Annotated in this window: 52 protein-coding genes and 2 pseudogenes (2 of these 54 running past the window's edge); 12 read left to right on the forward strand and 42 right to left on the reverse strand. The window is 59.0% G+C overall.

All coding sequences use genetic code 11. The features are described from left to right. The 4 genes from CORTU0001_RS07850 to rimM form a co-directional block, all read right to left on the reverse strand. Positions 1 to 313, reverse strand: partial view of a hypothetical protein gene (locus tag CORTU0001_RS07850; RefSeq protein WP_005328743.1) — the beginning only. Its footprint begins 320 nt before the window's first position; only the first 313 of its 633 coding nucleotides appear in the window; its start codon is at positions 311 to 313; its stop codon lies beyond the left edge, outside the window. Positions 314 to 434: 121 nt separating this feature from the next. Next, the gene (locus CORTU0001_RS07855) at positions 435 to 809 is read right to left on the reverse strand and encodes a hypothetical protein (RefSeq protein WP_005328746.1); all 375 of its coding nucleotides are present in this window, start codon (positions 807 to 809) and stop codon (positions 435 to 437) included. Beyond that, positions 809 to 1,681, reverse strand: coding sequence for a tRNA (guanosine(37)-N1)-methyltransferase TrmD (trmD, locus tag CORTU0001_RS07860; protein ID WP_005328748.1), 873 nt, complete (start codon positions 1,679 to 1,681; stop codon positions 809 to 811). Before trmD ends, CORTU0001_RS07855 begins: the two co-directional genes overlap by 1 nt. Then, on the reverse strand, positions 1,678 to 2,175 hold the full coding sequence (gene rimM, locus CORTU0001_RS07865) for a ribosome maturation factor RimM (RefSeq protein WP_005328749.1): 498 nt from the start codon (positions 2,173 to 2,175) through the stop codon (positions 1,678 to 1,680). The genes trmD and rimM overlap by 4 nt, the downstream gene beginning before the upstream one ends. A 106-nt stretch (positions 2,176 to 2,281) precedes the next feature. Here rimM and CORTU0001_RS07870 point away from each other — a divergent pair, with 106 nt between their 5' ends. Both CORTU0001_RS07870 and CORTU0001_RS07875 read left to right on the forward strand, forming a co-directional pair. Beyond that, positions 2,282 to 2,686 carry a cupin domain-containing protein gene (locus tag CORTU0001_RS07870; protein WP_084771662.1) on the forward strand — a complete coding sequence of 135 codons (405 nt, stop codon included), beginning with the start codon at positions 2,282 to 2,284 and terminating at the stop codon, positions 2,684 to 2,686. A gap of 38 nt (positions 2,687 to 2,724) precedes the next feature. Further along, complete coding sequence (locus CORTU0001_RS07875; RefSeq protein WP_244262104.1) at positions 2,725 to 3,411, forward strand: TetR/AcrR family transcriptional regulator; 687 nt, start codon at positions 2,725 to 2,727, stop codon at positions 3,409 to 3,411. Positions 3,412 to 3,629: 218 nt separating this feature from the next. Here the strand turns inward: CORTU0001_RS07875 and rpsP are convergent, their stop codons facing one another. Further along, positions 3,630 to 4,145: a 30S ribosomal protein S16 gene (rpsP, locus tag CORTU0001_RS07880; RefSeq protein WP_005328760.1), complete on the reverse strand. Its 516-nt coding sequence runs from the start codon at positions 4,143 to 4,145 to the stop codon at positions 3,630 to 3,632. Positions 4,146 to 4,497: 352 nt separating this feature from the next. On the opposite strand from rpsP, the gene CORTU0001_RS07885 reads away from it, so the two are divergent. After that, positions 4,498 to 6,765 (forward strand): acyltransferase family protein, encoded by a 2,268-nt coding sequence (locus tag CORTU0001_RS07885; protein WP_005328761.1) that lies wholly within the window; start codon positions 4,498 to 4,500, stop codon positions 6,763 to 6,765. A 151-nt stretch (positions 6,766 to 6,916) separates the two neighbouring features. Here the strand turns inward: CORTU0001_RS07885 and ffh are convergent, their stop codons facing one another. From ffh to CORTU0001_RS07965, 16 genes are all read right to left on the reverse strand, one after another. Beyond that, a complete protein-coding gene (gene ffh / locus CORTU0001_RS07890; protein ID WP_005328762.1) occupies positions 6,917 to 8,566 on the reverse strand; it encodes a signal recognition particle protein in 1,650 nt (549 codons plus the stop codon). Between the two features lie 51 nt (positions 8,567 to 8,617). Next, positions 8,618 to 10,741, reverse strand: coding sequence for a [protein-PII] uridylyltransferase (locus CORTU0001_RS07895; RefSeq protein ID WP_005328763.1), 2,124 nt, complete (start codon positions 10,739 to 10,741; stop codon positions 8,618 to 8,620). A gap of 6 nt (positions 10,742 to 10,747) precedes the next feature. After that, positions 10,748 to 11,086 (reverse strand): P-II family nitrogen regulator, encoded by a 339-nt coding sequence (locus CORTU0001_RS07900; protein ID WP_005325265.1) that lies wholly within the window; start codon positions 11,084 to 11,086, stop codon positions 10,748 to 10,750. 231 nt (positions 11,087 to 11,317) lie between these two features. Then, entirely contained in the window at positions 11,318 to 11,686 is a 369-nt protein-coding gene (locus tag CORTU0001_RS07905; RefSeq protein ID WP_005328764.1) for a Na+/H+ antiporter subunit G, read from the reverse strand. Between the two features lie 3 nt (positions 11,687 to 11,689). Further along, positions 11,690 to 11,980: a cation:proton antiporter gene (locus tag CORTU0001_RS07910; RefSeq protein ID WP_005328765.1), complete on the reverse strand. Its 291-nt coding sequence runs from the start codon at positions 11,978 to 11,980 to the stop codon at positions 11,690 to 11,692. After that, positions 11,977 to 12,510: a monovalent cation/H+ antiporter subunit E gene (locus tag CORTU0001_RS07915; protein WP_005325271.1), complete on the reverse strand. Its 534-nt coding sequence runs from the start codon at positions 12,508 to 12,510 to the stop codon at positions 11,977 to 11,979. The genes CORTU0001_RS07910 and CORTU0001_RS07915 overlap by 4 nt, the downstream gene beginning before the upstream one ends. Then, a complete protein-coding gene (locus CORTU0001_RS07920) occupies positions 12,511 to 14,052 on the reverse strand; it encodes a monovalent cation/H+ antiporter subunit D family protein (RefSeq protein WP_005328771.1) in 1,542 nt (513 codons plus the stop codon). Continuing rightward, a complete protein-coding gene (locus CORTU0001_RS07925) occupies positions 14,052 to 14,528 on the reverse strand; it encodes a sodium:proton antiporter (RefSeq protein WP_005328773.1) in 477 nt (158 codons plus the stop codon). Before CORTU0001_RS07925 ends, CORTU0001_RS07920 begins: the two co-directional genes overlap by 1 nt. Next, entirely contained in the window at positions 14,528 to 17,506 is a 2,979-nt protein-coding gene (locus CORTU0001_RS07930) for a DUF4040 family protein (protein WP_005328775.1), read from the reverse strand. Before CORTU0001_RS07930 ends, CORTU0001_RS07925 begins: the two co-directional genes overlap by 1 nt. 372 nt (positions 17,507 to 17,878) lie before the next feature. Beyond that, positions 17,879 to 19,858, reverse strand: coding sequence for a signal recognition particle-docking protein FtsY (gene ftsY / locus CORTU0001_RS07935; protein ID WP_005328777.1), 1,980 nt, complete (start codon positions 19,856 to 19,858; stop codon positions 17,879 to 17,881). Positions 19,859 to 19,947: 89 nt separating this feature from the next. Further along, a complete protein-coding gene (smc, locus tag CORTU0001_RS07940) occupies positions 19,948 to 23,469 on the reverse strand; it encodes a chromosome segregation protein SMC (RefSeq protein ID WP_005328778.1) in 3,522 nt (1,173 codons plus the stop codon). A gap of 78 nt (positions 23,470 to 23,547) precedes the next feature. Continuing rightward, on the reverse strand, positions 23,548 to 23,832 hold the full coding sequence (locus tag CORTU0001_RS07945; protein ID WP_034668477.1) for an acylphosphatase: 285 nt from the start codon (positions 23,830 to 23,832) through the stop codon (positions 23,548 to 23,550). A 16-nt stretch (positions 23,833 to 23,848) separates the two neighbouring features. Next, positions 23,849 to 25,348 carry an alanine/glycine:cation symporter family protein gene (locus CORTU0001_RS07950; protein WP_005328783.1) on the reverse strand — a complete coding sequence of 500 codons (1,500 nt, stop codon included), beginning with the start codon at positions 25,346 to 25,348 and terminating at the stop codon, positions 23,849 to 23,851. Between the two features lie 53 nt (positions 25,349 to 25,401). Then, positions 25,402 to 26,217 (reverse strand): bifunctional DNA-formamidopyrimidine glycosylase/DNA-(apurinic or apyrimidinic site) lyase, encoded by an 816-nt coding sequence (gene mutM, locus CORTU0001_RS07955; RefSeq protein ID WP_005328785.1) that lies wholly within the window; start codon positions 26,215 to 26,217, stop codon positions 25,402 to 25,404. A gap of 2 nt (positions 26,218 to 26,219) precedes the next feature. Further along, positions 26,220 to 26,990 (reverse strand): ribonuclease III, encoded by a 771-nt coding sequence (gene rnc, locus CORTU0001_RS07960; protein WP_005328787.1) that lies wholly within the window; start codon positions 26,988 to 26,990, stop codon positions 26,220 to 26,222. Then, on the reverse strand, positions 26,987 to 27,532 hold the full coding sequence (locus CORTU0001_RS07965; protein ID WP_005328789.1) for a YceD family protein: 546 nt from the start codon (positions 27,530 to 27,532) through the stop codon (positions 26,987 to 26,989). The genes rnc and CORTU0001_RS07965 overlap by 4 nt, the downstream gene beginning before the upstream one ends. A 150-nt stretch (positions 27,533 to 27,682) precedes the next feature. On the opposite strand from CORTU0001_RS07965, the gene CORTU0001_RS11520 reads away from it, so the two are divergent. Further along, complete coding sequence (locus tag CORTU0001_RS11520) at positions 27,683 to 28,330, forward strand: hypothetical protein (protein ID WP_005328791.1); 648 nt, start codon at positions 27,683 to 27,685, stop codon at positions 28,328 to 28,330. Between the two features lie 191 nt (positions 28,331 to 28,521). Here the strand turns inward: CORTU0001_RS11520 and CORTU0001_RS07975 are convergent, their stop codons facing one another. Together CORTU0001_RS07975 and gdhA are read right to left on the reverse strand one after the other, a co-directional pair. Next, positions 28,522 to 29,280: a DivIVA domain-containing protein gene (locus CORTU0001_RS07975; protein WP_005328793.1), complete on the reverse strand. Its 759-nt coding sequence runs from the start codon at positions 29,278 to 29,280 to the stop codon at positions 28,522 to 28,524. 200 nt (positions 29,281 to 29,480) lie between these two features. After that, positions 29,481 to 30,827: an NADP-specific glutamate dehydrogenase gene (gdhA, locus tag CORTU0001_RS07980; RefSeq protein ID WP_005328795.1), complete on the reverse strand. Its 1,347-nt coding sequence runs from the start codon at positions 30,825 to 30,827 to the stop codon at positions 29,481 to 29,483. Positions 30,828 to 31,025: 198 nt separating this feature from the next. Here gdhA and CORTU0001_RS07985 point away from each other — a divergent pair, with 198 nt between their 5' ends. Then, the gene (locus CORTU0001_RS07985) at positions 31,026 to 32,108 is read left to right on the forward strand and encodes a glycerate kinase (RefSeq protein WP_034668482.1); all 1,083 of its coding nucleotides are present in this window, start codon (positions 31,026 to 31,028) and stop codon (positions 32,106 to 32,108) included. On the opposite strand, the gene CORTU0001_RS07990 is transcribed toward CORTU0001_RS07985, so the two are convergent. Further along, positions 32,105 to 32,503, reverse strand: a complete 399-nt coding sequence (locus CORTU0001_RS07990) for a hypothetical protein (protein ID WP_005328799.1) — start codon at positions 32,501 to 32,503, stop codon at positions 32,105 to 32,107. The genes CORTU0001_RS07985 and CORTU0001_RS07990 overlap by 4 nt on opposite strands. 36 nt (positions 32,504 to 32,539) lie before the next feature. On the opposite strand from CORTU0001_RS07990, the gene CORTU0001_RS07995 reads away from it, so the two are divergent. After that, entirely contained in the window at positions 32,540 to 33,745 is a 1,206-nt protein-coding gene (locus CORTU0001_RS07995) for an amidohydrolase (RefSeq protein ID WP_005328800.1), read from the forward strand. A gap of 99 nt (positions 33,746 to 33,844) precedes the next feature. Further along, the gene (locus tag CORTU0001_RS08000; protein WP_005328802.1) at positions 33,845 to 36,235 is read left to right on the forward strand and encodes a glycogen/starch/alpha-glucan phosphorylase; all 2,391 of its coding nucleotides are present in this window, start codon (positions 33,845 to 33,847) and stop codon (positions 36,233 to 36,235) included. A gap of 71 nt (positions 36,236 to 36,306) precedes the next feature. Here the strand turns inward: CORTU0001_RS08000 and CORTU0001_RS08005 are convergent. After that, positions 36,307 to 37,401: pseudogene (locus CORTU0001_RS08005) on the reverse strand (alkaline phosphatase); the annotation flags it as partial. Between the two features lie 72 nt (positions 37,402 to 37,473). Here CORTU0001_RS08005 and CORTU0001_RS08010 point away from each other — a divergent pair. Then, positions 37,474 to 38,817: an IS256 family transposase gene (locus CORTU0001_RS08010; RefSeq protein ID WP_005328804.1), complete on the forward strand. Its 1,344-nt coding sequence runs from the start codon at positions 37,474 to 37,476 to the stop codon at positions 38,815 to 38,817. A gap of 36 nt (positions 38,818 to 38,853) precedes the next feature. Beyond that, positions 38,854 to 39,581: pseudogene (locus CORTU0001_RS11890) on the forward strand (IS1634 family transposase); the annotation flags it as partial. 30 nt (positions 39,582 to 39,611) lie between these two features. Here CORTU0001_RS11890 and CORTU0001_RS08020 read toward each other — a convergent pair. From CORTU0001_RS08020 to hisD, 15 genes are all read right to left on the reverse strand, one after another. Next, positions 39,612 to 40,502, reverse strand: a complete 891-nt coding sequence (locus CORTU0001_RS08020) for a cation diffusion facilitator family transporter (protein WP_005328806.1) — start codon at positions 40,500 to 40,502, stop codon at positions 39,612 to 39,614. Positions 40,503 to 40,795: 293 nt separating this feature from the next. Continuing rightward, a complete protein-coding gene (gene pyk, locus CORTU0001_RS08025) occupies positions 40,796 to 42,211 on the reverse strand; it encodes a pyruvate kinase (RefSeq protein ID WP_100067822.1) in 1,416 nt (471 codons plus the stop codon). 158 nt (positions 42,212 to 42,369) lie between these two features. Beyond that, on the reverse strand, positions 42,370 to 43,323 hold the full coding sequence (gene lgt, locus CORTU0001_RS08030; RefSeq protein ID WP_005328808.1) for a prolipoprotein diacylglyceryl transferase: 954 nt from the start codon (positions 43,321 to 43,323) through the stop codon (positions 42,370 to 42,372). Between the two features lie 45 nt (positions 43,324 to 43,368). After that, a complete protein-coding gene (locus CORTU0001_RS08035; RefSeq protein ID WP_005324614.1) occupies positions 43,369 to 44,199 on the reverse strand; it encodes an indole-3-glycerol phosphate synthase TrpC in 831 nt (276 codons plus the stop codon). A gap of 84 nt (positions 44,200 to 44,283) precedes the next feature. Then, positions 44,284 to 44,922: a TIGR02234 family membrane protein gene (locus CORTU0001_RS08040; protein ID WP_005328809.1), complete on the reverse strand. Its 639-nt coding sequence runs from the start codon at positions 44,920 to 44,922 to the stop codon at positions 44,284 to 44,286. Continuing rightward, positions 44,919 to 45,281: a phosphoribosyl-AMP cyclohydrolase gene (gene hisI / locus CORTU0001_RS08045; protein WP_005328810.1), complete on the reverse strand. Its 363-nt coding sequence runs from the start codon at positions 45,279 to 45,281 to the stop codon at positions 44,919 to 44,921. The genes CORTU0001_RS08040 and hisI overlap by 4 nt, the downstream gene beginning before the upstream one ends. Continuing rightward, on the reverse strand, positions 45,278 to 46,048 hold the full coding sequence (hisF, locus tag CORTU0001_RS08050; RefSeq protein ID WP_005328811.1) for an imidazole glycerol phosphate synthase subunit HisF: 771 nt from the start codon (positions 46,046 to 46,048) through the stop codon (positions 45,278 to 45,280). The genes hisI and hisF overlap by 4 nt, the downstream gene beginning before the upstream one ends. A 30-nt stretch (positions 46,049 to 46,078) precedes the next feature. Then, positions 46,079 to 46,861 carry an inositol monophosphatase family protein gene (locus CORTU0001_RS08055; protein WP_005328813.1) on the reverse strand — a complete coding sequence of 261 codons (783 nt, stop codon included), beginning with the start codon at positions 46,859 to 46,861 and terminating at the stop codon, positions 46,079 to 46,081. Between the two features lie 3 nt (positions 46,862 to 46,864). After that, positions 46,865 to 47,653 (reverse strand): bifunctional 1-(5-phosphoribosyl)-5-((5-phosphoribosylamino)methylideneamino)imidazole-4-carboxamide isomerase/phosphoribosylanthranilate isomerase PriA, encoded by a 789-nt coding sequence (priA, locus tag CORTU0001_RS08060; protein WP_034668544.1) that lies wholly within the window; start codon positions 47,651 to 47,653, stop codon positions 46,865 to 46,867. A 14-nt stretch (positions 47,654 to 47,667) separates the two neighbouring features. Then, the gene (hisH, locus tag CORTU0001_RS08065) at positions 47,668 to 48,300 is read right to left on the reverse strand and encodes an imidazole glycerol phosphate synthase subunit HisH (RefSeq protein WP_005328815.1); all 633 of its coding nucleotides are present in this window, start codon (positions 48,298 to 48,300) and stop codon (positions 47,668 to 47,670) included. 3 nt (positions 48,301 to 48,303) lie between these two features. Beyond that, positions 48,304 to 49,554 (reverse strand): MFS transporter, encoded by a 1,251-nt coding sequence (locus CORTU0001_RS08070; RefSeq protein ID WP_005328816.1) that lies wholly within the window; start codon positions 49,552 to 49,554, stop codon positions 48,304 to 48,306. Then, positions 49,551 to 49,718: a hypothetical protein gene (locus CORTU0001_RS11820; protein ID WP_005324605.1), complete on the reverse strand. Its 168-nt coding sequence runs from the start codon at positions 49,716 to 49,718 to the stop codon at positions 49,551 to 49,553. The genes CORTU0001_RS08070 and CORTU0001_RS11820 overlap by 4 nt, the downstream gene beginning before the upstream one ends. A gap of 5 nt (positions 49,719 to 49,723) precedes the next feature. Beyond that, positions 49,724 to 50,326 (reverse strand): imidazoleglycerol-phosphate dehydratase HisB, encoded by a 603-nt coding sequence (gene hisB, locus CORTU0001_RS08080; RefSeq protein ID WP_005328817.1) that lies wholly within the window; start codon positions 50,324 to 50,326, stop codon positions 49,724 to 49,726. Further along, a complete protein-coding gene (locus CORTU0001_RS08085) occupies positions 50,323 to 51,453 on the reverse strand; it encodes a histidinol-phosphate transaminase (RefSeq protein ID WP_005328818.1) in 1,131 nt (376 codons plus the stop codon). The genes hisB and CORTU0001_RS08085 overlap by 4 nt, the downstream gene beginning before the upstream one ends. Then, a complete protein-coding gene (gene hisD, locus CORTU0001_RS08090; RefSeq protein WP_005328819.1) occupies positions 51,454 to 52,764 on the reverse strand; it encodes a histidinol dehydrogenase in 1,311 nt (436 codons plus the stop codon). A gap of 127 nt (positions 52,765 to 52,891) precedes the next feature. On the opposite strand from hisD, the gene CORTU0001_RS08095 reads away from it, so the two are divergent. After that, a complete protein-coding gene (locus tag CORTU0001_RS08095) occupies positions 52,892 to 53,788 on the forward strand; it encodes a YbjN domain-containing protein (RefSeq protein ID WP_005324599.1) in 897 nt (298 codons plus the stop codon). 9 nt (positions 53,789 to 53,797) lie between these two features. On the opposite strand, the gene CORTU0001_RS08100 is transcribed toward CORTU0001_RS08095, so the two are convergent. Both CORTU0001_RS08100 and CORTU0001_RS08105 read right to left on the reverse strand, forming a co-directional pair. Next, a complete protein-coding gene (locus tag CORTU0001_RS08100) occupies positions 53,798 to 54,202 on the reverse strand; it encodes a hypothetical protein (protein ID WP_005328820.1) in 405 nt (134 codons plus the stop codon). An 82-nt stretch (positions 54,203 to 54,284) separates the two neighbouring features. Then, on the reverse strand, positions 54,285 to 55,079 hold the full coding sequence (locus tag CORTU0001_RS08105) for a hypothetical protein (protein ID WP_005328821.1): 795 nt from the start codon (positions 55,077 to 55,079) through the stop codon (positions 54,285 to 54,287). A 164-nt stretch (positions 55,080 to 55,243) separates the two neighbouring features. Here CORTU0001_RS08105 and CORTU0001_RS08110 point away from each other — a divergent pair, with 164 nt between their 5' ends. Further along, positions 55,244 to 55,783, forward strand: coding sequence for a TetR family transcriptional regulator (locus CORTU0001_RS08110; RefSeq protein WP_005328823.1), 540 nt, complete (start codon positions 55,244 to 55,246; stop codon positions 55,781 to 55,783). Between the two features lie 21 nt (positions 55,784 to 55,804). Next, on the forward strand, positions 55,805 to 57,671 hold the 5' portion of the coding sequence (glgX, locus tag CORTU0001_RS08115) for a glycogen debranching protein GlgX (RefSeq protein ID WP_244262105.1). Its footprint extends 332 nt past the window's final position; the window shows 1,867 of its 2,199 coding nt (coding positions 1-1,867); the start codon lies at positions 55,805 to 55,807; the stop codon falls past the right edge of the window.

Below are 57,671 nucleotides of genomic sequence, written 5' to 3' on the forward strand. Positions count from 1 at the left end.
CTTCATCCTCATCCTCAGCATCGTCCTTGGACGAGGAACCGGAGTGCTTGCTAGATCCGGAGCCGCTATTCGCATCCGCCTGCTGGAATTGACTATCGGCAGCAGCGCTGGTCGATGCATCATCCTTGTTATTGGTCACGAACATGATAACCATGGCGGCCACCGCGATGATCGCCACAATTGCTGCGATAATTGCGGCGATGGTGGCGCCGCCTACGCCACCGCTTTGCTGCGGCTGGGAATAATACTGCTGATTGTACTGAGGCGGCTGCTGGTTATATCCACCGTAGTTATTGCCATTGGGAGCCGTCATAATTCAGGGACCACCTTGGGAATAGGAATCTAGAGGGAATGTCCCCTTCACTATAACCTTAGAAGGCATATGCGCTGCAGTTTAGGCATGAAAAAGCGCTAAATAATTGTCTAGATTCCGCTTATAACCCAGAATCCGCCCGCCACACCGCCGGGGCACCAAGCCCCATCTCCGTAAAACCGATTTCCGCACTGCCTACCCACGAGGCTGCCGGCGGCAAGCAGTCTGCTACTAAGGAAGCCACCGTGGCCAGGGGCTGCGTGGTCTTTCCGTTTACGATGAGCCGCCACACCGGTATTCCTTGTGGCCACTGGCCAAATCTGAAGCGGTATTCCTGCGCTAGCGGGCTGCTTTCAGTGCATTCCTCCGCTACCTGGAGAGCGAAAATGCTTAGCGGCTCAAAGCCCCGTGCCCGCAGCGCCTCTGGCAATGCTTCGAGGCTTTTCTCCCACTTCTTGGGCTCTATGAGCACGGAAAGATCGGCGCTTACCTCCATTAGCCTTCACCCTGTGCGTAAGCTTCTTGTTCCAACTGCGCGATGAAAGCCCTGTCTTGTTTATCGAGCTCAGCCGCCTCCAAAAGTTCGGGACGGCGTTGCCACGTGCGCAGCAATGCCTGTTCCCTCCGCCATTTGTCTACCAATCCGTGGTTTCCCGAGGTGAGCACCTCCGGCACGGCTAGGCCACGCCACTCTCGCGGCTTGGTATAGCTCGGGCCTTCCAAGAGACCATCAGAAAAAGAATCTTCCTCATGAGAGCGCTTATTTCCCAGCACGCCGGGGATGAGTCGCACTACTGCCTCAGCAATCACCAACGTTGCCACTTCCCCACCGATCAACACATAATCGCCGATGGAAACCTCGCGCACGCGGTAGCGCCGAGCGGCGTCATCCACCACGCGCTGATCGATGCCCTCATAACGCCCGCAGGCAAAAACAATGTGCTCCTCATTGGACCACGCCCGCGCATCTGCTTGGCTAAACGGTTTTCCGGTTGGCGTCGGCACGATAAGCAGTGGGAGGTCGCTATCCTCATCGGCCGTGGCATCAACCGTATAGGCTTGTGCCTCTACCCCTTCTAATTCGTCATGGCGCGGACGGTTCAGGTGTGGCAGCGCAGACTCTAGATTGGGCGCACTTTCCCGCGCGGCGACGCTATCGAGCGCCGGCCCCCAAACTTCTGGCTTCATAACCATGCCGGGGCCACCACCGAACGGCGAGTCATCGACAGACTTATGCGCATCCGTAGCCCACTGCCGCAGATCGTGCACACCTACTTCAAGGCGACCTTGTTCAATGGCCTTCCCCAAAAGCGCATGCCGCAACGGGTCCAGGTACTCCGGAAAAATGGTGATGACGTCAAGCCTCATAGGTCAAGCAATCCTTCCGGCGGATCGATGGTGCACGTTCCAGCCTCTAGGTTCACCTCAGGAACAATGGCATGCACGAAGGGAATGAGCGCCTCCTTGCTGTTGTCGAGTTCTACCTCCAACAAATCCTGGCTTCCGCCGTGGATGACCGATGTGACCTCACCGATCTCCTCGCCTTCCAGAAGTACGCGGAGCCCTTCCAGCTCATGGTCGTAAAAGCCATCATCATCACTGTCAAGCGGCGCGGCAAAGAACTTGGTACCGCGGAGGCTATCCGCCACTGTTCGGTCTTTGATCTCTTCAAAGGTAACGAGCAGCCTTCCCTTATGGCTCCGGACCGCCTTGATAGTTAGTGTGTGCTCCTTCTTGCCCTGCGTGCCATGAAGAACTTCCCCTACCGCAAAGCGCACCTCCGGTTCATCCGTAGTGGCTTCTACTACGACTTCACCTTTCACGCCGTGCGATTTAATCACGCGACCAATCATCAATTCCATAGCGGAAAGTCTACAACACAGACCTCTTTGCCCTTGTCAGTCACGAATTTTGGCGCTGTGGAAAGCAAACCCAGAATTTGAGTCTCATTGTCGTTAAAGTGGGTTCATGAGCGATCTACCCACCAACTCCCCGGACACGTTTGGCGCAGCTTCTCATTCAGGCGAGGATTCCGTAATGTCCGCACTAAACCTGCTGGACATCGCGCCTGATACCGATCCGCACCGCCCGCGCCCAGGCGTACAGCGCGTCTTGAGCGCCGATGGTGCCAACCTCATTCTCTTTAGCTTTGCACCTGGACAGTCCCTGCCCGACCATAAGGCCGCACATCCCATCACCGTGCAGGCGCTGCGCGGTGAGCTTGACTTCAGCTACGGCAGTGAAACCATCACGCTCACCCCCGGCTCTATCGTGCACCTTCCTGCATATGAAGTGCATAAGGTCGAGGCTACAAGCGAGAGCGGCAACCCTTCTACCCCCGCAATTTTGCTACTCACCATGCTAACCAAATAATTTATACAAGCATAAGTTTTGGTGATAAAATGAGTTTTATGGAAACGCACAATAAGCCCTACCATCATGGAAACCTCCACGATGAGCTGCTCCGTATCGCTGTTCAACTAGGCAAAAGAAGCGGCCCCGAAGCAATTACCGTTCGTGCGGTAACCCGCGAAGCAGGAGTGTCCCCTACCTCCGCATACCGCCACTTCAAGGACCAAGAAGAACTGCACGACAAGGTCGCCGAACTTGCCACCGATGAGTTGGTCCGGCGTTTACACGAGACTACCGAGACTGCAGAGGGCCTAGATTTTCCAGAGCACCTTATGCAAATTGGTTACGCTTACCTCGAGTTTGCCTTGGATGAGACCAATTTCTTCCGCTGCATGCTGGAGTGGAAGGCACTGCGTTTCATGCTTGGCGTCGATCCCAATACGGAAGATGATCCGAAGATGGATCACCTACAGCAGATTCGCGATTTCTTTGCCCTGTTGTCCCGCCACGCCGAAGCACTGGACAATACCACTGAGCCTACGTATTTCCTGCAAAATGCTCTGCTGGCCTGGTCGGCTATTCATGGATTTACCGTGCTTGCCATCAACGGCCCTATGTCGCAGCTTCCACGCGAGCAGATCCTCGAGCTTTTCACTCCGGTTGTTGCAGGCGCGATGCGCGGCATGGACTTTAAGCAACCCTCTAACGTCTACAGCCGCTACTCCAGCTACAAGCCACAGAACTAAAGGCGAACTGACATATCCCCGACATGGATGCCGCACGTTTCCTAGCGCGTCACCGCCAGTAGCGACCGCGTACGCAGCCCCGTTAAGGACTAGCGTGCGCGGTCACTATCGTGTGCCGGCGTTCTTCGCGAACTATAAAGGCCCCGCTACTACGACCCGTGATCGTAGCGGCGGGGCCCGAAGCTAAAGCGCTATGCGCTTAACAAGGGGGGGGCAGATTACTCTGCGGACTCCTCAGAAGCTTCCTCAGCCTTCTCCTCGGCCTCAGCGTCAGCTTCGCCGGCGGCGGCAGCGGCAGCCTCTGCAGCAGCAGCTTCCTCAGCAGCCTTCTTCTCGGCCTCTTCCTTGGCCTTCTTCTTCTTTTCGGTGATGGCCTCGATGGTCGGGCCGTTGTTAGCCTCAGCCAGTGCCTCGTTGAAGATCTCCAGCTTGGACTTCTTCTCCTCAGCAACCTTCAGGGTGCCCTCTGCGCCCGGCAGACCCTTGTGCTTCTGCCAGTCACCGGTGATCTTCAGCAGAGCGAGAACCGGCTCGGTTGGCTGTGCGCCAACGGACAGCCAGTGCTGTGCACGCTCGGAATCGATCTGGATGAGGGAAGGCTCTTCCTTCGGGTGGTAGATACCGATGTTCTCGATGACCTTGCCGTTACGACGGGTGCGGGCATCTGCAATGACAACGCGGTACTCAGCAGCGCGGACCTTGCCCAGGCGCTGCAGCTTGATCTTGACAGCCATGTTGGCTCCTTTACTAGTCACTGGGCAGTACAGACGCGCACGAGATTGTGCGCCGGTTCAACCCTTGGATTTTATCTGCGCGTGACATACCGGCCGACCGTAGACGGAAACGGTGCTACGCAGAATATTACGTTCTTCAGTTTATCTAGCTCAGAAATACGAGCAGACAACCTGGAATATTTTAGCGCGAGCAGCTGCATTTTCAAAAATTACTACGCCACGCACGCAGGTTCGTTATGCCTGCGATACTGAAGCAGAGTACCCTTAAGGGCCGAATATAGACATTTCGTTTCATATGTATGGCGTGCCTTCCGCCCCACCATCCGGGCATAGGCGCACGAAAAGACAGTTTATGACTAAAGAATCACCGCGAAATTTCCGGTACCGCTATGACCTTGATGGTCTGCGCGGTATTGCCATCGGCCTAGTAGTTATCTACCACGTATTCGTCGGACGCGTATCCGGCGGCGTCGACGTATTCCTGCTGCTATCCGGCTACTTCTTCTTGGGCTCCCAGCTGCGCTACGCAAACAAGCCCAACGCCTCCCTGAACCCATGGTGGCCTATCTGGCGAACCTTGCGGCGCCTGGTACCAAGCTTGGTTTTGGTCATCGGCGTGACCTACATTCTGGTGCGCGTTTTCACCCCGCAGCTCATGCGCACCGAGCTCACCCAGCAGATTACAGCCACCATGCTGTACTACCAGAACTGGGAGCTAGCGGAACAAAACGCCGACTACACGGCGGCCGCGGCTGATACCTCACCGCTGCAGCACATGTGGTCCATGGCCGTGCAGGGTCAGTTCTACATCATGGGCATTGCCTTCGCGCTCATCTTGGCTGCCATCATGAAGTTCCGGCCGAAGCAGCAGCCTTTGGGCAAGCGCAGCTTCCCCACGGTCAACCAGATTGCTGGCCCGATCCTCATCGTGGTCACCATCGTCTCCTTCGCCTACGCTTCGCGCCACGGCCTCTATGGAACTCCGGAGAACTACTACTCCACCTGGTCGCGCGCTTGGGAGTTGACCTTGGGCGCGGTCTTGGCCATTTATGGTTCCTCCTGGAAGATTCCAGCCCGCCTCTATGACCTCTTTACTGGTCTGGGCCTTCTGATGCTCATCTTTACTGGTGCCATCATCGCGGACACCACTGCGTATCCTGGCCCGCTTTCCCTCTTGCCACTAGGCGGCGCCGTGCTCATTATATTGGGCGGCGGTGGCAAAATTTCCAAGGCCATGGCCTCCAAGCAGGCGCGCTGGCTGGGCGATGTAGCCTACCCGCTCTACCTGTGGCACTGGCCATTGCTCATTTTGTCCACCTCCTACCTGGGTCAAGAAACCCCGTCGTGGTGGTTGGGCGTCATCATTATCGTCATTTCGCTAGTGTTGGCGGACCTCACGCACCGCTTTGTGGAAAAGCCCCTGCGCCAGCATCGCAAGCGCCCCACGGCCGAGGATCTGCCGGTACGTAAGGGCCTTTCGACCTTGCAGAAACCCGCCGGTGCCGCCCGCGGTGTGGGCGGCGTCGTAGTCGCTGCGGCTGTTGTCGGCCTCTTGGCTATCCAGCCACTGTGGATGCGCACCCTTGATGATGCTGATGCGGAGCTTTTGGATCCTGCCCTCTACCCCGGCGCAACGACGTTCATCAACGACATCACCCCGCCGGATAACGTGGAGGTCAAGCCTGATCCGATTCTGGCCGGCGGAATCCAGCCACCAGTAGCGACAAATTGGTGCTTCGTGCCAGATAGCCAGCCTGCTGACTTCTTCTTCGAAACCCGCAAGGATGGAAAGACCCCCTGCATTTTCGGTGACCTCAACGCAGAGAAGGAAGTCTATTTGGTGGGCGGTTCCCACGCGGAGCAGTATTCTGCCCCGCTGGACCGCTTAGGCAAGGAAATGGGCTTTAAGCTGGTACCGCTGCTGCGCCAGGGATGCCCGATTGAATTGGGTGACGATGTCACCGTGACCCCAGAGTGTGCCGAGTGGGGCAAGCTGGTCATGGATCGCATCGAAGAGGCGAACCCGGCCTTGGTCATCTCGAATACCACTCGCCCGCAAAATGAATTTGGCACCGGCCCCGATGCCGTGCCCGCCGGCTACCAGGCATTCTGGGAGGAATTGGCCGAACGCGATATTCCCTTCTTGGGCTTCCGCGATAACCCGTGGGGATTCGATGAAGAAGGCCGCCCTCGCGAGTTTGATGAGTGCTACGTCGCTACTGAAGATGCCTACGGCTGCGGCATGCGCGTTGAGCAGGTCTACCAGCCTTATGATCCCGGTGCAGTCGTGCTGTCGAAGTACCAGAATATGCTCTCGATCGATACCGCTCCGTGGTTCTGCGATGCCAATGGTGACTGCCCCGTCATCATCGGCAATACGATGGTCTACCGCGACATGCACCACATCACCAATGCTTTTGCGGAATCGGCAATGCCAATGATCCGCGAGGCCCTAAAGCCCTTCCTCAACGGGGAAAAAGTCCAGCAGGAAGCCCCTGATATTCCACCGGAGCAGGCTGCAGGAGCCGTGGAGCAAGCGCCCGCAGCACCTACCGACGCCGGAAAGCAACATGCCAACCCAGTCCCTTACCCCAACGCCGCACGAGACGATGCGGTCTAGGCCATAGCTCGGTCGCGCACAAGCTCCGAGAGCGAAGGCGCCTCATGCGAAGGTGCGCTGGGGCTTAGGGCGGCGTCGGCAAGCCGCACAAAAAGGAGGCTCCCGCAGCAACGCGGAAGCCTCCTTCTTTATGCTTTAAGGCTGGGGAACGCTACTTTTTACCCTTGCCAAAGTCCAGGTTGTCAAGATCGATATTTTCCATTCCCTTCGGCATCTTTGGCATGCCGGGCATACCTGGCATGCCACCGCCGCCGCCCATTTGCTGCTGGAGCTTTTGCAGCTCCTCCATGGACGGCATACCGCCGCCACCGGGCATTCCTGGCATTCCGCCCATGCCCGGCATACCGCCCGGCATCTTCGGGCCGCGGTTGCCGCCGCCTTTGCCCTTCTTTCGCTTGCCATTCTTGCCCTTGCGGCCCTTGGGCTTCTTCTTGGTAGCGGAGCGACCACCCATGCCGCCCATGCCGAATTGGCCGGCCATCTTGGACATCATCTTCTTAGCCTGGTTGAAGCGCTCAATGAGCTGGTTGACCTCGGAAACGCTAACACCAGAACCATTAGCAATGCGCTTGCGGCGCGAAGCATTGAGAATCTTCGGATCCTCGCGTTCCTGGGGCGTCATACCGCGAATAATCGCCTGGATGCGGTCCAGCTGCTTTTCATCCACCATGGCGGCCATTTCATTCATCTGCTTGCCGCCGGGCATCATCTTCAGCAGATTGCCGATGGGACCCATCTTGCGGATCATCAGCATCTGCTCAAGGAAGTCATTTAGCGTCAGCTCGCCAGAGCCCAGCTTAGAGGCTGTTTCTTCGGCTTTCTGGTGGTCCAGGGTTGCTTCAGCCTGTTCGATAAGGGAGAGCAAATCACCCATACCCAGAATGCGGCTGGACATGCGCTCCGGGTGGAAGACATCGAAATCATCGAGCTTCTCACCGGTAGAGGCGTACATGATGGGCTTGCCGGTGACCTCACGGATAGACAAGGCCGCACCACCACGGGCGTCACCGTCCAGCTTGGTGAGAACGACGCCGGTAAAGTCCACGCCATCGCGGAAGGCCTCGGCCGTCTGCACGGCGTCCTGGCCGATCATGGAGTCGATGACAAAAAGGACTTCATCCGGGTTGACGGCATCGCGGATATTGCGCGCCTGCGTCATCAGGGTCTCATCGATGCCCAAGCGGCCAGCGGTATCGATGATGACCACATCGTGCTGCTTCTGCTTAGCCTCAGCAATGCCCCGCTTGGCGACGTCCACCGGGTCCCCGTGCGAGGTACCCATTTCATGCTCGTTGGAGTCTAGGGAGGTTCCCGGATCCGGTGCGAAGGTCGGCACCTCAGCGCGCTCGCCGACAATTTGCAGCTGCTGCACCGCGCCTGGACGCTGCAAGTCACAGGCCACCAGCATCGGGGTATGGCCCTGCTTAGCTAGGTGCTTGGCCAACTTACCGGCCAGGGTGGTTTTACCAGCACCCTGCAGGCCGGCGAGCATGATCACCGTCGGCGGGTTCTTAGCCAAGTTCAGGCGGCGGGTTTCGCCACCAAGGATCTCAATGAGCTCCTCATTGACGATCTTGACTACCTGCTGCGCCGGGTTGAGCGCCTCAGAGACTTCCGCGCCGCGGGCACGTTCCTTGATGCGCTTGATAAAGCCACGGACGACGGTCAAAGACACGTCGGCTTCCAGCAGCGCGAGGCGGATCTCGCGAGCGGTGGCATTGATATCAGCCTCGGTCAGTTTGCCCTTACCGCGCAGGCCCGCCAGGGCTGACTGTAGGCGGTCTGATAGTGAGTCAAACACTACGGATGCGCTCCCTTAATTTAGATCGATCTAAAGTTCAACTATTCAATCTTAGTCCCTAGCCAGGGCCCTGGTCACATTCCCCACCACGGTAGCGCGAGAAACCTGCCCGGCGAGGTACACATTGACGATCATCGTCGCGCCCAAAATCTCATGGCGCAGCCATACAAAGTCCGGCAATGCCTCTACCAAGTGCCCTAAAGCGCCGATGCGCTCGACCGTTCGGATGACCAAAATGCCGCCCACATCGAATGCCGCGGTGGTCACCTCTCCAGCAATGGCCGGCAGCTCCGTATAAGTTCGTGAGTTATAGGACTGGATAAACCTTATCTCCTGCGCTGCCTCCTTTAGGGTCTGTTGCACCGTGCGGATGAAAAACTCCGCCTTATAGGCGCCGTCCTCCTCGCGAACGATATTCGCCCGCACGATGGTCCACCCCAGCGCCGATAGCAAGGCGAAGATGCGCTTTAGCTCCCCTTGAGAGGTACCGCACCACGACACGCTGACTTCTTGGTCTTCCCAATCCACTGTGAGCGCAACGCCTTCGCTAGATAGCGGTACATGCACAGCAGGACGGTCGAGAACACGTGGTTTGAGCGCCTCAAGTGCCCGCGCGACGATCAGCTTCTGTGCTTGCTCCACTCGCGGTGTCCACACGCCAGGCCCGGTCGATTGGGCATCAGCCTCAGCCAACACCGCTAACAGGGATATAGTCAGCTGGTCATAATGCGCGGCAGCCAAGAGGGCATCGCGAGCGGCATCGGAAGCCGGGTCCATCGTCGCCGCTAACCGCGCCAAGGTGGTATGTTCTGCCACCAGGGTTTGGGCGCGCGACCTATCGGCAACACTCAACCGCATACGGGCTGCCTGGCGGGTAATCATCTCCGCACCTACTTGCGCATGAGGGCGCCCGTAGCCCTTGCCTATGTCATGGTAAAGCGCCGCCAAAAGCAATAAGTCCGGACGAGCCACCGAGGTACGCATTTCCGCACAGCGGGTAACCGTTGCGATGAGATGATGGTCCACTGCATGGACGTGGCTGCGCTCGCGCGGCAATAAGCCGCGCACATGCCCCCATTCTGGGACTAAGCGTTCCCATAGGCCATAGCGGTCCAAGTCTTGTATGACGCGCGGCGTGCATCGCGGGGAGGACAAAATAGCGAAGAAATCATCCACCGCTGCCCGCGGCCAGCGTGGCGGCAGCTCGGGCAGATCTTGGAGCTGGTGCCACGTGGTCTCTGCGATGATATATCCCGTGCGTGCCGCGGCAGCCGCCACGCGGGTGAGCAGCCACGGGTCCTTTACATTTGGCTTGCGCGAAAGGAAAATACTGCCGGCCTCAGCCACGACGTCCACATCGAGCGGGCGGCGCCGACCCCGGCCGGACGCTGAAGCATTACGGCCTAGTACCCCACGGGCGGTTGCAAGGCCGCGCTCCACCGCCTTATTGACCGTGGCTGCCGCACTGACCAAAGCTGCCGTCAGTGCGTAGCGGCTTTCAAACCCCAGATCCGCCGCTACGTCCGCGGCGAACTCGGGATCCAGTATGTCCCGGTGGCGCCGGGCTGTGACGTGCAGGAGCGTGCGGGCGTCGAGAAGCAGCCGCTGCTCACCGTCCAGATCTGGAAAGTCGCACAGGTTTCCCAAGGCCATCGCGCGCAAGAGCTGAATATCGCGCAGTCCCCCGCGCCCATTCTTCAGGTCCGGGTTCGTCATCGCTGCCACCGCGCCCGAACGTTTCCACCGAGTAATCGCGGTATCCAAGAAGTCATCAAAGCCGCGCTGCAGCTGGCGCCGCCACGCCGCAAGCAATTGCGCCCGCGCCTCATCCACCAGGACCTTGCGTCCTGCTACAAAGGCCAAATCCAACTGGGCAAAGCCGGCAGAGGCATCCTCGGCGGCAATCGCCCCGCACTCTTGTGGGGTGCGCAGGGCATAATCCAGGCGGTACTTAGCATCCCACACGGGATACCACAGCTGCTCCACCAAAGCCGGATCTGGCTCGTGGCCTTCCGGATAGATGAGGATGACATCAATATCCGAGTACGGAGTCATCTCATTGCGGGCAAAGGAACCGGTGGCAGCGAGCGCGGTTCCAGGTGGAAGCTCGAGACTGCGCAATACACGAAGCGCCGAGGCATGGGCCTCGGCGCGAATCTGTGCGGCGGTATGCATGCGGGCTTAAAGTGCCGCCTCGCCGCGCTCGCCAGTGCGCACACGAATGGCATCTTCAACTGGGGTTACCCACAGCTTGCCGTCGCCGATCTTGCCCGTGTAGGCAGCATCCACGATAGCATTAATGATGTCTTCAACGTGGTCATCGGCCGCAACAACCTCCAGCTTGACCTTGGGCACAAAGTCAGTGGCGTATTCTGCTCCGCGGTATACCTCGCTGTGTCCACGCTGCTGCCCAAAGCCCTGGCTTTCAGTAACAGTGAGGCCGCGTACTTCCTGCTGCTCCAGAGCCTGACGGATTTCCGGCAGGGTGAAGGGCTTAACGATGGCCGTGATGAGTTTCATTGTTACTCCTTGCTAACTCTTCGGGGCGGGTCTAGAGGCACCGAATAACGTGCATCCATTCTAGCCCGAGCACAGCAATTGCTGTGCAACTTTTTCCACATTGTGAATCCAGGCCGCTGGTGGGCTCAGAAGACCCCACTGTGCAACCAGAAAAGCGGCGAGCTGTTCTGTTCTCCCCGCAGCTACGCACAGGAGCAGAAAAGGCTCGCCGCCAGAAGGAGCTGAAGAAGACTAGATATCGTCTTCCTCTGCTTGCACGGTCTGAACTTCCTTATTGGTGTGCTTGGCGTGCTTGACATCGGTGACGGTTACGCCATAGATGGAACGGCCCAGATAAAAGGAACCTACCGAGCCGATGATCCATACACCGAAGCAGGCGATCAGTGCCTGGATGAGCAGCCACAGCGAAAAACCATCGCGACCAAAGTCCACGACTAGCTTGGCCACGATGATCAGCGGCACCGCAAGTCCCACGGTAGGGCCCAGCAGGTTGGCACGGGTCAAGGCATCGGGCGCTCGCCACAGAGACACCACCGTAGCGACCACCAAGAGGGTAGCGATAATAAGCAGGACCGAAGCGATAACTTCAGAGATGGCCATGGTTTATCGCCTACCCTTCGAAATAATGCGGGCCATCGATAGCGTCGGTAGCACACCGGCGGCAATGGCTCCGAGGAGTGCAATGTAATACGCCATCGGGGCATTATTCGTCATCGACCACGCTAAATACATGCAGATCATGCCGTAGAAAACGATATCCGAGGTAATGGCGCGGGTGAGCTCATCGCGCGTGCGAAGCGCCAGCAGCACGCCGCACCATGTGGCGATGCCCATGATGAATACGCATACAAATACGACCCAGCCGAACGGGGACAATGTGGCAAAGTCAATCATCGCTCGGTCTCCTTTCTGCGTTGTACGTTGCGGGCGCGGCGCTTTGGCTTTTCGACGTCCGCTTCGCTTTCTGAAAGCGGAGTGTCCTCCGCCCGAGCCAAGTCTGGCGAGCGCATATAACGACCGACGGACTCGAGCGGATACTCGTAGAAAGCCTCATCCAATTCTGTAGTCTCCCCTTGACCCGGGACGCCGTAATCGATGTCCTTAACCCGCGGGGCGAGGCGCTGTTCCATATCAGCAAGATCAGCGACGATTCCCGCCGGGTCAGATCCTTGGACTGCCTGTACTAGCACGATGCGGGGCAGCCCCTTGCGGGGCGGTTCGCGCAAACCGAGCGAGAGCGTGCCCGGGGTTGCGGTAATGGAAGACGTAAACCAGAAGATCTCCCAGGCGCTAGTCACGCGCAGTGGGTAACGAATGATCACTGGGTTATATTCGTTATCCGGTTTGAAGGCCGCCAGTGCCAAGCTAATGCCGGCGACGAAAATCTCCTTGATGAGCCACAATGCATACACAATTGCGTTCATTTAACGGCCCTCCTGGATTTCATCGATAGTGGGAACGGCAATCGGCTCGTCGCCCAAGACGGTTTCAGTATATGCGTTAGTGTCCAAAAGCTGCTCCGCTGCAGAATCCACGACATCGAGGACGATGCCGGAGAAGATGAACATGCACAACGAACCAAGGATGAGAGCCGCGGATGGGGCCATGAGCTTTTTGCGGATGACCAATTCATCCGGAACCTTGTCCTCCGGCAGGCCCTTGCCCCAGAAGACCTTGCGCCACACGCGCAGCATGGCCAAGAAGGCAGCGAAGGAAGCGATGATGATGGCCGCGATAGCAATCCAGGCCCAAGCACCGCCCACGCGGGCAATCTCGAAAACAATCATCAGCTTGCCCCACATTCCAGAGAACGGTGGGAAGCCCACGACGGAGAATGCACCGGCAGCGAAAATCCACGCGATGATGGGGTCGCGGCGAGCAAGGCCGGAAAGCTTGCTGAGCAAGCCTGTGCCGTAGGTTTCCTCAATGGCACCAGAAGCCAAAATCAGCGAACCAACGGTCAGCATGTGGTGAATCGTGTACATGATGCCAGCTGCCAGTGCGCGACGTGGGTCATCAGAGGTAAACGCAAGCATGACCAAAATGAATGGCATGCCGTTGAGCATCTGGTAGCCGAGGACGCGGCGGATGGAATTTTCCGCTAGGCCACCAAAGGCGCCGATCATCATGGAGATAATCATGATGACGATGATCAACACATTCCAGCGCTGTTCCAGATCGAATAGCTGCACGTAGAGCCGGTAGAGCATGTAGACGGCCACTTTGGTGTGTAAGCCGGAAAACAGGCCCATCACCGCGGCGGAGGTCCCTGGGTAGGTGCGTGGCAGCCACGACTGCACGGGGAACACGCCGGCCTTGGCGGTGATTGCAATGAGGATCAAGCCTGCTGCCACAGTCACCGGCCCATTGCCTGCCGCTGCACCTTTCAGCGCGCCCAGGTTGACCGCACCGGTAACCGAATACATATAACCTACGCCAACAACCAACAAGGTGGAGGCGAAAAGGTTAACCAAGACGAAGGCACGGCCGGCTGCCAAGCGCGACCACGTACCAGACATGGTGATAAGGCCGTAGGACGGCAGAAGCATGACCTCAATGAAGACGAAGAAGTTAAAGAGGTCGGCGGTGAGCAATGCACCGCACACACCGGTGATCAAAATCAGGGTGAGCGAAGGATAGTAGCGAGACTTAGTCTCTCCGCCCACAATGGCAAACCAGTTAGCACCAAACGCGACGATCATCGTAGTAATGATCATCAATGCGGAGAAGGCATCCGCCGCAAACGGAATACCCACATTGCCTTGGTAGAGGCCAACGGTATGGGCTACTACCCCATTGTTCATGGTGTAGATGAGCAGGCCCAAGCCGGCGAAAATGCCTGCTCCCGGGATGATAAGCATGATGGAATCGCGTACCGCACGCCACGGTGCCAGCAGTGCGAAGGCCGCTGCAATCAGCGGGACCGCTGGAAATAGCGGAAGGAGTTGAGCTACAGCATCAGCCATTATTTGTCATCCTCCTTCTGTTGATTTGCCCCGCGTTCTGCAACGGGAGTGTTGTGGTCCACCTGACCGATTCGGTCCAGCTGATTGATGGAATCTTCCAAAATTTGGCGATTTTGGGCGTCTCGACCCAAGGTCGAAAAGGCATGGTCGATGGTGTTGTCATCAACCGGCTCCACCACATCGGTGTCGTCGTTCTTGCCCATGGCCGCCATCGTCAACAAGATGGTCGAGGTTGCCATGGAAATAACAACGGCGGTCAGCACGAAGGCCTGCGGCAGCGGGTCGGCCATCTGATCGTGCGGAACCTGGGATGGGAAGGACTCTCCGCGGTAGGAATACACGCCCGTAGCCAGCAGCATCAGGTTGGCACCGTGACCAAAGGCCATCATGCCCAACACGATGCGTACCAAGCCGCGCTGCTGGATGAGGTAGACAGCACTGCCGATGAGCAAAGCAATAGTCAATGCAAGGATCATTACTTCTCCCCTCCCCGGTTAGCCGCGGAGCGCTTATTCTTCCTCTTCGTCTTTGCTTCCGAAGGCGTCAGCAAGGCCAGCGGATCGGTCGAAGGGTTGATCGGGTCTGGGTACGGATCGTCGACATCCTCGAGCGAAATGCGTGGAGTCGTCGGCAGCGCGGAATCATCATCATGAACCCATGGCAAGAAGTCGCGCTCCGTGCCTGGGCGCAGGTAGCCGCCCAATGCGTTAATCGCCATGGTCAACATACCCAGCACCGCTAGGTAGATGCCCAAGTCGAAGATGAGCGAGGTGGTCCAGTGTTGGCCAAAGGCTTCGGCATGGATTGCAGCTAGGAAGCCACCATTTCCAAAGCCGTGGTGCAGGTAGCCCACAAAGCCGGCGATCAAGGCGGTGATGATGCCGATACCGGTCAGGTGAATCGGAGTCATGCGGCCGAAGACGATTTCATCGGAGCCACGGGACAGATAGATAAGTCCGATTGCGGCACCCATGATCAGTGCTGCGGGGAAGCCACCGCCGGAGGCATTGTGCCCGCGGAAGAAAACGATGACGGACATAATGACCAACAGCGGGATAACCACGTGCACGCCCTTGCGCAATGGCACGGAGTTCAGCTGGGACTGGCCAAACGGCGCTGGGCGTGTACCCGACTTGAACGGGAATCGCGGCAACGTCGTGGTGATGGCTGCAATAACCACCGCAGCCATGCCCAGTACGGAAAGCTCGCCCAAGGTATCGAGTGCACGGAACTCCACGATGATAGTAGCGACAACGTTGTCGCCGCCGGTGATGTCCGGAGCATTGTCCAGGTACCACATGGCCAAATCGGAGCGCTCGTGTCGACCCATGAGTCCCCACACGCCCAGGAACGCAGCCACGCCGGCCAAGACCGCAATGACGATGGAGCCGGTCTTGCGGGATTTGTTCTTCACCGGATGGAAGGTTTCTGGCAGGTAGCGCAGCACCATCATCATGACGATGACGGACAGGGCCTCCACCATAAACTGGGTCAGCGCCACGTCAGGTGCGCCCAGCAGGAACATCTGCAGGGTCACGCCCGAGCCGGCAATGCCAATCATGATGGCACCGGTCAAACGATTCTGGGTGCGAACCAATCCAAACATCGCCAGAGCGATGATGCCCAGTGGCAGCAGGTCCCATGGGTTATCCAGACCATCTACCCGTGGTTGCAGCGCTACCCCGTCGACGCCATCGCGGATGAGGGTGGTGGCAGCCAGCACGATGATCAAAATGACAATCGGCAGCATGTGGCGGGACGGATTATGCGAGTCGGACATCTTGCCCAAGACGCGCCCCAACTGGGAGCAGCCCTTCATCAAGGAGTACAGCAAATCATTGCCGCTGCGCGGCATGAACTCGTGAGCTTCAAAGCTTTCCCACATCTTCTTGCGGGCAAAGATGCCAGCAATACCGAGGATGAGGACCACTAGCGAGATAAGGAAAGGAACGTTGAGCCCGTGCCAGAGGGCAAGGTGCGAATGATGCTCCAATCCCACGGCAGCCACTGCATCATCGATCGGGGCGTCAAAGAGCCCGAGCACAAATACCAGCGGCAGAGACATAAAGCCCGGCAAAGCTGCAGGTAGCCACAGCGACACTGGTGCTTCATGGACATCTCCCATGTCGCGAGGTCCGTCAAAGAAGGCGCCGAAGACAATCTTTGCGGAGTAAGTAAAGGTAAAGAAAGCACCAATGCCGGCAACGATGAGCAGGATTACCTGGCCCGCACCGCCAATCGGGGCGTCTTCAAACGCGGTGAGCATTCCTTCCTTGGACACAAAGCCCAAAAGCGGTGGCACCGCAGCCATCGAGGCTGCACCGATTACTACGGAACCGAAGGTCCACGGCATCTTATTCCACAGCGGTCCAAGGCGGCGAATATCGCGCGACCCAGCCTCGTGGTCGATGACGCCAATGAGCATGAACAGCGAGGACTTAAACAGCGCGTGCGCCAGAGTATGGACCAACGCTGCGGCGATAGCGAACGGGGTACCCACGCCAATGGTGGCAACAATCCAGCCCAGATGGGAGACGGTGGAATAGGCCGTTAGCTTCTTCAGATCCGTCTTCTGCACTGCAAATACCGCGGACATGACCGCGGTGCCCATGCCTACGACGATGAGCAACCAATTCCACACCGCCACATCGTGGAAGATGGTGGAAAAACGAATAAGCAGGTACACACCGGCCTTGACCACCGCTGCCGCGTGAAGGAAAGCCGATACCGGCGTGGCGGCGGCCATAGCCTCTGGCAACCAGAAATGGAATGGGAACTGCGCCGCCTTAGTAAAGGCGGACGCCGCAATCAACACGGCTACGGCTGCCGTTACCCCTGGGCGTTCCGTCCATACAGGGGACGCCAAGATCTCAGAAACGGTAGTCGTTCCGGTCACCGTCGCGGCAATACCCAAGCCGGTCAGCAGGGTCAATCCACCAATAAAGGTCAGGATCAGTGTGCGCTGCGAACCAGCCTCGCCGCCTGAACCGGAGCGAGCGATCAACATAAACGAAGCCAAGGAGACTAGCTCCCAAGCAAGGAACAAAACCACCACATCGTTGGCCAGAACCAGCAACAAGATGGACAGCGTGAACGCTGTCATCAAGGTATAAAAGCTGGTATTGCCCTCATTCTTGGGCAGATAGGCCGCCGAATACGTGAAAACGACGGCGCCAATGACCAGCGCCAACATAGCGAAGAAGATGCTCAACGCGTCCCCGCGGAGAGCAAAACTTACGTCGACGCCCGGTGCGATGAAATCACGCACCCAAGTGGCGTGGAAACTTAATTCCTCCCCGGCTGCAATGGCAGGAAATTCCTTGGCGATAAGGACCGCTGCAATAAGAAAAAGGCCAGCTAGCGGATAGCCTGCCTTTCGGTCAATAACCTTTACGGTTACCGGTGCCAAGATCACTGCCAGCGCCGCGAGGAGGACTGCATAAAGTAGCGTCACGAAATACTTGCCTCACGAACCTTGGTCTAGGTTTAATGCGAATTTCGCATTAAATACAGCCCTTTCAGGCTACCATTCCCGCCAAGGTCAAACCACATTGCAGCATCCCCCTACGCTTCATAAAAGACAAGCACAACCGCCACAATTACGCTCGCAGGCAGAGAATTCACAGGCGCTCAGCAGGATTTTTTCCCGCGCCAAATGCATAGGCCTTTTTGCATAGTCTGCGAACTGACAGCGAGATGAGAGCGAAAAGAATTCGCGAGATTGCTGCACGCTATAACTCTCCCATGAAAACGAAGGACTCCCCCAGCACACCGTGGTGCACGTACGTGGCACCCGATATGCAGGGGGAGTTAGAAAGGTTAGCTGCTACTTCTCACCCAACAGGGCGTCGACGAAGCCTTCAACTTCGAATGGCGCGAGATCATCGGCGCCTTCGCCCAAGCCCACAAGCTTGACTGGAACACCCAATTCTTCTTGTACTTGGAAGACGATGCCGCCCTTGGCAGTACCATCCAGCTTGGTAAGAACCACACCGGTAATATCTACTACCTCGCGGAAAATACGCGCCTGAGTAAGGCCGTTCTGCCCCACCGTGGCATCCAATACCAGCAGGACCTCGTCCACATCGGTCTTCTTCTCCACCACGCGCTTGACCTTGCCCAGCTGGTCCATCAAGTCCGTGGAGGTGTGGAGGCGGCCTGCGGTGTCGACCAAGACCACATCTACTTGCTGTTCCACGCCGGTTGCTACCGCGTCGAAGGCTACCGATGCTGGGTCAGCGCCTTCCTTGCCGCGCACGGTATCGGCGCCAACGCGGCGACCCCACGTCTCAAGCTGATCAGCGGCCGCAGCACGGAAAGTATCGGCCGCACCCAAAAGGACCTTGTGGCCCATGGCTACCAGCACGCGAGCAAGCTTGCCGGTGGTTGTGGTTTTACCGGTGCCATTGACACCGACGACCATCACGATGGCCGGCTTGCCCTCATTCGGCATGGCCTTAATGGAGCGATCCATCTCTGGGTGGCCTGCTTCAATCAGGCATTCGCGCAGCATGGCACGTGCCTCATCCTCGCTGGAGACGCCGCGCTCTGCAATCTTCTCGCGCAGGGAATCGGTCACCTTCATCGTGGACTTGGTGCCCAAATCCGCCATGATGAGCGTGTCTTCGACTTCCTCCCAGGCGTCTTCATCCAGATCGCCTGCGGACAAAATTCCCATGAGCCCTTGGCCGATGGCATTTTGCGAGCGCGAAAGGCGCCCGCGCAAACGGCCAAGACGCCCACCGGCGGGTGCGATATCATCCTGCGGAGCTGGCGCTGGAGCAGGTTCGCCCTCTGGAGCCTCGGTCTGTTCCTTGGCAGCTTCGGCTGCACCGGTTTGCGCCTCGGCAGCAGCTGCGGCCTCTTCGGCCTCCTCGCGGTCGTCCACCCGCTCCTCGATGTCTTCCGCATCATTGTCTTCAACAACCTCGTCGAAGACTGGGGACTCCTCTTCTACCTCGGCATTCTCCACGGAGACAACGTCTTCTGGATCTTCTGCCTTTTCGGCAGCTGCCGGCTCTTCTGCCTTGGGTGCAGCTTCTGGCTGCTCAGCCTTTTCTGGGGCACGGTCCGCGTGCGATTCTTCGCTTTCCGACGCCCCAGCTGCCGCACCCGCTACGCCTGCCGCGCCAGCAGCAGCCGCCGCCGCAGCGCCAGCTCCCTTGGACTGGGATTTGTCTGCCTTATCAGCGGAAGATTCTGCCGCTTGCTTCTTCTCCTCCGCTGGCGCTTGGGCCTGGGCCTGCTTAGAAGGCTCTGCCGGCTTGTCGGTCTTCGCCGGCTTCTCCTGCTGAGGTGCCGGTTTGGTTTCTGGTCCCTCTGCCACAGACTTGTCTGCCACAGACTTGTCGGCTACGGGCTTGTTTGCCGCGGCATCAGTCGTGGGCTGAGCAGACTGTGGCTTATCAGCCTGCGGCTTAGCCTGTGCCTGCGACTTTTCCTTAGACTGTGAGGTCTTGCCGCTGAGCTGCTCGTTGGCGATGGCGGTAGCATTCGGCTCTGCCTTAGCGGCCTGCTGCGACTGAGCGTGTTTTTCTGGGGCAGGCTTGTTCGCGCCGGGTTTGTCCGCCTGAACCGGGGCTTTCTGCGCTTCCTTAGCGCCGCCAGCAGGAGCGAAGTTAAAGCCGGACTTGGCTTGATAGTTGCCGGACTTTTGCTCCTGGGTCAGCTGCTTCGGTTCTTCCTCAGCAGGCTTATCAAAGGACACCTTCTTGGCGTCGCCGCGCTTTTTGCCGATTACTACGAAAAGAATAATCAGCACGATGACGACGATCGCAATGCCGATCCATAACCATAAAGAATTCATGCCTCTATAGTGCCAGTCTTCTCAGCTCGCGGCACGCCAAACCCCCTCCTATAGCGGAAGGAATTCTGCGGGAAGTCGACGAGCCCAGGCTACTTCCCCGCCTCCTCACCACGGGGAGCATCTACGCCCAAGCGAGTGGCATCCTCGCTGGCTTGCTCCGTTCCAGGGGCGCTGCCTGCGGGATTCATGCGCTGCGAAATCACGCGAGTAACACCATCGCCGCGCATGGTTACGCCATAGAGGACGTTGGCGACATCCATCGTCGGCTTTTGGTGCGTAATCACGATTAGCTGCGAGTCTTTCCGCAGCTCCTCAAAGAGGGCAATGAGGCGGCGCAGGTTGACGTCATCAAGCGCTGCCTCAACCTCGTCCATGACATAGAACGGGCTGGGGCGGGCGCGGAAGATGGTTACCAGCATCGCAAGCGCAGTAAGTGACTTCTCGCCACCAGATAGCAAGGACAGGCGCTTGACTTTCTTGCCCGGTGGGCGCGCTTCCACCTCGATGCCGGTGGTGAGCATGTCCTCCGGCTCGGTGAGGATAAGGCGCCCCTCTCCACCGGGGAAAAGGGTCTGGAAAACCTTTGGAAATTCTGCCTCGACGTCGTGCCACGCATCGGTAAAAAGCTGCAAGATCTGCGCGTCTACGTCTTCGATAACACCCGCAAGATCCTTGCGGGCCTGGATGACATCCTCCAACTGAGTAGAAAGGAAGGAATAGCGCTCTTCCAAAGCCTTGTATTCTTCCAGCGCGAGCGGATTGACCTTGCCTAGTGAATTGAGGTCCTTTTCTGCTTGCTTCAAGCGCGCATTTTCCGCCCCGCGGTCGAAATCTTCGCCTGGAGTGTAGTCCTGCAAGAGATCCGAAATCGCAATGCCCAGCTGTTCCACAATCTTGGCCTCTGCTTCGTCTACACGCACCTGCGCCTGGGAGCGAGCAATTTCGGAGTCATGGGCGCGGTTGCTCAGCCGGTCCAGCTGCTGCCGCGCGGCCGATACGTGTTGCTTGACCTGCTGCAGCTGTGAGTTTAGGGAGGTGCGCTGCGCAAAGTAGTCATCGCGCTCAGAGGTCGCGCGCTCAAGCAGCTGCGCGGCGCGGGCGGCCAGATCGCGGGAATGCTTGGCTACCGCACCGGCCAATTCTCCCTGGGCTTTGCGCCGCGCCATGGCTTGCTCATGGCGGGCCTTGGCTTGGCGTTCATGCTGCGCTTGGCGACGCAATGCCTCCCCCTTCCCCGCTACCTGACCCACGTGGTCTTGGGCCGAGCGGGCTGCCACCTGCGCCTCCATTTCCATGGACTTGACCTGCTCTAGTGCTGCAGAGGCCTCGTCGCGCTCTGCCGAAGAAGGCTCGTCGGGTTGCTCGTCCGCATCGACGCGGGCGAGCCTATCGCGGGCGTCGGCAAGCTGCGTGCGGGCCTCGGTCAGCTTGACCTCGATCTCGGTCGCGCGCGCCGCGGCCTTCTCGTGCTCGTTCTTATTGGCCTCGTACTGCTTGAGCAGACGCTGGTGATCGCGCTTCCACGCATCAACTTCGGTATCGTGCTCGCGCAAGGCAGCCTTCGCCGAGGCTGCAGTCACGCGGGCATCCTCCGCCGCGATCTTCGCGCCCTCGAGCGTGCCGGATAGTTCTTCCAGCTCCTGCGTGGCGGATTCCAGCTGCTCCTCTGCCTCCGCGATGCGGGCGGAAACCTCGACCGTGGATGAGGCACCAGTGCCCACTTCTACCCAACCTTCACCCAGCACCACGCCGGATTCGGTGACGGCACGCAGGCGCGGATCCTCTGCCACCAGCTTTTTCGCCTCCGCGACATCGGAGACGAGCACGACATCCGCAAGGAGGCGGTGCAGCGCAGCGGATACCTCGGGGACCACCGCAATATGGTCGAGCAACCACGAGGTGCCTGCGGGCAAAGTCGCATCCACGCGCCAGGAAGAGGAGGGGGCGGCCACGGAGACGTCGATAAGCGCGGAGCGCGTGCCCTTTTCCAAGTCTGCAATCAGCTGGGCAGAAATCTCGCCGGCCTGGGCCTCTGCAAAAGCACCCAACGCGGCAGCTACCGCGGTCTCGTACTTGGTGGTAATGAACTCCGCCAACGGTTGGAAATGCTCGCCTACCTCAATCTTTTCCGGCGCGGTCTGGGCCAAGGTATCGATGCGGGAACGCAGGGTATAGACAGCGCGCTCACGCTCGCGTTGCTCGTCGCGAAGCTGCTCCAAACGCTTATCGGCCGCACCCGATTCACTGGCCGCCCGCACATGGGCTTCCTCGAGCGGCTCGCGCTCGCCGGCCAAAGACTGCAGCTTATCCGCCACCTCATCGGCTTCCGCCTGGGCGGCTTGGGTGCGCTGCTTGGTAGAAGTCAGGGTCTCCTCTTGGCGCGCCAGCTCCTCTTCGGCCGAAGTAACCTGGCCTGCCGCCTTTTCCTCTGCGGCGATGAGGCGGACGACGCCCTCGCGCCTATCCGCAATGGCACGCAGCTGCGCCATGTGTTCGCGCTCCGCGGCCTCGAATGCCTCACGGCGCTCTGCTACCTCTTCGCGGATAGCCTCCAGGCGTTCCGCAGCCTCCTCCGCTGCGGCGAGAAGCTCTGCATGTTCTTCGTCCGCGCGGGCAGCCCGTGCCTCTAGGTCATCCGGATCCTGGCCAGAATAGGCCAACTGTGCGCCGGCATTGGCCGCTCGTTCCTCCGCGATACGCAGGGTCGCGGAAATGCGCTCGGAAAGTGTGGACAGATCGAACCACAGTTTTTGGGCAGCATCCGCCTTGGGGTTTACCTCCTCTAGCTGGGCTTCCACTTCTAGCTGCGAACCTGTTGCTTCTTCCAGCTGCGCGGTAACTTCTTCTACCTGCTCGGCTAAGACCTCTGCCGCGCGCTCGGCCTCCTGGAACTTGCTGCGCAGGCGCACCACCCTATCTCCTGCCAGCCGCAGGCGGGCGTCGCGCAGATCAGCCTGCACAGTGGCGGCGCGCTGCGCGGCCTCAGCCTGGCGGGCCAAAGGCTTGAGCTGTTTGCCCAACTCATCAGTAAGGTCCTGCAGGCGATCCAAATTGGCCTGCATGCCGGTGAGCTTGCGCTGCGCTTTTTCCTTGCGGCGGCGGTGCTTAAGCACACCCGCGGCCTCTTCGATATACGAGCGCCGGTCCTCGGGCCGCGATTCCAGGATCTCAGAAAGCTTGCCCTGGCCGACGATAATGTGCATCTCGCGGCCAATGCCCGAATCAGATAGCAGCTCCTGAATATCCATCAGGCGCGCTTTGGAGCCATTGATTTCGTATTCGCTGGCGCCATCGCGGAACATGCGGCGGGTGACCGACACTTCCGAGTATTCGATCGGCAGCGCACCGTCCGCATTATCGATGGTGAGGGTGACCTCGGCGCGCCCCAGAGCCTTGCGGTCGCCGGCGCCGGCGAAGATGACGTCCTGCATCTTTCCGCCGCGCAGCGTCTTGGCGCTTCCCTCACCCATAACCCAGGCCAGGGCGTCCACCACATTGGACTTGCCGGAGCCATTCGGTCCGACGACGGCGCAAATTCCGGGCTCGAATTTCAGAGACGTCGCCGACGCGAATGATTTGAAGCCTTTCAGCGTCAGCGATTTCAGGTGCATTTGGGTAAGTTTAGCAAGCCTTGAACGCAGCTGCCCAGCCGAGCCTAGAGGCTCGCTTCGGCGGGCTTGTGCTGCGAGTTAACGTTCGATGAAGCCAGATTCGCCCTTAGGGGAAGCCCATTGTTCGACAACCAGATCCACCGTTCCCGGGCGGCGGGTCGTACTCGGCTGCTCATTGAGGAGGCCCAGCAAGTCCTCGCATTTCTCCCGCGGGCCTTCCGCTACCACCTGCACCCGGCCATCTCTCAGATTGGTGGCATGCCCGCTCAAACCGAGCTCCAAGGCCCGGGAGCGCGTCCACCAACGAAAGCCCACTCCTTGGACGTGCCCATGGACAAAAGCGGTCATTCTCTCCAGTGCCATGCGGCCTCCCAAATTTCTAATAGCGGTCGTGGTGTCCCTTATCGCGCAATACGCGGCGATCCTCTTCGCTGCGGCGAGTAACGGGATCGGATCCGTCCCAGCACTCTACGCCCTTCAGTTCCGGCATCATATCGCGGTGGAATACCGGGTCAATGCCGTGGCTGCGCTGTTCGTTGTAATTCTTGAGCAGCTTAATCGCCACACCGGATAGCGGCACGATGGCGATGATATTGAGGATCACCATGGTTGCCGCACCGGTATCGGCCAACGCAAAGACCAGCGGCAGGGAGCCCACTGCGCCAAACCAAACGAAGAAGAGAACGACGAGGCGGAAAATCACCAACGCAGGCTTGCTCTGGGTGAGGTATTCCAGGTTAGATTCCGCCAAGTAGTAATTGCCCAGGATGGAGGAGAAAGCCAGGAAGAAGAGGATGAAGCTAACGAAGTGGATGCCCCAGTCGCCCACCTCAGAAGACAGTGCCGCCTGAGTCAAGGAGACGCCTTCTGCTTCGGCGCCGTAGGCAATCTCTGGTCCCAGCAGGATGATAAAGGCGGTGATGGTACACACCACCAAAGTGTCAAAGTACACGCCGAGGGTTTGAACCAAACCCTGCTTGACCGGGTGGGACACTGCCGCGGTAGCGGCTGCGTTCGGAGCAGAGCCCTCACCAGCTTCGTTGGAGAACAGTCCGCGCTGAATACCCTTCATCATGGCCGCACCAAGACCGGCGCCAGCGATTTCCTTAATACCCAGAGCGTGGCCGACGATATCGCCAATCATTCCCGGCACCTTGTCAAAGTTGGTGATGACAACAAACCCACCGACGAGCAGGTAGGCCACCGCCATAAATGGCACGATGATCTGGGTGATATTGGCAATGCGGTTGACGCCGCCAAAGATAATGAGGCCTGCAACCACGGCAATAACAACACCGATGATGGAGCGGAACATGGTGTCATCGCGGTCAAAGGAGAAGGACACCGCATCTGCAATGGCGTTGGTCTGGAAGGCGTTGTAGACCAAGCCAAAGGTAAAGGCAATAGCGATGGAGAAAAGAACACCGAGCGGGCCCCAGCCCAAACCGCGCTTCATGTAGTACGCAGGGCCGCCGCGGTACCCGTCACCATCGCGCACCTTCCACAGCTGCGCCAGGGTGGATTCGATGAATGCAGTTGCGCCACCGAGGATGGCGATGAGCCACATCCAAAAGACTGCACCTGGGCCGCCCACGGAAATGGCCACAGCCACGCCGGCCACGTTGCCGGTGCCAACGCGGGAGGCGGCCGAGATAGTAAAGGCCTTGAAAGCAGAGATGCCGCCATAGTCCTCATCCTCATCGCGGCCCTCCCCCTTTGGCCGCTCGACGACCGCGCGGAACATATCCGGCACCATGCGCACCTGCACCAAAGCGGTACGGATGCCGAAGAATAGGCCCGCAGCGATGAGCAGCCAGGGCAGAATCCACGACCATACGCCGTCATTAAATGTCGTTACGACATTTTCAAGAAAATCCATGCAGAATAATTTACTGCCTTGAGGTTCACAACGTGAACCCCATGCGCCATAACTTATTGGCAATGGGGGCAGAAATGGGTGGAACGCCCTGAAATTACGCAGCGCTCCAAGGGCGTACCACACCGCTGACAGGGCTGGCCAGCCCGCCCATACGCGGCCAGGGACCGCGAGAAATATCCCGATTCACCATTCACGTTGACGTACAAGGAATCGAAGCTCGTGCCACCCACTTTTAGGGCGGCGGTCATGACCTCTTGGGCCGATTCGAGCAGGGCTACGGCATCCTTTTGCCGCAACGTCGATGCCCTTTTGCGGGGCGGAATCTGTGCCGCCCACAAGGATTCATCGGCATAGATATTGCCGATTCCAGAAGCCAAGGTTTGATCCAATAGTGCAGTCTTTACTGCAGTCTTCTTGGCCCGCAAGCGCCGTGCGGTTGCCACAATGTCGAAGTCTGGTTCCAACGGGTCAATGCCAATGTGCGAGATCTTCGCCCACGGTGCATAGAGCCAATAGCCAAAGGTGCGCTGGTCTACAAAGCTAAGCTCTACCCCACCGCTTAGCTGAGCGCTAATGCGCAGATGCGGCGAATCGGTCGTGCCGATTCGAACTTGGCCCGACATGCCCAAGTGGATGAAGAGGACGTCGCGGTGGGGATCCATGGAATCTTCGCCCACGAATTCCAGCCACATGAACTTTCCCCGCCGAGCCACAGCGGCGACCTCTTTACCGATAAGAAGACCGGAGAGTGGCTCATCTTGGCCACGGTTGGCACGCGGGTGCAGGACTTGCACAGACTCAAAAGTCCGCCCCACCACATGGGGCTCAAGACCCCGGCGGACGGACTCGACTTCCGGCAGTTCCGGCATGCTTAGCCTTCTTTATGCGCAGTGCCCTGCACCAAGAGAGGAGTCTCGCGCAAAGTCTGGCAGGCTTCCTGAGCCGCTTGCTGCTCGGCCAACTTCTTATTGTGTCCCACTCCATTGCCCACGGTCAGACCAGCGACGGTAGCTACCGCGTTAAAGGTCTGATCATGTTCTGGGCCAGTGGAGGTAGCCGAATAGACCGGCATCGGTGCCTTAAGCTCGGCGCACAGCTCCTGCAGGGTGGTCTTCCAATCCAGGTGGCGACCACTCACAGTGGCGTTGTCGATCTTTTCTGCAAACAAGCGCAAGATGACATCTCGCGCGGTTTCGAATCCATGCTCGCGGTAGATGGCACCAAAGATTGCCTCGGTGGTATCGGCAAGAATGGAATCCTTATCGCGGCCACCAGTGGACTGCTCTCCCTTGCCCAGCAAAATGTGCGGGCCGAGGTTTATCTCACGGGCGATATCCGATAGTCCGTAGCGCGAGACGATCGAGGCACGCATCTTGGAAATATCCGATTCCGGACGAGAGGGATAAGTGATGTAGAGCTGGGAGGCCACCGACAGGCCCAGCACCGCATCGCCCAAAAACTCTAAGCGCTCGTTATTAGGCAAATGCCCATTCTCATTGGCAAAAGAGCGGTGAGTAAGCGCTAGGCGCAGGTGTTCTGGCTGCAAATCCACGCCAAGCGATTCCAACAATGGGGTGTGGTCTACGGCAGCAAACTCGGCTGCCAGCGCTTCTTCCCCGGTTAGCTTCTTTTTGCGGCTCATAGGAACTTCTCCAAACCAGCCCAGCGGGGATCGACCTTGTCTTCCTCTTCTTCGCCAGAGATACCGGTGGTCACACCTTCAGGCGTGTCAATCTCACAGCCATCTTCACATACCGGCGCAAAGGGAAGGTTGAGTCCTGCCTCATCGATCACGGCCTGCAAAAGGTTCAGCTCATCATCCTCGATCTCCGGAATCTCATCTCCGGAGCCTTCATCATCGGCTGCAGGATCATCGCCGGAGACGAAGGATTCATCGGCGGCAAAGACCTGCGTGACATGCAAGTCCAGCTCTGGGTGCAGTTCCTTCAAGCACCGGGAGCATTCCCCGGTTAGCCGGCCGGATACGTTGGCGTCCACCAAGACACCTGCACCAAGTGGGGTCAAGGTGGCGTCTACGGTAAGCTCTTCGCCCTTCGGAATGGCGATCATCTCGACGCCAATCCTCTCAGGTGCGGGGCCGGTCTGGGTGCGTTGCTCCGGCAGTGCGTCAGCGCCTTGGGCGTTCAACAATTCGCCCACATCGAACTTCAATGGTGATGTCATAACACTAGGTAGTCTACCTTGCCCCGCAAACTCCGCCTAGCGGCCAGCACAGGCAAACTTTCTGTCAAGAGTCTGTCGTTTAAAGTAAAAGGGCCTATGCCTTTCCGGATTAGCCTTTGCCCAAGCCAATGCCGTCTTTAGTGTGGAGGCATGACTTACCACTTGGCGCTAGCCTCCACGGATCCACGCAGCATCGCACTCGGATTCGCCGTGTTTAGCTGCCTTCCTGCCGCGGTATTAACCATTGCCGGCACGCTCGTGCACGCGACTCCACGGCCGGACCGTTCAGGAATCTATGGCGCTAGTGGGATTCGCCTCTTTACTGCACTCATCTGCAGCATCATTGCTGGTTTGATAGCTGGCACCATCCTGGTATTGCCCACTGGCATGGACCTTTCGGTGCTCACCGGCGCACTCATCTTTTCCCTAAGCGCAGGCGCCATTACCTGGTTTTCTCGGGAGACCATTCCCACGGCGCTTATTTCTGTAGGCACCATGCTGGTTGCCACAGGTGCGCTAGTGAGTATGTGCGCCGTGTGCTTTCCGCAGAACTTTAGTGATAGTTCTTTGACGTCACTGTCTTCCTATTTCTTTACCGCACTCGTTGCATTCCTTTTCCCTGGATTAGTGACCACAATCATTGCAGCATGTATGGCCGTCCAATCCGCCGCGCCTGCGCGTCTCACATCGAGGAAGGAAAGCAGCGCCACGTCCACACACACGCCGTTAACAGCTGCTCCCCATGCACCGAATACGGCAGTGCCCACCACACAGCCTCGCTCCCGCGCAACCTCCTGAACTGCCTGCGCTGGTAGGAAAACATAAAGGCTCTGGTGGGTGGGCAGACGGTGTACGACAAACCGTCTGCCCACCCACCAGAGCCTTTGGCCGTGCCTGATATAAGGGGCTAAACCACCCCTCACCCCTTAAGCTCCTTAGCCCGGGTGCCTCCGGGAAATGAAGCTTAAGGGCAGAAAGAATTTAAAGGTTTAGCGCTCGTTATAGCGACGCTCGTAGGCCTCGCCTTCTGCGTAGCGGGAGCCGCCCGCAACGCCGCCGGCACGTCCCGAGGGCTGGTAGTCGCCGCCGCGGGAACGGACCCCGGCACCGCCGCGCAGTGCAGAGCGGTCGGAGCTTACGGTGCGCAGCAGCCCATTGAGGGTGGTTTCAAATTCGCTTAGCTTGCCGTCTACAAACTCATCGCATTCACTGCGCAGACGGTTGGACTCAGTGTGGGCGGACTCCACGATGCGGTGTGCTTCCTCATCAGCGCGGCGCACAACTTCAGATTCCGAAACCATACGCTCTTGCTCGGCGCGGCCTTCTGCAACGGAACGCTCATATTCGTCATTCGCCTGAGCAATGGTGCGGTCTGCTTCCGCGCGGGCTTGTTCCACCATGGACTGAGCGCGAGCTTCAGCATCAGCCACTAGCTTGGCGGCATGCTGTTCTGCGTGGGACACCGTGGCATCCGCCTCTTCGCGAGCATGGCCCACGATGTCGTCGGCCTGCGCATTAGCGTCATTGATGGTCTGGTCCGCACGCTCTTCGGCGCCGTGGAGGATTTCATCCTGCTTATCCAAGACATCCTGCGCGTCATCAATTTCAACGGGCAGGGCGTTACGGAGGTCGTCGAGAAGCGCGAGCATTTCATGGCGCGGAACCATGCAATTAGAGGTCATGGGGAGGCTATGGGCCTCTTCCAAGTGCTGGACTAGTTCATCTAGGGACTCAAAGACACGGTACATGCTGCGAATTTTACATGCCCTCACGTGCCAAACGTGGAGGCCACGCACCGAGTGTGTACTGCGGATTTACCCTCCAGTGCAGACAATCGCCTTCCACCCACCCACTCACACAATCTATGGCGCGTATTTACAGCACAAACTCCCCTTCTCCACTACACAAAGGCAGCACAGAAAGGGAGCTTGAAAGAAGAAGTGAGCAGCTAGATAACGCCCTGTGCCAACATGGCGTCCGCTACCTTCTTGAAGCCAGCAATATTTGCACCGGCAACGTAATCGCCTTCACGGTCATATTCCTTGGCCGTACTATCGATGTTTTTAAAGATATTGGACATGATCGCGTGGAGGCGATCATCGGTGTAATCAAACGACCAGGAGTCGCGGGATGCGTTTTGCTGCATTTCCAGCGCGGAGGTAGCAACGCCACCAGCGTTGGCTGCCTTGCCCGGCGCGAAGTTGATCTTGGATTCTTGGAAGACGTGGACCGCCTCTGGGGTAGACGGCATATTGGCACCTTCGGCTACGTAACGCACGCCGCCGTCAACGAGCTTCTTGGCAGAATCGCCATCGAGCTCATTTTGGGTGGCACATGGTAGAGCTACGTCTGCCTTTACTTCCCAGATATTTCCGCCTTTGTGGAATTCCACTCCGTTTCCAGCCTCTTCGGCGTAGGTGGAAATACGTTCACGGCGGGTTTCCTTTACATCCTTGAGCAGTTCAATGTCCACGCCATTCGGGGTGGTGATGTAGCCGGAGGAATCAGACATCGCAACTACGGTGGCGCCGAGCTCTTGAGCCTTGGCTGCGGCGTAGATGGCCACATTGCCAGAACCGGAGACGATAACCTTGGCGCCGTCGAAAGACTCGCCGTGCGTCTTCATCATCTCATTGGTGAGGTAGACCGTGCCAAAGCCCGTGGCCTCAGTACGAACCAGGGAGCCACCCCAAGTCAATCCCTTGCCGGTGAGGACGCCGGATTCATGCTGGGTGGTCAGGCGGCGGTACTGGCCAAAAAGGAAGCCGATCTCGCGGCCGCCGACGCCAATGTCACCGGCCGGCACGTCGCGGTATTCGCCAATATGGCGGTGCAGCTCGGTCATGAAGGACTGACAAAAGCGCATGACCTCTACCTCGGACTTGCCCTTAGGATCAAAGTCAGAACCGCCCTTGCCGCCACCAATGGGCAGACCTGTCAGGGAGTTTTTGAAGATCTGCTCGAAGCCAAGGAACTTGATGATGCCCAAGTTGACCGAGGGGTGGAATCGCAGGCCGCCCTTGTAGGGGCCGAGCGCGGAGTTGAACTGAACGCGGAAGCCGCGGTTGACCTGGATTTCGCCATTATCGTCGATCCATGGCACACGGAAGATGAGCTGGCGTTCAGGCTCACACAGGCGCTCCACCAAGCCGTAGTCCGCGTACTGCGGGTCTTTTTCTAGGACAATTTTCAGCGAATCCAGGACCTCAGAAACCGCTTGGTGGAATTCTGGTTCTCCCGCATTGCGCTTGAGCAATTTGTCGTAGTACTCAGAGATTTGGCTATCTACTGACATGGTGTGCATTCCATTCTGTGGACTTGTAAGAACAGATACCAGTTTCCTATCAAACTACCGATAATGCAAGCAGGTTCGAGGCTTTAGGGAGACATACAACACCTCTTACCAGCGACAATAAAGTTAACTATTTTCTGTAGCCCGTTCGAATCTTAAGCCGCGCAGTGTCCCATCGTGGGCGGGCTTTATAATCACGGCATGCATATTGTTGTCGCCCCAGACTCGTTTAAAGGCACCGCTTCCGCGCCCGAGGCCGCAGCCAGCATTGCTATGGGGGTGCGTCAAGCGCTTCCCGACGCCACGGTGACCACCCTGCCCATGGCCGATGGCGGCGAAGGCACCGCCACTGTCCTTGCACAAGCGGCAGCGTCCGGCGGACAATCCGCCGAGACCATTACCCTGCCCACTACCGACGCCATTGGCCGCTTGACTCAGGCAAGCTATGTTCTCGCCGGAGCCACTGCGTTCATTGACGTCGCCTCTGCCACTGGGCTGCCAGCCGTGCAGGACAGCCTTGATCCGCTCCACGCCGATTCCTATGGCACCGGCGTGCTCGTCGCGGACGCAGAAACACGTGGCGCCACCTCGATCGTGCTGGGATTAGGCGGCACCGCCAGCATTGACGCCGGGATGGGCATCCTCACCGCACTCGGCGCCGCCGCGCACGACGCCCGCGGCTATGCCCTGCCCAAGGGCGGCGCTCCCCTAGTTCAGCTCGACCACATCGATACCGCGCAGCTCAATATCAAGGCGGGCATGCTCGACTTCACCCTGTTGGCAGATACCCGCGCTACCCCAGTGCAGGCGGCGACCATGTACGGTCCCCAAAAGGGAGCGAAAGGCGAACAAGTAGCGCTGCTGGCCGGCGCCATGCTCCAAGCATGCGAAGTTACCGACACCGATGCAGATTCTGCATATTTTGGCGCCGCGGGCGGCCTTCCCATCGGCCTGTCCTGGCTCTCGCGCACCCTCTGGGGTTCAGACGAACACGTGCGCGTCCTGTCCGGCGGCACGCATGTGGCCGCAGCACTGGGGCTTCCGGAAAAGATCGCCTCGGCCGATCTTGTCATTACCGGCGAGGGCCGCTTTGATGAACAGTCTCTGACCGGCAAGGCAGTCGGAACCATCACGGATCTCGCGCAACAATCCGGAACACCGGTGGGCATTATCGCCGGCTCCTTCGAGCATGACACCGACGCCTACTGCGCTCCCCTTAGCCAAGAGGGCACGCTGGCCCAGCAGCTGGCGGCGGCCGCCGGGGACATCGTCAAGCAGCTCTAAGGCCGAATGGACAGCGACCACGGGAAGATTGCGGGCCGCTCATGCGCCAGCTCATCTTCTAGCAATACGTGGTCCTTGGGCAGCACTGCATGCGGGGTGAGAAGGCGCGAGAGCACCATGCCCAGCTGGTTAACCGAGCCACTCACGCCCGCCACCGCGATGTCATAGCGGTGCACGCTCGCGTCCGCAAGGTCGCGGTCCTCATGCTCGTCGCGATAATTTTGCCGCAGCTGCTCTTCCAACCCCTCTGGAAACTGCGGTGCCTCTGGGCGGGTAACGTCAGCTGAGGAAAGCGAACCGCTCTCCACCAGCTTGTCGGTGGCGGTGGTAAAGATGTCCGCGACGCGCTCTGCTTGCGCGTTGGGAACCAAAACATCAAATTGAATAACCGGCATAGCGCCAACCCTACCCAATCCCTAAGGTGTGAAACCATGTCTGATTCTGCCCGCATCGCCCAGCTCGTCACTTCCCAAGAAGCCGATCTGGGGTGGCAGCAGGACTTTTATGAGGACCTGCACCGCCACCCCGAGCTTTCGCATGAAGAGGAGCGCACAGCCGGTCGCATCCGCGCCAAGCTCGCCGATTTTGACTGCGAGGTAGTAGAAAACATCGGCGGTTTTGGCATGGTCGCCATCTTCCGCAACGGCGATGGCCCCACTGCTTTGCTGCGTGCGGACTTTGACGGCCTGCCCGTGGAAGAGGCCACCGGCGTGTCCTATTCCGCCACTAATGGAAAGATGCACGCCTGCGGGCACGATATGCACACCACGGCGCTGCTGGGTGCCTGCGCGCTTCTCGACGCCTCCCGTAATTCCTGGTCCGGCACCTTCCTCGCCCTTTTCCAGCCGGCCGAAGAATCCTCCGTGGGCGCTAAGGACATGTTGGCCGATAGCCTCATCGAGCGCGTGCCGCGTCCCGATATTTGCCTTGGCCAACACATCATGCCCGGCCGCGCCGGCACCGTACGCCATACCGCAGGCCCCATCATGGCCGGCTGCGATTCCTTGCGCATTTGCGTCTTTGGAAAATCGGCCCACGCTTCCATGCCCCATAACTCCATCGATCCGACCTATATCGCGGCCATGATCGTCACCCGCCTCCAAGCTATTGTGGGCCGCGAAGTTGCCCCACACGAGTTCTTTGTCATCTCTGTAGGCGAGCTACACTCCGGCGATAAAAACAACATCATTCCCGAATCCGCCGAGTTGGTACTCAATACGCGCTACTACGATCCCGCACTCGCGGAAAAGGTCTATGCCTCCCTCGAGCGCATGGTCAAGGCCGAGTGTGCGGCGTCCGGAAGCGAGCAAGACCCGACCTTTGAGTACTACGCTCACGGCGAGGTCACCGATAACGACGCCACGGCCCACGCACCAGTGGCCGAGGTTTTCGATGCCGCCTTCGGCTCCGATTCGGTCATCGCCGCCCCTTCTACCGCCTCTGAGGACTTTTGCTACCTACCCCAGGCATGGGGCGTGCCTTATGTCTTCTGGCATATCGGCTGCACCCCGGAAGACGAGTTGCAAGACCCACCGGTCAACCACCAAGCAACCTTCCTGCCGGACTATGCCCCGACCGTCTATGCCTCCACCCGGGCAGCGTATGGTGCGGCATTGACCTACTTGGCAAAGCCCTAAGTACCCGGTGCGCCTTTACCTATTTCCTCCCTGCAAGGCGGCGCCAATCCTATTAAGCTGGCAGGCGTTTCGTGACTTCCCACTACCTTAAGGTTTCACATGAGCCAGCCACGGCACTCTGTTTTCGAATCCACCGTTCCCTCCCATGTTCGTGCGGCCTCCGGTGTAAGCCCGCACAGCGCTTCCTACCGCAAGTTCTGGTCGGGCCTATCTGGTGCCGTCATGGAGCAGATTGCCGATAATTGGGAGCGCACCCGTTCCGCCTACGCTGCGACCCGCCAGCAGCATTACTTCTCCGCGGAGTTCCTGCAGGGCCGCGCGCTGCTCAATAACCTCACCAACCTGGGCTTGGTTGACGATGCCAAGGCTGCCGCCACCGCCGCCGACCACGAGCTGAGCGATGTTCTCGAAGCCGAGCACGATGCCGCGCTCGGCAACGGTGGCCTCGGCCGCCTCGCCGCCTGCTTCCTCGATTCCGCTGTCACCCAGGACTACCCCGTTACCGGTTATGGCCTGCTCTACCGCTACGGCCTGTTCCGCCAGTCCTTCGAGAATGGCTTCCAGAAGGAACAGCCTGATGCGTGGATGGAAAACGGCTATGACTTCATCATCCGCCGCGCCTCCGAGCAGCGCCGTGTCCACTTCGACGACATGGACGTGCGCGCCATTCCCTATGACATGCCTATTACTGGCTACGGAACCGATAACGTAGGCACGCTACGCCTGTGGAAGTCCGAGCCCATCGCTGAATTCGATTACGATGCCTTCAACTCCCAGCGCTTTACGGAGGCCATTGTGGATCGCGAGCGCGTCATGGATATCTGCCGCGTGCTCTACCCCAACGACACCACCTACGAGGGCAAGGTACTGCGCGTTCGCCAACAGTACTTCTTTGTCTCCGCATCCCTGCAGACCATGGTGGATAACTACATTGCCCAGCACGGCGAGGACCTCACCGGTTTTGCGCAGTACAACTCCATCCAGCTCAATGACACCCACCCAGTGCTCGCCATCCCAGAGCTCCTGCGCATTCTGCTCGATGACCACGGACTGAGCTGGGATGCGGCGTGGAAGATCGTCACCGAGACCTTCGCCTACACCAACCACACCGTGCTCGCAGAGGCCCTGGAGAGCTGGGAAGTGTCCATCTTCCAAAAGCTGTTTTGGCGCATCTGGCAGTTGGTGGAGGAAATCGACCGCCGCTTCCGCGAAGATATGGCCAACCGCGGCCTAGATCAGGGCCGCATTGACTACATGGCGCCGGTATCCAACGGGCACGTGCACATGGCCTGGATCGCCTGCTACGCCGCCTACTCCATTAACGGTGTCGCCGCCCTGCATACCGAGATCATCAAGGCCGATACGTTATCCGAATGGCACGATCTCTGGCCAGAAAAATTCAACAATAAGACCAATGGCGTCACCCCGCGCCGCTGGCTAAAGATGTGCAACCCCCGCCTGGCAGAACTGCTCACACAGCAGGATGGTTCCGATGCGTGGGTTACTGACCTCACCCAGCTGGCCAAACTCGCCGATAAGGCCGACGACGGGGACCTGCTGCACCAGCTCATCGCCATCAAGCAGGCCAATAAGCGCGACTTTGCGCAGTGGGTAAACGACCACCAAGGCGCTGAAATCGACCCCGATTCCATCTTTGACGTGCAGATTAAACGCCTGCACGAGTACAAGCGCCAGCTGATGAACGCCCTCTACGTCCTCGACCTCTACTTCCGCATCAAGGACGAGGGCGAAACCGTGCCGAAGCGCACTTTCATCTTTGGTGCCAAGGCCGCGCCAGGCTACGACCGCGCCAAGGCGATTATTAAGCTCATCAACACCATCGCGGATCTGGTCAATAACGACCCGGCGACCAAAGACATCATCCGCGTCGTCTTCGTAGAGAACTACAACGTCTCCCCCGCCGAGCACATCATCCCGGCCGCTGATATCTCCGAGCAGATTTCCGTGGCTGGCAAGGAAGCCTCCGGCACGTCCAATATGAAGTTCATGATGAATGGCGCACTGACCTTGGGCACCATGGATGGAGCAAACGTAGAAATCGTCGAGGCGGTTGGCGAGGACAACGCTTATATCTTCGGCGCCCGCAATGAGGAGTTGCCGCAGCTGCGCGCCGAGTACAACCCGGGCGAGCTTTACCAGAGCGTGCCAGGCTTGGCCCGCGCGCTGGATGCGCTAGTCGACGGCACCCTGGGCGCCGACAATGCCGGCATCTTCGGCGATTTGCGTTCCTCGCTTCTCGACGGCTTCGGGGAGCACGCCCAAGACCAGTACTACGTCCTCGGTGACTTCGCCGACTACCGCGAGACCCGCGACCGCATGGCCGCGGAGTATCAAGAGGACGATCTTGCATGGGCCAAGAAGGCCTGGCTGAATATCTGCTATTCGGGTCGCTTCTCCTCGGACCGAACCATCGCGGACTACGCGAACGAGGTGTGGAAGATCCAGCCGACCCCGATTTCCCAGCGCTAAGAAAAGGTCCTGTCCTTCGCTTCCACGGCAAAGGGCAGGACCTTTAGGTAAGGCGGTGTGCCTGATTCTGTTTAGCGCAGGCCCACGCGCTTGAGCTGCTCATAAATGGGCTTCAAGTCAATGTTAAGCACGCCCATCTGCGTAGCTAGGAAGCCGAGGCCACCGACAACGGCGCCCAGAATCCCCAGACCCGTAGCTAGACCAGCAGCAAAGCCCTTGCTGCTGCCTTCCTTGCCGGCATCGGCGTCATCGGACGGGTTAGCAGCGTCTTCTGGCTGCTCTGGGTCGTCTACTTGGCCGGAGCCATCGTTCCACCACTCATCAAAGGTCAAGTTGGCTACCAGAGTGTTGTCGATGTAGTCACCGCGGACCGAATCGGTCCCAGAGGTACGGGCCATGATGTCCTCGGAGCCGGCGCCCTTGAAGAAGAACGGCACCAACTGGTTGGTGTGCTGACCGGAGTACCAACCGTGGCGAGCAACCTTGCCCTTCTCACCTTCCATAGCGTTGAAGCGGTTATCCGCCTCAGGGTTATCCTCAGTCGGAGCCTCGTTCGCACCGGAGAGATAGCCGGTTTCGTGGTCTGCGGTAACAACCAGTAGGGTCTCCTCCCACGAAGAGTTCTCCTCTACCCACTTGATGGCGGCATCGACCGATTTGTTGAAGTCCTGGGTTTCTTCGATGTCGCGCACCGGGTTATTGCCGTGTCCAGCCCAGTCGATGGCACCGCCCTCGATCATGACGGAGAATCCATCCTCATCCTGCCCCAGTGCGTTGAGTGCGCCGGTGGTCATGGTGGGGAGATCGACGACGTCGTTAAGCGGGTCAGAGTACGGCTCCTTCGCCTCACCAGAGCGAGAGTTCTGCAAGGTGGATCCTACCTGTGCGATACCCCAGTACTTCTGGTCCGGCTTGACGTCGCCTTCCGCCATCTTCTTGAAGTCATCGTTGGACTCAAAGTAGTTCCAGTCGGTCTCGCCAGCGGAAAGCTTGGCGTAGTCCTCCTCGTACATGAAGCTGTAATCCGGAGTTTCGATCTTTTGGTGGTCATTGTCGTAGAACGGGTGGCCAGCGGCCATGACCAAGTCGAGGGCGCTGCCGAGCATCTCACGGCTAATGTCCTGCAGCTTATCGCGGTCCTTGTTGTGCGCGGCCCACGCCGCCGGAGTGGCTTCGGAATAGAGAGTGTCTGATGGTTTGTGTGTGGGTACCTAACCCGCATAAGGAGATGGACCAGAATGACTACTGTGGCGAGACGAGATCCGGCTGATAAGGCCAAGATTGATGCGATTGAAAAGAAGCTGCTTGCTAACCCTGACATCGCGAAGCTGATTGATGACCTAGGCACGTCTACAACGGATGCCAACGACCTGGTTCGCGGCATGTTACAAGCCTCGATTACCAGAGGCCTCAACGCTGAAATGGATGCCCACCTAGGCTACGAGTCTGGCGACAGGAGCGCTAAAGCTGCAGCTAGAACAGACAATCACCGCAACGGGTCGTATCCAAAGACCGTGGATTCTAACTACGGGCCAGTCACCGTTGATGTGCCAAGAGATCGGGCTGGAACATTCTTTCCGACTATGGTCCCTAAAGGCTCGAGGAGATTGACTGATGTCGATGACATGATCGTTAGCTTGTACGCCGGTGGGATGACAATTGGGGATATCCAGCATCATATGGCAATGGCGATGCGTGTTGATATTTCCCATGAGACGATTTCAGCGGTTACTGACGCCGTCCTCGATGAGGTCATGATCTGGCAAAACCGCCAGCTAGACGAGTTCTACCCGGTCATTTTCCTGGATGCGCTGCGCATTAAAGTCCGCGATGGCGGCCGAGTGGTCAATAAGTCCGCGTACATGGCTATCGGCGTGGATCTCGACGGTATCAAGCACATTTTGGGATTGTGGATTGCCAAAGAAGAAGGCGCTTCATTTTGGGCGCAGGTATGTGCCAATCTTTCCAATCGTGGGGTCAAGGACGTCTTTATCGTCTGCTGTGACGGGCTTAAAGGTCTGCCTGAAGCAGTTGAGGCAACGTGGCCGAACTCTATGGTGCAAACCTGTATCGTGCACCTGATTCGTGCCGCTAACCGGTGGGTAGCCTACGGGGATCGCCGGGGCGTATCGGCCGCGTTGAAAAAGATTTACACCGCCACGGACGAGTCCACAGCTAAGGCTGCCTTAGACGAATTTGAAGCCTCTGAATTGGCAGAAAAGTATCCACGCTCAGTCAAAGTCTGGCGAGATGCATGGGCGCGTTTCGTACCGTTTCTCCAGTTCCCACCAGCAGCCAGCAAGGTCATTTACACGAAGAATTCGATTGAATCATTCAACAATGAACTGCGGAAAGCTACCCACAACAGGGTGCAGTTCACTAACAATGAATCAGCGCTCAAGACGCTATGGTTGATGATCTGCAACATCGAAGACAAACGAGCCGCAAAGAGGGCAAAGCAAGGCAAACGAGTCTCAGCAACAGCCGGCAGACTCATGGAAGGAGCCCGAGTTTCCGGCTGGAAACAAGCCATTAACCAAATGGCCGTGGCCTACCCCGACAGCTTCGACAAATACCTATAAACCTAGCCCCACACACAAACAACTTGATACCCTCCGAACAAGCAAGCATTGATAGATGCAGGTCTGCACTACATTTTGTCGGTGAAACCCCACCGTGCCTGAGGTGATTGAAACCTGGCGGCGGGAAATCCCTGGTGAAGCCTACGCCCACGGCCAGATCTGGACACAAGCCTCGGCAAGCGATGCGCGCAAACACACAACCCCGAATACGGTGACCCACTTCCAGTACTCCTATGATCGGGCCAGACGCGGCCTGCGCGGAATCAAAGAGCAAGTCGCAAAAGCCAAACGCGCTGTTGACGGCGAAATCGCCATTAAGCGCAACCGCTATTTCGATCTTTCCACCCCGAACAAGAAGGTCAACTACGCTCTTGCTGCCAAACACCGAGCCCTAGCCGGAATTAAAGGCTATGAAACCGACCTGACCGCTCTTCCCGCCCAGGAGGTTATCGGGCATTACCGCAGGCTATTCCACATTGAAAATGTCGTATCGGATGTCGAAATCAGACCTGAAAGCACGCCCAATCTATGCGAGGAAACAAAACTCGATCACAGCACATCTCAATATTGTGATGGCAGCACTAGCCGTGACCCACCTGATGGAGACCCGCAGTGGTCACTTCATCAAACGCCTCGTGAGAACACTCAAGAAATACCGCAGCTTTCAACTCGTCGTTGGCGGCGAAACCATTCACGCCGCCGTACCATTCCCGCCCGACCTCACTGCCACCATCCAAGTAATCACCGGCCGCGAACTTCCGCACAAAATTGGCCTAAGTCAGGTTAGAAGGGAATCAGCACACCGTCTCGTGGGATTCGTGCTCTGGGTGCTCAATCTGGATGGTGGAGTGCTCGATACCGTGTTCGCGCAGGGCCTGCTGGGCGGCATCCAACAGCGGGCCGGTGCCGACGGTGCCGTCGCGCACGATATGCACGGTCGTGAGCACGTTCACGCCGTCCAGGCTCCACAGGTGTAGGTCGTGGATGTCAGCAACGCCCTCGACCTGCCGCAGCGCGGGCTCGATCGCACTGGCGTCGAAGTCCGCCGGGACTTGCTCGAGCAGCACGCTCGCCGAAAGCCGCATGAGCTGCCAGGCGCGCGGCAGCACCATCGCCGCGATCGCTAGGGAGGCGATCACGTCCGCCGCCACAAACCCCGTGGTCAGTACCACGATGCCGGCCACGATTACTGCGACCGAGCCGAGCATATCCACTAACACGTGCAAGAACGCGCCCTCCACGTTGATCGAGGATTTGCGGTGCCGGTGCAGAACCCACGCCGATAGCGCATTCGCCACCAGGCCGATCACCGCGATGATCAGCATCGTTTTTCCCTGCACTTCGGCCGGGCTCTGCAGGCGGCGCACCGCCTCGACGACAATCCACACCGAGATCGCCAGCACCATCACTGCGTTCGCCAGTGCAGCAAGCACCTCCACTCGTCGGTAGCCGTACGTGGCCTGAGCCGATGCTTGTCGGCGCCCAACCAACACCGCTAACACCGCGATGATCAACCCCGCAGCGTCGGAAAGCATGTGCATCGCATCCGCCATCAGCGCCATCGAACCCGCCAACCAGCCGCCGATCAGCTCCGCGAAGAAGACGGTGCCGGTAATGCCTAGCGCAATCAAGAGTGCGCGCAGCGGCGTGCTGGAGTGATCGTGGTCGTGGTGCTCGTGTGCCATGCACTCAGCCTACCCCCGTCGACGCTTATTGACAATTAAATGAAAATGGATGGAGGTAAGCGCAGCCACTGAGGCCAAGTCGGCCTGATTTAGGTCATTGTGCAGTTGTCCTTTGAATGTGTAGAGAAGCTGAAACATGAACAACCAAAAAGTACTGCAGCCGCATGTCAGGAAAGCAACCGCTGAGTGTACTCGAGGTAAATATAAATCTACATTTGTATAAATGTATATAGAAAAGCGCCGCGACCCGTGGAACGTGTTAAAGGGTGGGTCGCGGCGCTCGTGCCAAAAATCTACTTCTTGGTTTCACCCAACAGGTGGCACTGAATCATGTTGGTGTTGCCAGCAATTCCTGGAGGAGTACCAGCAATGACGACAATCATGTCGCCTTCCTCGTACCTGTCCATCTCCAGCAATGCATCATCGATAGCTTCCATCATGTCATCGGTGGACTTAACGTGCGGGCTCAAGAAGGTCTCAGCACCCCACGTCAAAGCCAGCTGGGAACGAACCGCTGGGTCCGGCGTAAATGCCAGCAGTGGCAGCTGGGAGTGCAGGCGAGCCACGCGCTTAGCGGTATCGCCGGAGGTAGTAAAGGCTACGATGGCCTTTGCATTGAGGCGCTCGGCAATATCGCGGGCGGAATAGGACACCACACCACGCTTGGTGCGCGGAACGTGGGACAGCGGTGGAACCTTGCCGCCATCTTCAGCATTAGCCACGATCTTGGACATGGTGCGCACGACGTTCTGCGGGTCAATACCCACGGAAGTCTCACCAGAGAGCATAACGGCGTCAGCGCCATCGAGAACGGCGTTAGCCACGTCGGAAGCCTCTGCACGGGTCGGGCGCAGGTTAGAAATCATGGAATCCAGCATCTGGGTAGCCACGATGACCGGCTTAGCGTTCTCGCGAGCAATCTGGATAGCGCGCTTCTGGAACAGCGGCACGCGCTCCAGCGGCACCTCAACACCGAGGTCGCCACGGGCAATCATGATGGCATCGAATGCCAGCACGATAGACTCGAGCGCGTCTACTGCCTCAGGCTTTTCCAGCTTGGCAATAACTGGAACGCGGCGACCCTCTTCGTCCATAATCTCATGGACCTTATCCACATCTGCTGGGGAGCGGACGAAGGACAGTGCCACGAGGTCAACGCCGAGATTCAAAGCGAAGCGCAGGTCAGCGATATCCTTTTCCGACAAAGCCGGCACGGAGATATCCATACCAGGGAGGGAAACGCCCTTGTTATTGGAAACCGGGCCACCTTCGGTGACCTCACAGACGACGTCGTTGCCGTCGACTTCCTTACAAACAACGGCAACCTTGCCGTCGTCGATCAGCAGGCGGTCACCTGGCTTGGCGTCCTTCGCCAGGCCCTTGTAAGTGGTGGAGACGCGGTCATGGGTGCCTTCGATATCGTCCACGGTAATGCGGACGATCTGGCCGTTATCCCACTGCTCCTCGCCGTTGATAAAGCGGCCAAGGCGAATCTTAGGGCCCTGGAGGTCCGCCAAGATACCGACGGCGCGGCCGGTTTTATCGGTGGCCTGGCGCACCCAGTTGTAATTCGCCTCGTGGTCTGCATGCTCGCCGTGAGACATATTCAGGCGGGCAACGTCCATGCCGTCCTGTACGAGGCGCAAGATGCCATCCTCGCTAGCAACGGCAGGGCCGAGAGTACAAACAATCTTCGTTCTTCTATCCAGCATTATTGGCCTATTCCGTCGGGGAAACTGAACACTCCCCAACCTACTACTTCGAAAGGATTGGGGCCACAATTTCTCGGGTTCATTTTCTGAACGGGCACCCCAAAATGCCCTATTTCCCACAAACCCAAAACCAACCGGACACACTTGGGCAATGCTTACGTCGATGAAGAACCCGGTTGCTGCCCGTCAGATACCGCGTGCTCATGGCTGTGCCCATCAGTATTCCGGCGCTCCGCCCAATACTTAGGATCTACCTCTTCGGGGGACTCTGGGCCCTGGCGGTGCCTATCAAGCACGAAGAAGACAATCGCGGCGATGATAAAAATCACAAGCGACACGATGAGATTCACGCGGACCCCAAAGATATGGGTCGCCTCATCGGAACGCATCCCTTCAATAAAGAAGCGGCCCAATGTATAGCCCATGACATAAAGGGCAAAGACGCGCCCGTGCCCCAACTTCCAGGCCTTGTGAGCCCACAAGAGGAAAAGGCAGACCAGGACATTCCACACGAGCTCGTACAGGAAGGTCGGGTGCACCGAGGTCATGATCTCCCCCGTGGAGTGTCCGGAAACGGGAGCATAGCCGCCATTTTCATTGACGCGGTAATAGATGTCTAAAGCCCACGGAACGTCGGTCGGGCGCCCATAGAGCTCTTGGTTAAACCAGTTGCCTAGGCGTCCAATCGCCTGCGCGAGGACGAGGCCTGGCGCCACCGCGTCAGCAAAGGGGCCGAGCGGTACTTTTTTCACTTTGAAAAGCACCCACAAAGCTAGTGCGCCCAAGGCTACGGCGCCCCAAATGCCCAGTCCGCCATTGGTAATCTTCAGCGCGTCCGCGGGATTGCAGCTATCGCAGAAGTACTTCTGGTTATCGGTAATGACGTGGTAGAGCCGCCCGCCAATGATGCCGGCTGGGATGACCACGATGGCGGCATCCCATACTGTGTCTGGGTTACCGCCGCGTGCGGTGTAGCGGCGTAAGGTCATTCGCAAGGCGACGATAATACCCACGATGATGCACAGCGCATAGGCACGAATGGGAATGGGCCCCAACTGCCACACGCCCTGCGGCGGAGACGGAATATTTGCAAGAATTTCTGTGTGCACGTAGCCAGTGTGCCTTATCCCCCACCCCACCAGCTAGTTGGGGTCTTATTCTATCTTGCGCGCGGGACACGCTGGATGCTGCCCGGCAGCCACCAAAGAGCGCGCCAGCGCCGTAGGATCCTGGGCAGCCATGACTGATTCTCCCACCAACACTGCATCGGCGCCGCGTGAAGCATAGTGAAACAGGTTGCGCGCGTTGTTTACCCCGCCTACTGCGATGCGGAGGATGGATTCGGGTAAGCCCGGGGCGATATCGTTAAACGCCTCGCGGTTAATGGCATCCGAAGCCAACGACCACGCATTGATGGCAATGACGCTACTTCCTGCCTTGATTGCGCGGTCAACCTCGGCGCAGTTGCGTACCTCTACGATCGCGGTCATACCGAGCGATTCCACCCGGTCCAAAAGTGCCTCCAGGCGAGCTTGCTCTAAGAGTTCAACCTGCAATGGAATAGCATCGGCCCCAAAGCACCGGGCTTCATGAATTTGGTAAGGGTCCACGATGAGATCGCGCGACATCATGGGAATATCAATCGCAGCACGCGCAGCTGCCATGTCTTCTAAAGAACCGTGAAAGCGGCGGAAATCGGTCTGGCATGCCATGAGATGTACGCCGCAGTGTTCAAAGGTGCGGGCCCATTCCGCCATCTGTTCCGCAGAACCAACATGTGCGATTTCGCCACCGTAGGGTACGGCGCGCTTGAGCTCCGTGATGACCGAGCAGCCAGTGCGCAGCAACGCCGCGCGGGCATCCCGGGGAGGCTCCATGTCACGCGAGCGGGCTTTCACATCTTTGAAAGACACGCGAGCTTCCCGCGCAGCGACGTCCTCCAAGACTCCTGCAACTAGGTGGTCAACGGCAATGGGCGTAGGCATCAGCACCTCCCTCCACGGGCGATTAAGATCACACTTAGGTTAACCTGCTCGCGTGCCGTTCCGGAAATTGCACAGGAAACGGGGCTATTTTTTGTCCATATCAGTGGGATCGATATCACTATCAAGCGCGTCCCACATCACACGGCCAGAGTCAGATGAGGTTTCCAAATCCTCCTCCAGCTTTGCCTGTCGTGCCGCTGGGGTTTCGTATTTGCTCGACACCTTCGCCTTATCCGCGCCTGGATTGCGCGCAAGCATCACTGCACCGAAGAGGGCTGCTGCCGCACCTATCAGAGCCACGATTGGCCCCAAGGAATGCACCTCGGTGGAAACGACTGTGGCCCAGTCAGAAATCTGGGCAGAGTCTACGGCGTTTTCATTGGCCGAAGCTCCCTGCAGGATCTTCTGCGCGCGCTCGGTGTCCGCGCCCGCAGTCAGCAGGCTCACCGGTGTCCATGCGCTGGCCGCGGCCGCGAGGGCGCACACGATGCCCACCACTCGCCTACCAACGCGCCGCAGCGCCATCCCCGCGACGGCACCGGCTACCAGAACGAGGGTCAAGGCCTTGATCTCCAGCGACCATGCCGAGCCGATGATGTCATTGGCCGCGGAGCCGGCCTTATCGTCCTCGCTGGCGGCTACCACCCACGTGGCACGGGAGGACAGCCACAATACGATGGCTCCTACAGCAATAAGTAGTGGTCCAAGGCGTCTAGCCTTCACGATTGTCCTCCTAGGAGATCGGTGGCGTCAAAGCACGTGCGGTCACCGGTATGGCAAGCGCCGCCACGCTGCCGCACCGTCAGCAGAATAGTATCTCCATCGCAGTCAAGGCGAACGCCCAGCACCTCTTGGGTATTTCCAGAAGTCTCTCCCTTAACCCAATACTCATTGCGCGAGCGCGAAAAATACGTTGCCTTGCGGGTGGCAAGGGTATGGGCCAAAGCGTGGTCATCCATCCAGGCCATCATCAGCACCTCACCAGACTCAGCCTGGGCAATGGCCGGCACCAAGCCTTGCTCATTGCGCTTGAGCCGCTTGGCGATGCCCCCGTTAAGTTCAAAGTCGCCTGGGGTACTCAACGGCGCACCTCGTAGCCCGCAGCGTCCAAGGCGTCTTTCACGTCGCTGATTTCTACCTCACCGAAGTGAAAAATGCTTGCTGCCAAGACGGCATCGGCGCCGGCTGCAACGGCCGGTGGGAAATCCGCGGCGTTTCCCGCGCCGCCAGAGGCGATAACGGGAATGGTCACCGCTGCACGCACGGCGCGCAGCAATTCCAGGTCAAATCCTTCTTTTGTGCCATCGCCATCCATTGAGTTGAGGAGGATTTCCCCTACGCCGAGTTCTTCGCCGCGGCGTGCCCATTCGATGGCATCGATCCCGGCCGATTCCGTACCGCCGTGCGTGGTGACCTCAAAGCCGGATGGCGCATACTCTTCGTAGCACCGGCGGGCATCAATGGACAGCACGATGCATTGGGCCCCGAAAATCTCGGCCATTTCGCGCAGGAGTTCCGGATTCTTAATGGCCGCGGTGTTTATAGAGACCTTATCTGCCCCGGCGCGCAATAATTCTCGGACGTCATCAACGCTGCGAACTCCACCACCCACCGTCAAGGGGATGAATACCTGGTCCGCAGTGCGGCGCACGACCTCGAGCATGGTGGAGCGGCCTTGTTTAGAAGCAGAGACATCCAAGAAGGTAAGTTCATCGGCTCCTAGGGCGTCATAACGCGCGGCCAGCTCCACTGGGTCGCCGGCATCGCGCAGGTTGTCAAAGTTGATGCCCTTGACCACGCGGCCTTGGTCCACGTCTAGGCAGGGGATCACGCGTACGGCTACAGCCATGGCGGCCGCCTCCTTTTCGGGTATTTAGTCTTAGCGGTGAAAAGTACCGGTATGACGAGACAAGATATCCACGATGGTGGCATGAACCTGCGGGGTACCTGCCACCATGCCGCGCGACTGGGCAGTCCACGGATTTCCTTCCGGATCGGTGACAACGCCACCAGCGGCCTGAATCTGCAGTGCTCCCGCGGCGTTATCCCATGGGTGCGGAGAGAAGTTAATCGCCCCATCAAACACACCCTGCGCGACGAAGGCATTATCAAGCCCCACAGAACCGGTCATTCGCGGGCGCAGTCCGGTCTCGCGCAGCTCGTGGAAAATGTCAGTGGGCAGGTGCGAAGAGCACCCCACGTGACCGCGCGCCTCATCAAAACCCATCGCCTCGTCCCCTCCGCCGAAGCCAGTGGTTGGCCCACCTACCGAGCGCAGTGGGGCGCCATCGCAGGTGACCAAACGACGCCCCAAGAGCGGGAAGTCAGATACCGCGGCAACAGGCGCACCCTCATGAATGAGCGCCACCAGGATGCCGGCCATGGGGTTTCCGGCAGAGTAGTTTGCGGTGCCATCGATCGGATCTACCACCCACACGGTATCGAGCACGCTGCCGCCCGATTCTTCTCCATAGACCGGGATACCGGTCATCTGGGTCAAGATATCGCGCAGCTGTTGCTCGATGACGAGGTCTACCTCGGTGGCGAAATCTCCCTGCCCCTTAAAACGGGCGGGCGCAGCTCCGAGGCCGGAGCGAAAAATGGGTTCTATCTGGTCTACGGCCGCCTCCGCGAAGGCCACCAACTCGCGGGGTTCCATCATGACTTAGTTGTCCTCAGGGTCGAAAGGGTCAATGGTTTCTTCCGCCGGCAGCGGCTCTACCTCGGCCACCGCGGCGAGTGCTTCGTCAAGGGTGAAATTCCCCTCGTACAGGGCCTTGCCAATAATGGCGGAATCGATGCCCTCATTTACATAAAGCGCGAGCTCGCGCAGGTCTTCCACGCTCGAGATGCCACCAGAGGCGGTGATCTTTGCCTCCGTTGCCATCGCTACCTCGCGCAGGAGCTCAATATTAGGTCCGGTGAGCGTGCCGTCTTTAGATACGTCTGTTACCACAAAGCGTTGGCATCCGGCTGCATCCAGGCGCTCGAGTACCTCCCACAGATCGCCGCCATCGGAGACCCAGCCATTGCCGGCGGTACGCCATTCGCCGCCATCTTCGCGCACGGCGAGATCCACGGCGACCTTATCTCCGTAGCGCGCCAGGATGTCCTCGATCCATTCCGGCTGCTCTAGGGCAGCCGTGCCAATACTAATGCGCTGCGCACCAGTAGCCAGCGCGCGCTCCACCGCGACATCATCCCGGATGCCTCCGCTAAGCTCCACATTTACACCCAGATCGCGGGTAATCATCGCCATTTCTGCGTGGTTGGAGCCCCGGCCAAATGCCGCATCCAAATCCACAAAGTGCAGCCAGTGCGCGCCTTGGGACTGCCACTTTTGCGCGGCATCGCGCGGGGAACCATACGAGGTTTCGGTGCCTGCTTCGCCTTTATCTAGGCGCACGGCTCGGCCTTGAGATACATCGACTGCTGGCAAAAGCGTAAAAGTCATATCCTTCATCCTACCTAGAGCGTGCGCATCCAGTTTTCCAAAAGCTGAGCACCGGCGTCCCCGGATTTCTCAGGGTGGAATTGAGTCGCCCACAGGGCACCGTTTTCTACCGCCGCGACGAACTTATCGCCCGCGTGCTCGGCCCAGCTCACCTGCGGCGGACGGGTAATCTCCGTTTCCAATTCCCACCGGCGAACGCCATAGGAATGCACGAAATAAAACCGCTCGTCTTCGGCCAGTCCGGCAAACATATCGCTGCCGACGGGTACCTCAACGGTATTCCACCCCATATGCGGCAGCACCGCAGACTGCAGCTTTTCCACGGTGCCGGGCCACTCGCCGCAGCCGGTGGAGTTGATGTTGTGTTCCACTCCGGCGTCGAAAAGCACCTGCATGCCTACGCAAATGCCCAACACCGGCCGCTCTCCTGCCAAGCGCTGGCCGATGACTCGAGGGCCCTGCACCGCCCGTAGCCCGCGCAGGCAGGCAGCAAAGGCACCCACGCCGGGAACAAGCAGACCGTCCGCTTCCACCGCTTCCTTGGGGTCTGCGGTGACGGTAACGTCCGCGCCTACTCGCTCCAGCGCGCGCTGGGCCGAGCGCACATTGCCCGCGCCATAATCCAATAATGCGACCGTCTTTGCCATGGGCTATACCTTACGCATGCGACGCAGTCGCGTCCGGATATCGTTGGTTTCGCTCACGCGGGTGCGCCCAAGGATAAAATCTGCCAGCGTCATCACAACGCCGGCGACGAGGATGACCACGCCGGCGCCAAAAGCCCCTGCATAGCCGTAGCCGGCGACCAAGGCGCCCAAGAGGGTCGAGCCCAAGCCAGTGCCGCCATCATAGAAAATATTCCAGATGGCCGAAGCTTCCGAGACGCGCTCGCGCGGCAGGCGGTCAAACATCGACAGCAGGGCCTCATTTTGCGCAATACCAAAGGCACCACCGAAGAGAAAGGCACCCAGCACGAGCCACCACACAGAACCGTCGAGGTACAGCGGTACAGCGATGGCGAGCACACCCACGATGGCCATGATCTGACTGGGGATATACAGACGGCCTGGGGTGCCTACGCGGTCTGCCACCATGCCGGCAAAGTAGCGGAAAATCATGGCGGCGCCGCCCACGATGGACAGCATGAAGCCGGCCAAGCTAGCGCCGCGCTCGGCATCGAGTTCTTGCACCGCCGGCGGCAGGAAGGATGACACGGCGCCATAGCTCATTGAAAATGTCGTTAGCGCCAGCGCAGGAACGAGCACCAGCTTCCACGTAGGAACGCGGATCAGGTTCGGCTCCTCTTCGGTATCGGAGGCAAGGGTGACCTTAATCTTGGGAATGCGCAGGCACAGACCAAAGCCCACAAAGCCAATGATGCCGGCGGTGATATACGTCGAGGCATATCCCAGCTTTTCCGCCATGATCAATCCTAGGGGCAAAAAGACCATCTGGCCCAGGCCGGTAAAGACACCAATCATGCCGGTAGCCTTGCCCAGCAAACGTACGGGCGCCAGTTCCGCAATAAGCGCGGACTCAGAAACGGTCAGCGCGCCAAAACCCACGCCGCGCAGAGCAGAAAAGAGCAGGACTACCCAGGCATCAGTTCCCAGTAGGTGGCCAAAGGCAGGTACACCCAGGGTGAAAGCGGACAGCGCCATCACACGGCGGTAGCCCCACCGGCGCAGGAGCCATGGGGAAATGATCTGGGTCAGCACGGTAAAGGCCATGAAGATGCCGGTGGATGAGCCCGCCAAGGTCGCTGAGCCACCAGAGTCAATGACCGCTAGCGGCACCACTGGAAGGAGGATGGACCACGCACCGAAGGCCGCGGCGATAGCCAACATGGTCGCGGTATAGCCCGGAACCTTCCAGATATTAGTTTCTTGGGTTGTGCTCATTTACCAAACGCTCCTACCATCCACGAGATTGCTGCTACCACGGTGATTGCGGCCAAAAGAGAGGCTACTACTGTCATTGCCTTCGACCCCTGTTGGTAGGCAGACCATGCGCCTCCCACCAGCATGCCAGCTACGAGGAAGAGGACCAAGATCATAAAGTGCATGCGTTCTAGAGTGCTCCCTTCGTCGATGGAATTCCAGTCTGGCGGGGGTCGATTTCCACCGCACCACGCAGCGCACGCGCGACGGCCTTAAACTCCGCCTCCGTAATGTGGTGCGGATCGCGCCCATAGCGCACGTTGAGGTGGAGCGTTACCGCAGCGTGGGTGGCGAGCGTTTCAAAGAAGTGGCGGTTTATCACGGTGGCGTAATGCCCACCGATGGTCTGCCACTGCAGGTGCTCTGGTTCGCCGTTCATGACGAAATAGGCGCGACCAGAAAAATCCGCAACCGCTTCTACCAAGGCCTCATCCATGGGCAAAAGTTGGGAGCCAAAACGGCGGATGCCGGCCTTATCCCCCACCGCCTCACGCAGCGCGGTGCCGAGCACGATGGCGGTATCTTCCACAGTGTGGTGGGCATCTACCTCCACATCGCCCTCAGCCTGCACGGTGAGATCAAAGCTGCCATGAGTAGCAAAGGCCGTGAGCATGTGGTCAAAGAAAGGCAGTCCGGTGGAAATATCGCTGCGCCCCGCGCCATCGAGGTCGATGACCACAGAAATCTGCGATTCCGACGTCGCCCGCTGGGCGCGCCCTACACGGTTGCTCATCCTTCGCTCCTTTCACCTGCGGCCGGGGAATCAGCCACTACTGTATCCGCAAGGTCCTCGGCTACAGCCAAAAAGGCCGAATTTTCTTCCGGCAGTCCCACCGTCATCCGCAGGTGGCCTGCGATGCCAACATCGCGAATGAGCACTTCCTTATCCAAGAACTGTTGCCACACGCGGTGTTGGTCAGCAAAGCGCCCGAAGAAGAGGAAGTTGGATTCGCTCGGCAGGACGGTATAGCCCAATTCGCGCAAGCGAGCGGCCACCCGCTCGCGCTCGGCGGCGATCTTTTCCACGGTGGCGAGCGTATCCGCGCTATGGCGCAGCGCCACCGTCGCCGCCGCTTGGGAAAGCACGGACAGGTGGTACGGCAAGCGCACCAGCATTACGGCCTCCACAAAGGCCGGGTGCGCCACGAAATAACCGAGGCGGCCGCCGGCAAAATCGAAGGCCTTAGACATGGTGCGCGAGACCACCAGCTTCGTAGGATATTTATCCAGCAGCGTCACCGCAGATGGCGAGGAAGAAAATTCGCCATAGGCTTCATCGACGATGAGGATGCCTGGGGCGGCGTCGGCAAGCGCGGCAATATCGTCCACGCTGGTCACCCCGCCGGTGGGGTTATTCGGCGTCGTCACAAAGATGATATCCGGCTGGTGCTGCGCCACGGCTGCGAGCGCCCGGTCCATATCAATGCGAAAATTCTCATCACGCGGGCATTCCACAAACTGCGTATGGGTGCCGTCCGCGAGGATAGGGTGCATGGAGTAGGACGGGGTGAAACCGAGCACACTGCGGCCCGGACCGCCGAATGCCTGCAGCAGCTGCTGCAAAATCTCATTCGAGCCATTCGCCGCCCATACCTGTTCAGAGCCCACGCTCACGCCAGTTTGCTCAGACACAAAAGCCGCCAGGGCCTGGCGCAGCTCCACCGCATCGCGCTCCGGATAGCGATTGAGCGTGGTGGCAAGGCGCCGAGTCTCCGCCACCAAGTCATCCACTAGCGCCTGCGAGGGAGGATAAGGATTTTCGTTGGTATTGAGCTGGTAGGCCACATGGAGTTGCGGCGCCCCATAGGCGGACTTGCCGCGCAGCTCCTCGCGCAGGGGAAGATCATTCAAGTGCGTCATTTAATTCTCCTCGAATCGGGCGCGGATAGCCTCGCCGTGGGCGGGCAACCCCTCGGCCTCCGCAAAAGCGATGACGTGCGGGGCAATCTCTTCCAACGCAGCTCGGTCATACTCAATAAGGTTGACCGGCCGCATGAAGGTATGGGTAGAAAGCCCGGCAGAAAAGCGCGCCGTACCGGAGGTGGGCAATACGTGATTGGAACCGGCCGCGTAGTCTCCGAGTGGCACCGGAGCAAAGTCCCCTACAAAGATGGCACCGGCGTGCTTGATACGCTCGGCCACCGCGCCGAGCTCTGCGGTGTGGATTTCCAGGTGCTCAGCGGCATAGGCATTGGCCACCGCCACCGCTGCGTCCAGGGAATCGACCAACACAATTCCGGATTGCTCGCCGCCTAGAGCTTCGGCCGCCCGCTGCGCATGAGCAGTGGCGCCGTAGCGCGCTTCAACCTCCGCACATACGCGCTGAGCCAGGCTTGGCGATGCCGTAATAAGCACACTCGCGGCCATCGGATCATGCTCGGCCTGGGAGATAAGGTCATAGGCCACATACACCGGGTTGGCGGTGTCATCAGCGATAATGGCGATTTCGGTCGGCCCGGCCTCAGCATCGGTGCCCACCACGCCGCGCACCAACCGCTTGGCCGCGGTGACGAAGATATTTCCAGGGCCGGTAATCATGTCCACTGGGGCTAGTTCTGCGTCATCATCTCCGTAGGCCATCAGCGCGATGGCCTGGCCGCCTCCTACCGCCCAGACCTCATCTACGCCGAGCATCTGGCACACGGCCAGCACCGTGGGGTGCGGCAGACCGCCGAATTCCTTTTGTGGCGGCGAGGCTACCACTAAGCTTTCCGCGCCGGCCGCCTGTGCTGGCACGGCGTTCATAATCACCGAGGACGGATAGACCGCCTTGCCTCCCGGCACGTATAGCCCAACGCGCTCGATGGGGCGAAAGACCTCGGTCACCGTGGCACCTGGTGCCAGCTCGGTGGTGTGCGCGGCCGGCTTTTGCTCGGCGTGAACCTTGCGGACCCTCTCGATGGAAGCCTCAATCGCTTGGCGCACCTGCGGGTCTAGACCGGAAGCGGCCTTCTCCAACTCCGCTTGGGGCACCCGCAGGTGGGTTGGGCGCACGCCATCGAATTGCTCGCCATAGTCCAAGGCGGCCGCAGCGCCTTCGTGACGTACTCGATGAACCATCGGCGCCACCTTGTCCACCACGGCGGCGACGTCGGTGCCACCGCGCGGCAAAACTCGCCGCAGCTGGGCGGGGCGCAGCTCTTGTCCACGCAGATCGATGGTGCGGAGCATTCCCGGATCCCCTTTTTGCCAATCGGATTTCTGTTATTAAACCAATATCCTAATGGCCAAACGCCAGCGAGGGGGCCGGTTTGGGCTATAGACTCGGTGTCAACACAGCTTTAAGGTGGTGGCAGCGATGAGCGAGATTGAACCCTCTCTTCTGCTCGCGCATGCCTGCACCATCGCCCGCGATAATGATGTTTCCTGCTGGACCCTGCCCACTGGCGAGCTACTCGTGCCGCATGCGGCCGGTGGCTCCACTTTCGTTTTTGTAGACCAGCTGGAAGAACCGGTGCTCCACCTGCACACCAGCCCCCGCGGCGGCGTCGATCTCAGCGAGATCTCTGAGCTCGCGCACTTGGCCAACGAGTGGAATCACGATTGCCTCTCCCCGGCCGTCGTGGTTGATTATGACCAGCCCGACTACGTGAGCGTGTCCGGCCATAGCTACCTGCCGGCCGATACCTCCCCCAGCCGCGAACAGCTTGCAGCATTCCTCCTACCGGCGCTGCGCAACGCGGAGGTACTCATGGATCTGCTCGCTCAGTCGCACCCCGGCCTCGTGCGCGAAGCCTCGCCGGAGCTTGCCCCGCTTGCCGACGCCCCCTTAGAACCCTTCACCCTCGATAGCGTGGCCGAGATCCTGCCACTTATCGGCATCCAGCGTTTCCAAAGCGACGGCGCCACCGCCATCTACGCCTGGGTCAATGACGTCCTTTTCGCCTTCGCACTGGACAACGGGCCCAGCCTCATTCTCAAAGGGCATTGGGACCCCAGCCTGGACGAGGCGGAATTTACCCGGCTATTCCTCATTTGCAATGACTGGAATCGCGCCCACCACGGCGCCGTGGCATTTTGCCACCACACCTCCGAGGGCCTGCAGGTGCGGATGGATGCCGCCACCATTACCGCCGCGGGACTTACCCGGCCGCAACTATTTAGCGCCATCGGCCGCGGGCTCAAGCACATTCTGCACGGCATCGATGACATCGCGCACGAGGTAACCGGCGCCTCCCCCGTCGAATGGCCCTAGACGCGCGGATTACCAATCTTCATCGGCACTCACAAAGGCCGTGGACCAATAGGCAAACATCGCCATAAAGGGCGCGACCGCCCACGAGATGGCCGGGGAGAAATTTGGCGCGAACTCAACGACTTCCCCTGGGTTTTCTGGCGGATGCGTGGCAGTGACCCCGCCAAAGACATAAAACGACGCCGCCCCGGCAAGGGCACATACGCCGACCCACAGGAGCATCGACAAGCCCCGCCCCTGCCGGCGCAGATACGCGCCCAACCCCAAGAACAAACCAAGCAGGCCGGTAATGAGGGCAAAGGTGATAAAGGCGATGAACTGGGCGCTTCCTATCGCATCGATGGCATAACCGCCGTCATCCACCTCATGGCCGGTAAGCGTCGGCCGGAAAAGCCCCCACAGCGCACCGGCCACGCCATAGACTAAGAGCGCACACGCGAGTAACCCCGCACCGAAACCTAGGGTGCGGGGTAACCGATGATTAAACAGAGACAACTTAGTTACAGAAGGTCCAGTTGCCATTCTCGCGGCGGAAGCGGACCGTGGAGGTCTCGGTGCCCTCAGAGTTGGATACGCTCACGGTTGCAGAAGCATCGTCGCCATTGACCACAACGTCGTTGACGGACTGCAGCTTGGTCGACTGCGGGATGGACTCCAGCTGGCCAGCGAACTTCTCTACCTCGGGGTTGCCACCGCCCTGCTGGCGCATGGTGTTGGCGTACTCAGCAAAGGACTGGTTCGGCAGGCTATCGACGTACTGCTGGTACTGGCCGAACTCCTGGGACTGTTCATCGCGGACTGCCTGGCAGGCGTGCTGCGGCATGTAGTTGAAGTATTCCTTCACATTATCGATCTCGTGCTGGCCGCGAACCAGCTGCTCGATGGCCTGCTTATCGCCATCATTAGCGGCCTGGCCGCCTTCGATCGGCTTGATATCCTTCGCGCCAGCGAAAGGATCCTCCCCATTGTTCAGCGGGTTAGCCAGCTGATCCGGACCCTCGGCAGCGCCGTCCTCGCCTTCTTGGCCTTCTGCACCCGCAGCGGCGTCCTTCTTTTCGCCGTCCTTATTCTGATCCTTTTCTTTGTCCTTGTCCTTGTCCTTGTCCTCGGACTTATCGGCATCTTTGCCCTCGGACTTATCTGCAGACTTATCCTCAGAAGACTTGGATGCCGTGGTGGCGGCAGCCTTCTTGGAGTCGTCATTGTCATCCGAACCACACGCAGCCAACGCCAGCGGGGTGACCAGCGCAACTGCGATGAGGGACTTCTTTGCAGGGGTCAAAAAGGACAAGGGAAAGCTCCTGAATCAATCTTGCGAGTGTAAAGCCGCCCCAAGGGCGGCCTCTTATTTGTCTTCGCAATACTAACAACCCGACAATGGAAATGACATTGAGACTCCGTTAAAAGAACCTGTGAACTACCGTCCCGCCCGGCCAAGTCCGTACAATTGCCAAGGTGCACATAAACCGCGAGAGTATTATCGACGCCGCTCTTTCCCTGCTTGATGCCTACGGGCTTGGCGACGTCACCATGCGTCGCGTTGCTTCCTCCCTCGGTGTCGCCCCCGGCGCGCTCTACTGGCATATTGCCAATAAACAGGCGCTCATTGCAGCCCTAGCGGAGGAGACTATCTCCCCCGTTTCTGGGGAGTCGCTCGAGGCTATCAGCCTCAATCTTCGTGATTTACTGCTCGCCCGCCGTGACGGCGCCGAGGTAGTCATTGCCGGCCTCTCCCTCCCACAGGCCCCTGCCTGGGATCACCTCTTGGCGGCCTTCACCGCTGCAGCCGCTCACAGCACGCCCGCCGCCGACAGCGCCCACCGCGCCGCCGCACTGTCTGCTATTCACCTCGTGCTCGGCGCCACCTTGATGGAACAGTCCCAACGCCAGCTTGCAGAAACCACCGGTGAGTCGCCGGCCGCAGATTATCGCGCAGACCTCATACGCGGCGTACGCATTATTAACGCCGGACTTGCGCACGGCGCTGGGGACTAAAATGTGGTTATGCTCGTGGGCATGAACACTCCCGCCATGGACGCAGTCCCCACGCCCACCGAGAGCTACGGTCGCCAAATCTGGCCCGGCAAACCCACCCCACTGGGATCCACCTTTGATGGATCCGGCACCAACTTTGCCCTGTTTTCCGAGGTAGCAGACAAAATCGAGCTCTGCCTCATCGACAAAGAAGGCAACGAGGAACGCATCGAAATGTCGGAGGTCACCGCCCATGTGTGGCATATTTACCTCCCCAATGTCACCCCTGGCCAGCGCTATGGCTACCGCGTCTATGGCCCCTATGAACCAGAAAACGGCCTGCGCTGCGACCCTTCCAAGCTCCTAGTGGACCCTTATGCTAGGGCCTTCGACGGCGAATTCGACGGCGATGCCTCCCTCTACTCCTATGACATCCACGCCGAGGAACCTGGCACCGGCCGCAACGAGGAAGACTCGCTGGGCCACACCATGTTGTCGGTGGTGATTAACCCCTTCTTTGACTGGCGCAGCGACCACCGCCCGCATATTCCGGATAACGAAAAGGTCATCTACGAAACCCACGTCAAGGGCATGACCATGACTCATCCGGACGTGCCGGAAGAGCTCCGCGGCACGTATGCCGGCATGGCCCACCCTGCCGTCATTGACTACTTCAAAGAGCTTGGCGTTACCACCGTCGAGCTCATGCCCGTCCACCAATTCCTGCAGGACGATCGCCTGCGCAACCTGGGCCTGCGCAACTACTGGGGCTATAACACCTTCGGCTTTTTCGCCCCGCACCATGACTATGCCTTTGCCAAGAAGCCGGGCGAGGTGGTGTCCGAATTCAAGACCATGGTTCGCGCCTTCCACGAGGCCGGCATCGAGGTCATCCTCGACGTGGTTTATAACCACACCGCCGAGGGCAACCACATGGGCCCGACCATTGCTTTCCGCGGCATCGACAATGGCGCCTACTATCGCCTCGTCGAGGGCGATGAGGCCCATTACATGGATTACACCGGCACCGGCAATTCCCTCAATGTCCGCCACCCGCACTCGCTGCAGCTGATTATGGATTCGCTGCGCTACTGGGTTACGGAGATGCGCGTCGATGGCTTCCGCTTCGACTTGGCTGCGACCTTGGCGCGGGAGCTTGACGACGTCGATAAGCTCGCTACCTTCTTCGACCTAGTCCAGCAAGACCCCATTGTCAGCCAGGTTAAGCTCATCGCCGAGCCGTGGGACATTGGCCACGATGGCTACCAGGTGGGCAACTTCCCGCCGATTTGGAGCGAATGGAACGGCAAGTACCGCGATACCGTGCGCGATTTCTGGCGCGGCGAGCCCGCTACCCTAGGTGAATTCGCCTCCCGCCTGACCGGCTCTTCGGACCTCTATGCCGATAATGACCGCCGCCCCACCGCCTCCATCAACTTCATCACCGCTCACGATGGGTTTACCTTGCGCGATCTTGTGTCCTATAACGACAAGCACAACGAGGCCAATGGCGAGGACAACCGCGACGGCGAATCTTTCAACCGCTCCTGGAACTGTGGCGAGGAAGGCCCCACCGATAACGACGATATCCGCAAGCTGCGCCGCCGTCAGGCCCGCAACTTCCTGACCACTCTCCTGCTTTCCCAGGGCACTCCTATGCTCTCGCATGGCGATGAATTCGGCCGCACGCAGGATGGAAATAATAACGTCTACTGCCAGGACAACGAGCTGTCATGGATGGACTGGTCCATGCTGAAGGAAGAAAAATCCGCCGCGATGCTGGGCTTTACCAAGCGCGTCCTGGCCATCCGCAACCACCACCCCGTCTTCCGCCGCAAGCGTTTCCTCGCCGGCGGCCCACTCGGCGCGGACGTCAAGGAACGCGATATCGCCTGGCTGGTTCCTTCGG

Origin of the sequence: Corynebacterium tuberculostearicum SK141 (assembly GCF_000175635.1) — a bacterium.
Classification (GTDB): Bacteria; Actinomycetota; Actinomycetes; order Mycobacteriales; family Mycobacteriaceae; genus Corynebacterium; species Corynebacterium tuberculostearicum_C.

Bases quoted from the DNA above. Each gene is read 5' to 3' on its own strand.
- CORTU0001_RS07855 (WP_005328746.1), bottom strand. From the start codon at position 809: ATGGAGGTAAGCGCCGATCTTTCCGTGCTCATAGAGCCCAAGAAGTGG.
- trmD (WP_005328748.1), bottom strand. From the start codon at position 1,681: ATGAGGCTTGACGTCATCACCATTTTTCCGGAGTACCTGGACCCGTTG.
- rimM (WP_005328749.1), bottom strand. From the start codon at position 2,175: ATGGAATTGATGATTGGTCGCGTGATTAAATCGCACGGCGTGAAAGGT.
- CORTU0001_RS07870 (WP_084771662.1), top strand. From the start codon at position 2,282: ATGAGCGATCTACCCACCAACTCCCCGGACACGTTTGGCGCAGCTTCT.
- CORTU0001_RS07875 (WP_244262104.1), top strand. From the start codon at position 2,725: ATGGAAACGCACAATAAGCCCTACCATCATGGAAACCTCCACGATGAG.
- rpsP (WP_005328760.1), bottom strand. From the start codon at position 4,145: ATGGCTGTCAAGATCAAGCTGCAGCGCCTGGGCAAGGTCCGCGCTGCT.
- CORTU0001_RS07885 (WP_005328761.1), top strand. From the start codon at position 4,498: ATGACTAAAGAATCACCGCGAAATTTCCGGTACCGCTATGACCTTGAT.
- CORTU0001_RS07895 (WP_005328763.1), bottom strand. From the start codon at position 10,741: ATGCATACCGCCGCACAGATTCGCGCCGAGGCCCATGCCTCGGCGCTT.
- CORTU0001_RS07900 (WP_005325265.1), bottom strand. From the start codon at position 11,086: ATGAAACTCATCACGGCCATCGTTAAGCCCTTCACCCTGCCGGAAATC.
- CORTU0001_RS07905 (WP_005328764.1), bottom strand. From the start codon at position 11,686: ATGGCCATCTCTGAAGTTATCGCTTCGGTCCTGCTTATTATCGCTACC.
- CORTU0001_RS07910 (WP_005328765.1), bottom strand. From the start codon at position 11,980: ATGATTGACTTTGCCACATTGTCCCCGTTCGGCTGGGTCGTATTTGTA.
- CORTU0001_RS07915 (WP_005325271.1), bottom strand. From the start codon at position 12,510: ATGAACGCAATTGTGTATGCATTGTGGCTCATCAAGGAGATTTTCGTC.
- CORTU0001_RS07920 (WP_005328771.1), bottom strand. From the start codon at position 14,052: ATGGCTGATGCTGTAGCTCAACTCCTTCCGCTATTTCCAGCGGTCCCG.
- CORTU0001_RS07925 (WP_005328773.1), bottom strand. From the start codon at position 14,528: ATGATCCTTGCATTGACTATTGCTTTGCTCATCGGCAGTGCTGTCTAC.
- ftsY (WP_005328777.1), bottom strand. From the start codon at position 19,858: ATGAATTCTTTATGGTTATGGATCGGCATTGCGATCGTCGTCATCGTG.
- smc (WP_005328778.1), bottom strand. From the start codon at position 23,469: ATGCACCTGAAATCGCTGACGCTGAAAGGCTTCAAATCATTCGCGTCG.
- CORTU0001_RS07945 (WP_034668477.1), bottom strand. From the start codon at position 23,832: ATGGCACTGGAGAGAATGACCGCTTTTGTCCATGGGCACGTCCAAGGA.
- CORTU0001_RS07950 (WP_005328783.1), bottom strand. From the start codon at position 25,348: ATGGATTTTCTTGAAAATGTCGTAACGACATTTAATGACGGCGTATGG.
- mutM (WP_005328785.1), bottom strand. From the start codon at position 26,217: ATGCCGGAACTGCCGGAAGTCGAGTCCGTCCGCCGGGGTCTTGAGCCC.
- rnc (WP_005328787.1), bottom strand. From the start codon at position 26,990: ATGAGCCGCAAAAAGAAGCTAACCGGGGAAGAAGCGCTGGCAGCCGAG.
- CORTU0001_RS07965 (WP_005328789.1), bottom strand. From the start codon at position 27,532: ATGACATCACCATTGAAGTTCGATGTGGGCGAATTGTTGAACGCCCAA.
- CORTU0001_RS11520 (WP_005328791.1), top strand. From the start codon at position 27,683: ATGACTTACCACTTGGCGCTAGCCTCCACGGATCCACGCAGCATCGCA.
- CORTU0001_RS07975 (WP_005328793.1), bottom strand. From the start codon at position 29,280: ATGTACCGTGTCTTTGAGTCCCTAGATGAACTAGTCCAGCACTTGGAA.
- gdhA (WP_005328795.1), bottom strand. From the start codon at position 30,827: ATGTCAGTAGATAGCCAAATCTCTGAGTACTACGACAAATTGCTCAAG.
- CORTU0001_RS07985 (WP_034668482.1), top strand. From the start codon at position 31,026: ATGCATATTGTTGTCGCCCCAGACTCGTTTAAAGGCACCGCTTCCGCG.
- CORTU0001_RS07990 (WP_005328799.1), bottom strand. From the start codon at position 32,503: ATGCCGGTTATTCAATTTGATGTTTTGGTTCCCAACGCGCAAGCAGAG.
- CORTU0001_RS07995 (WP_005328800.1), top strand. From the start codon at position 32,540: ATGTCTGATTCTGCCCGCATCGCCCAGCTCGTCACTTCCCAAGAAGCC.
- CORTU0001_RS08000 (WP_005328802.1), top strand. From the start codon at position 33,845: ATGAGCCAGCCACGGCACTCTGTTTTCGAATCCACCGTTCCCTCCCAT.
- CORTU0001_RS08010 (WP_005328804.1), top strand. From the start codon at position 37,474: ATGACTACTGTGGCGAGACGAGATCCGGCTGATAAGGCCAAGATTGAT.
- CORTU0001_RS08020 (WP_005328806.1), bottom strand. From the start codon at position 40,502: ATGGCACACGAGCACCACGACCACGATCACTCCAGCACGCCGCTGCGC.
- CORTU0001_RS08035 (WP_005324614.1), bottom strand. From the start codon at position 44,199: ATGCCTACGCCCATTGCCGTTGACCACCTAGTTGCAGGAGTCTTGGAG.
- hisF (WP_005328811.1), bottom strand. From the start codon at position 46,048: ATGGCTGTAGCCGTACGCGTGATCCCCTGCCTAGACGTGGACCAAGGC.
- CORTU0001_RS08055 (WP_005328813.1), bottom strand. From the start codon at position 46,861: ATGATGGAACCCCGCGAGTTGGTGGCCTTCGCGGAGGCGGCCGTAGAC.
- priA (WP_034668544.1), bottom strand. From the start codon at position 47,653: ATGACTTTTACGCTTTTGCCAGCAGTCGATGTATCTCAAGGCCGAGCC.
- hisH (WP_005328815.1), bottom strand. From the start codon at position 48,300: ATGGCAAAGACGGTCGCATTATTGGATTATGGCGCGGGCAATGTGCGC.
- CORTU0001_RS08070 (WP_005328816.1), bottom strand. From the start codon at position 49,554: ATGAGCACAACCCAAGAAACTAATATCTGGAAGGTTCCGGGCTATACC.
- CORTU0001_RS11820 (WP_005324605.1), bottom strand. From the start codon at position 49,718: ATGCACTTTATGATCTTGGTCCTCTTCCTCGTAGCTGGCATGCTGGTG.
- hisB (WP_005328817.1), bottom strand. From the start codon at position 50,326: ATGAGCAACCGTGTAGGGCGCGCCCAGCGGGCGACGTCGGAATCGCAG.
- CORTU0001_RS08085 (WP_005328818.1), bottom strand. From the start codon at position 51,453: ATGACGCACTTGAATGATCTTCCCCTGCGCGAGGAGCTGCGCGGCAAG.
- hisD (WP_005328819.1), bottom strand. From the start codon at position 52,764: ATGCTCCGCACCATCGATCTGCGTGGACAAGAGCTGCGCCCCGCCCAG.
- CORTU0001_RS08095 (WP_005324599.1), top strand. From the start codon at position 52,892: ATGAGCGAGATTGAACCCTCTCTTCTGCTCGCGCATGCCTGCACCATC.